The sequence below is a fragment of the Streptomyces sp. NPDC058284 genome (assembly GCF_042881135.1).
In the GTDB taxonomy this organism is placed as follows: domain Bacteria; phylum Actinomycetota; class Actinomycetes; order Streptomycetales; family Streptomycetaceae; genus Streptomyces.
Window position 1 is genome coordinate 57,123 of record NZ_JBHVYE010000015.1, and the last position, 55,322, is coordinate 112,444.

53 protein-coding genes and 3 tRNA genes (1 of these 56 only partly in view) are annotated in these 55,322 nt (G+C 71.3%); 37 read left to right on the forward strand and 19 right to left on the reverse strand.

All coding sequences use genetic code 11. The features are described from left to right. Nucleotides 1–70: 70 nt before the first annotated feature. Together ACFVYR_RS21365 and ACFVYR_RS21370 are read right to left on the reverse strand one after the other, a co-directional pair. On the reverse strand, nucleotides 71–253 hold the full coding sequence (locus tag ACFVYR_RS21365) for a hypothetical protein (RefSeq protein WP_384253965.1): 183 nt from the start codon (nucleotides 251–253) through the stop codon (nucleotides 71–73). 156 nt (nucleotides 254–409) lie between these two features. Beyond that, complete coding sequence (locus tag ACFVYR_RS21370; protein ID WP_384253963.1) at nucleotides 410–1,483, reverse strand: LacI family DNA-binding transcriptional regulator; 1,074 nt, start codon at nucleotides 1,481–1,483, stop codon at nucleotides 410–412. Between the two features lie 297 nt (nucleotides 1,484–1,780). Here ACFVYR_RS21370 and ACFVYR_RS21375 point away from each other — a divergent pair, with 297 nt between their 5' ends. The 4 genes from ACFVYR_RS21375 to ACFVYR_RS21390 all read left to right on the forward strand — a co-directional run bounded on the left by ACFVYR_RS21375 (nucleotide 1,781) and on the right by ACFVYR_RS21390 (nucleotide 6,656). Further along, on the forward strand, nucleotides 1,781–3,115 hold the full coding sequence (locus ACFVYR_RS21375) for an extracellular solute-binding protein (RefSeq protein ID WP_384253961.1): 1,335 nt from the start codon (nucleotides 1,781–1,783) through the stop codon (nucleotides 3,113–3,115). A gap of 5 nt (nucleotides 3,116–3,120) precedes the next feature. Next, nucleotides 3,121–4,149, forward strand: coding sequence for a carbohydrate ABC transporter permease (locus tag ACFVYR_RS21380; RefSeq protein WP_384253959.1), 1,029 nt, complete (start codon nucleotides 3,121–3,123; stop codon nucleotides 4,147–4,149). A 48-nt stretch (nucleotides 4,150–4,197) separates the two neighbouring features. Next, the gene (locus tag ACFVYR_RS21385; protein ID WP_384254098.1) at nucleotides 4,198–5,058 is read left to right on the forward strand and encodes a carbohydrate ABC transporter permease; all 861 of its coding nucleotides are present in this window, start codon (nucleotides 4,198–4,200) and stop codon (nucleotides 5,056–5,058) included. 122 nt (nucleotides 5,059–5,180) lie between these two features. After that, nucleotides 5,181–6,656, forward strand: coding sequence for a GH1 family beta-glucosidase (locus ACFVYR_RS21390; RefSeq protein ID WP_384253957.1), 1,476 nt, complete (start codon nucleotides 5,181–5,183; stop codon nucleotides 6,654–6,656). A gap of 102 nt (nucleotides 6,657–6,758) precedes the next feature. Here ACFVYR_RS21390 and ACFVYR_RS21395 read toward each other — a convergent pair whose 3' ends face one another. The 3 genes from ACFVYR_RS21395 to ACFVYR_RS21405 form a co-directional block, all read right to left on the reverse strand. Continuing rightward, nucleotides 6,759–7,823: a chitinase gene (locus ACFVYR_RS21395; RefSeq protein WP_384253954.1), complete on the reverse strand. Its 1,065-nt coding sequence runs from the start codon at nucleotides 7,821–7,823 to the stop codon at nucleotides 6,759–6,761. Nucleotides 7,824–8,090: 267 nt separating this feature from the next. Beyond that, entirely contained in the window at nucleotides 8,091–9,479 is a 1,389-nt protein-coding gene (locus ACFVYR_RS21400) for a sensor histidine kinase (protein ID WP_384253952.1), read from the reverse strand. Beyond that, a complete protein-coding gene (locus ACFVYR_RS21405) occupies nucleotides 9,476–10,180 on the reverse strand; it encodes a response regulator transcription factor (RefSeq protein WP_384253950.1) in 705 nt (234 codons plus the stop codon). Before ACFVYR_RS21405 ends, ACFVYR_RS21400 begins: the two co-directional genes overlap by 4 nt. 122 nt (nucleotides 10,181–10,302) lie before the next feature. Here ACFVYR_RS21405 and ACFVYR_RS21410 point away from each other — a divergent pair, with 122 nt between their 5' ends. Continuing rightward, a complete protein-coding gene (locus ACFVYR_RS21410; RefSeq protein WP_384253948.1) occupies nucleotides 10,303–10,845 on the forward strand; it encodes a hypothetical protein in 543 nt (180 codons plus the stop codon). Between the two features lie 51 nt (nucleotides 10,846–10,896). Here ACFVYR_RS21410 and ACFVYR_RS21415 read toward each other — a convergent pair whose 3' ends face one another. Together ACFVYR_RS21415 and ACFVYR_RS21420 are read right to left on the reverse strand one after the other, a co-directional pair. Further along, the gene (locus ACFVYR_RS21415; RefSeq protein WP_384253946.1) at nucleotides 10,897–11,757 is read right to left on the reverse strand and encodes a spermidine synthase; all 861 of its coding nucleotides are present in this window, start codon (nucleotides 11,755–11,757) and stop codon (nucleotides 10,897–10,899) included. Nucleotides 11,758–11,833: 76 nt separating this feature from the next. Continuing rightward, on the reverse strand, nucleotides 11,834–12,334 hold the full coding sequence (locus ACFVYR_RS21420) for a hypothetical protein (protein ID WP_384254096.1): 501 nt from the start codon (nucleotides 12,332–12,334) through the stop codon (nucleotides 11,834–11,836). A 305-nt stretch (nucleotides 12,335–12,639) separates the two neighbouring features. On the opposite strand from ACFVYR_RS21420, the gene ACFVYR_RS21425 reads away from it, so the two are divergent. Further along, complete coding sequence (locus tag ACFVYR_RS21425; RefSeq protein WP_384253943.1) at nucleotides 12,640–14,118, forward strand: tetratricopeptide repeat protein; 1,479 nt, start codon at nucleotides 12,640–12,642, stop codon at nucleotides 14,116–14,118. A gap of 76 nt (nucleotides 14,119–14,194) precedes the next feature. Here ACFVYR_RS21425 and ACFVYR_RS21430 read toward each other — a convergent pair whose 3' ends face one another. Next, nucleotides 14,195–14,788, reverse strand: a complete 594-nt coding sequence (locus ACFVYR_RS21430; protein ID WP_384253941.1) for a histidine phosphatase family protein — start codon at nucleotides 14,786–14,788, stop codon at nucleotides 14,195–14,197. A gap of 265 nt (nucleotides 14,789–15,053) precedes the next feature. Here ACFVYR_RS21430 and ACFVYR_RS21435 point away from each other — a divergent pair, with 265 nt between their 5' ends. The 13 genes from ACFVYR_RS21435 (at nucleotide 15,054) to ACFVYR_RS21495 (ending at nucleotide 24,576) form a co-directional block, all read left to right on the forward strand. Further along, nucleotides 15,054–16,025 (forward strand): phosphatase PAP2 family protein, encoded by a 972-nt coding sequence (locus tag ACFVYR_RS21435; protein WP_384253939.1) that lies wholly within the window; start codon nucleotides 15,054–15,056, stop codon nucleotides 16,023–16,025. Further along, nucleotides 15,958–17,115, forward strand: coding sequence for a hypothetical protein (locus tag ACFVYR_RS21440; protein ID WP_384254093.1), 1,158 nt, complete (start codon nucleotides 15,958–15,960; stop codon nucleotides 17,113–17,115). The genes ACFVYR_RS21435 and ACFVYR_RS21440 overlap by 68 nt, the downstream gene beginning before the upstream one ends. Before the next feature lie 115 nt (nucleotides 17,116–17,230). Beyond that, a complete protein-coding gene (locus ACFVYR_RS21445) occupies nucleotides 17,231–18,832 on the forward strand; it encodes a hypothetical protein (protein WP_384253937.1) in 1,602 nt (533 codons plus the stop codon). Beyond that, nucleotides 18,832–20,193: an AAA domain-containing protein gene (locus tag ACFVYR_RS21450; protein ID WP_384253934.1), complete on the forward strand. Its 1,362-nt coding sequence runs from the start codon at nucleotides 18,832–18,834 to the stop codon at nucleotides 20,191–20,193. Before ACFVYR_RS21445 ends, ACFVYR_RS21450 begins: the two co-directional genes overlap by 1 nt. Nucleotides 20,194–20,420: 227 nt before the next feature. Then, on the forward strand, nucleotides 20,421–20,627 hold the full coding sequence (locus ACFVYR_RS21455) for a hypothetical protein (RefSeq protein WP_384253932.1): 207 nt from the start codon (nucleotides 20,421–20,423) through the stop codon (nucleotides 20,625–20,627). Further along, the gene (locus ACFVYR_RS21460; RefSeq protein WP_384253930.1) at nucleotides 20,611–21,141 is read left to right on the forward strand and encodes a DUF6879 family protein; all 531 of its coding nucleotides are present in this window, start codon (nucleotides 20,611–20,613) and stop codon (nucleotides 21,139–21,141) included. Before ACFVYR_RS21455 ends, ACFVYR_RS21460 begins: the two co-directional genes overlap by 17 nt. Continuing rightward, a complete protein-coding gene (locus ACFVYR_RS21465; RefSeq protein WP_384253928.1) occupies nucleotides 21,138–21,968 on the forward strand; it encodes a helix-turn-helix domain-containing protein in 831 nt (276 codons plus the stop codon). Before ACFVYR_RS21460 ends, ACFVYR_RS21465 begins: the two co-directional genes overlap by 4 nt. A gap of 83 nt (nucleotides 21,969–22,051) precedes the next feature. Next, a complete protein-coding gene (locus ACFVYR_RS21470; protein ID WP_384253926.1) occupies nucleotides 22,052–22,315 on the forward strand; it encodes a hypothetical protein in 264 nt (87 codons plus the stop codon). A 37-nt stretch (nucleotides 22,316–22,352) separates the two neighbouring features. After that, the gene (locus tag ACFVYR_RS21475; protein ID WP_384253924.1) at nucleotides 22,353–22,583 is read left to right on the forward strand and encodes a DUF397 domain-containing protein; all 231 of its coding nucleotides are present in this window, start codon (nucleotides 22,353–22,355) and stop codon (nucleotides 22,581–22,583) included. 93 nt (nucleotides 22,584–22,676) lie between these two features. Next, entirely contained in the window at nucleotides 22,677–23,141 is a 465-nt protein-coding gene (locus ACFVYR_RS21480) for a L,D-transpeptidase (protein ID WP_384253921.1), read from the forward strand. A gap of 210 nt (nucleotides 23,142–23,351) precedes the next feature. Beyond that, nucleotides 23,352–23,702: a hypothetical protein gene (locus ACFVYR_RS21485; protein ID WP_384253918.1), complete on the forward strand. Its 351-nt coding sequence runs from the start codon at nucleotides 23,352–23,354 to the stop codon at nucleotides 23,700–23,702. Between the two features lie 192 nt (nucleotides 23,703–23,894). After that, nucleotides 23,895–24,512 carry a bifunctional DNA primase/polymerase gene (locus ACFVYR_RS21490; RefSeq protein ID WP_384253915.1) on the forward strand — a complete coding sequence of 206 codons (618 nt, stop codon included), beginning with the start codon at nucleotides 23,895–23,897 and terminating at the stop codon, nucleotides 24,510–24,512. Further along, a tRNA-Lys gene (locus ACFVYR_RS21495) sits at nucleotides 24,503–24,576 on the forward strand. The genes ACFVYR_RS21490 and ACFVYR_RS21495 overlap by 10 nt, the downstream gene beginning before the upstream one ends. A gap of 122 nt (nucleotides 24,577–24,698) precedes the next feature. Here the strand turns inward: ACFVYR_RS21495 and ACFVYR_RS21500 are convergent. Continuing rightward, complete coding sequence (locus ACFVYR_RS21500) at nucleotides 24,699–25,979, reverse strand: M6 family metalloprotease domain-containing protein (RefSeq protein WP_384253912.1); 1,281 nt, start codon at nucleotides 25,977–25,979, stop codon at nucleotides 24,699–24,701. A gap of 473 nt (nucleotides 25,980–26,452) precedes the next feature. On the opposite strand from ACFVYR_RS21500, the gene ACFVYR_RS21505 reads away from it, so the two are divergent. Continuing rightward, on the forward strand, nucleotides 26,453–28,369 hold the full coding sequence (locus ACFVYR_RS21505) for an EAL domain-containing protein (RefSeq protein ID WP_384254091.1): 1,917 nt from the start codon (nucleotides 26,453–26,455) through the stop codon (nucleotides 28,367–28,369). A gap of 454 nt (nucleotides 28,370–28,823) precedes the next feature. Here the strand turns inward: ACFVYR_RS21505 and ACFVYR_RS21510 are convergent, their stop codons facing one another. Next, nucleotides 28,824–29,924: an LLM class flavin-dependent oxidoreductase gene (locus tag ACFVYR_RS21510; RefSeq protein WP_384253910.1), complete on the reverse strand. Its 1,101-nt coding sequence runs from the start codon at nucleotides 29,922–29,924 to the stop codon at nucleotides 28,824–28,826. A 171-nt stretch (nucleotides 29,925–30,095) separates the two neighbouring features. Here ACFVYR_RS21510 and ACFVYR_RS21515 point away from each other — a divergent pair, with 171 nt between their 5' ends. Together ACFVYR_RS21515 and ACFVYR_RS21520 are read left to right on the forward strand one after the other, a co-directional pair. Then, nucleotides 30,096–30,344, forward strand: a complete 249-nt coding sequence (locus ACFVYR_RS21515; protein WP_384253907.1) for a hypothetical protein — start codon at nucleotides 30,096–30,098, stop codon at nucleotides 30,342–30,344. A 65-nt stretch (nucleotides 30,345–30,409) separates the two neighbouring features. Continuing rightward, nucleotides 30,410–30,601 (forward strand): hypothetical protein, encoded by a 192-nt coding sequence (locus ACFVYR_RS21520; protein ID WP_384254088.1) that lies wholly within the window; start codon nucleotides 30,410–30,412, stop codon nucleotides 30,599–30,601. A gap of 9 nt (nucleotides 30,602–30,610) precedes the next feature. On the opposite strand, the gene ACFVYR_RS21525 is transcribed toward ACFVYR_RS21520, so the two are convergent. Continuing rightward, nucleotides 30,611–31,348, reverse strand: coding sequence for a decarboxylase (locus ACFVYR_RS21525; RefSeq protein ID WP_384253904.1), 738 nt, complete (start codon nucleotides 31,346–31,348; stop codon nucleotides 30,611–30,613). Then, nucleotides 31,345–32,175, reverse strand: coding sequence for a decarboxylase (locus tag ACFVYR_RS21530; RefSeq protein ID WP_384253902.1), 831 nt, complete (start codon nucleotides 32,173–32,175; stop codon nucleotides 31,345–31,347). The genes ACFVYR_RS21525 and ACFVYR_RS21530 overlap by 4 nt, the downstream gene beginning before the upstream one ends. 333 nt (nucleotides 32,176–32,508) lie before the next feature. On the opposite strand from ACFVYR_RS21530, the gene ACFVYR_RS21535 reads away from it, so the two are divergent. Both ACFVYR_RS21535 and ACFVYR_RS21540 read left to right on the forward strand, forming a co-directional pair. Beyond that, entirely contained in the window at nucleotides 32,509–33,465 is a 957-nt protein-coding gene (locus tag ACFVYR_RS21535; protein WP_384253899.1) for a D-2-hydroxyacid dehydrogenase, read from the forward strand. Between the two features lie 40 nt (nucleotides 33,466–33,505). Next, the gene (locus ACFVYR_RS21540) at nucleotides 33,506–34,909 is read left to right on the forward strand and encodes an amidase (RefSeq protein WP_384253896.1); all 1,404 of its coding nucleotides are present in this window, start codon (nucleotides 33,506–33,508) and stop codon (nucleotides 34,907–34,909) included. A gap of 51 nt (nucleotides 34,910–34,960) precedes the next feature. On the opposite strand, the gene ACFVYR_RS21545 is transcribed toward ACFVYR_RS21540, so the two are convergent. Next, nucleotides 34,961–35,461: a DUF3830 family protein gene (locus ACFVYR_RS21545; protein WP_384253893.1), complete on the reverse strand. Its 501-nt coding sequence runs from the start codon at nucleotides 35,459–35,461 to the stop codon at nucleotides 34,961–34,963. Between the two features lie 97 nt (nucleotides 35,462–35,558). On the opposite strand from ACFVYR_RS21545, the gene ehuB reads away from it, so the two are divergent. From ehuB to ACFVYR_RS21590, 9 genes are all read left to right on the forward strand, one after another. Further along, nucleotides 35,559–36,491 (forward strand): ectoine/hydroxyectoine ABC transporter substrate-binding protein EhuB, encoded by a 933-nt coding sequence (gene ehuB / locus ACFVYR_RS21550; protein ID WP_384253891.1) that lies wholly within the window; start codon nucleotides 35,559–35,561, stop codon nucleotides 36,489–36,491. After that, complete coding sequence (gene ehuC, locus ACFVYR_RS21555) at nucleotides 36,491–37,222, forward strand: ectoine/hydroxyectoine ABC transporter permease subunit EhuC (RefSeq protein ID WP_384254086.1); 732 nt, start codon at nucleotides 36,491–36,493, stop codon at nucleotides 37,220–37,222. Before ehuB ends, ehuC begins: the two co-directional genes overlap by 1 nt. After that, nucleotides 37,219–37,866 carry an ectoine/hydroxyectoine ABC transporter permease subunit EhuD gene (gene ehuD, locus ACFVYR_RS21560; protein ID WP_384253889.1) on the forward strand — a complete coding sequence of 216 codons (648 nt, stop codon included), beginning with the start codon at nucleotides 37,219–37,221 and terminating at the stop codon, nucleotides 37,864–37,866. The genes ehuC and ehuD overlap by 4 nt, the downstream gene beginning before the upstream one ends. Next, nucleotides 37,856–38,671: an ectoine/hydroxyectoine ABC transporter ATP-binding protein EhuA gene (ehuA, locus tag ACFVYR_RS21565; RefSeq protein WP_384253886.1), complete on the forward strand. Its 816-nt coding sequence runs from the start codon at nucleotides 37,856–37,858 to the stop codon at nucleotides 38,669–38,671. The genes ehuD and ehuA overlap by 11 nt, the downstream gene beginning before the upstream one ends. A 268-nt stretch (nucleotides 38,672–38,939) precedes the next feature. After that, nucleotides 38,940–39,707, forward strand: coding sequence for an IclR family transcriptional regulator (locus tag ACFVYR_RS21570; protein WP_384253884.1), 768 nt, complete (start codon nucleotides 38,940–38,942; stop codon nucleotides 39,705–39,707). A gap of 58 nt (nucleotides 39,708–39,765) precedes the next feature. Next, nucleotides 39,766–39,839 (forward strand) — tRNA-Lys (locus tag ACFVYR_RS21575). A gap of 152 nt (nucleotides 39,840–39,991) precedes the next feature. Further along, on the forward strand, nucleotides 39,992–40,684 hold the full coding sequence (locus tag ACFVYR_RS21580) for a DedA family protein (RefSeq protein ID WP_384253882.1): 693 nt from the start codon (nucleotides 39,992–39,994) through the stop codon (nucleotides 40,682–40,684). 10 nt (nucleotides 40,685–40,694) lie between these two features. Continuing rightward, nucleotides 40,695–41,849 carry a sensor histidine kinase gene (locus ACFVYR_RS21585; protein ID WP_384253880.1) on the forward strand — a complete coding sequence of 385 codons (1,155 nt, stop codon included), beginning with the start codon at nucleotides 40,695–40,697 and terminating at the stop codon, nucleotides 41,847–41,849. Further along, complete coding sequence (locus ACFVYR_RS21590; RefSeq protein ID WP_384253877.1) at nucleotides 41,840–42,484, forward strand: response regulator; 645 nt, start codon at nucleotides 41,840–41,842, stop codon at nucleotides 42,482–42,484. The genes ACFVYR_RS21585 and ACFVYR_RS21590 overlap by 10 nt, the downstream gene beginning before the upstream one ends. 90 nt (nucleotides 42,485–42,574) lie before the next feature. Here ACFVYR_RS21590 and ACFVYR_RS21595 read toward each other — a convergent pair whose 3' ends face one another. The 5 genes from ACFVYR_RS21595 to ACFVYR_RS21615 all read right to left on the reverse strand — a co-directional run bounded on the left by ACFVYR_RS21595 (nucleotide 42,575) and on the right by ACFVYR_RS21615 (nucleotide 48,781). Continuing rightward, nucleotides 42,575–42,934 (reverse strand): hypothetical protein, encoded by a 360-nt coding sequence (locus ACFVYR_RS21595; RefSeq protein WP_384253875.1) that lies wholly within the window; start codon nucleotides 42,932–42,934, stop codon nucleotides 42,575–42,577. A gap of 510 nt (nucleotides 42,935–43,444) precedes the next feature. Next, the gene (locus ACFVYR_RS21600) at nucleotides 43,445–45,106 is read right to left on the reverse strand and encodes an AMP-binding protein (protein ID WP_384253872.1); all 1,662 of its coding nucleotides are present in this window, start codon (nucleotides 45,104–45,106) and stop codon (nucleotides 43,445–43,447) included. A 146-nt stretch (nucleotides 45,107–45,252) separates the two neighbouring features. Further along, entirely contained in the window at nucleotides 45,253–45,855 is a 603-nt protein-coding gene (locus ACFVYR_RS21605; RefSeq protein ID WP_384253870.1) for a lytic polysaccharide monooxygenase, read from the reverse strand. A gap of 148 nt (nucleotides 45,856–46,003) precedes the next feature. Next, a complete protein-coding gene (locus ACFVYR_RS21610; protein WP_384253868.1) occupies nucleotides 46,004–47,176 on the reverse strand; it encodes an SPFH domain-containing protein in 1,173 nt (390 codons plus the stop codon). A 276-nt stretch (nucleotides 47,177–47,452) separates the two neighbouring features. Further along, the gene (locus tag ACFVYR_RS21615) at nucleotides 47,453–48,781 is read right to left on the reverse strand and encodes a peptidoglycan-binding protein (protein ID WP_384253866.1); all 1,329 of its coding nucleotides are present in this window, start codon (nucleotides 48,779–48,781) and stop codon (nucleotides 47,453–47,455) included. A gap of 207 nt (nucleotides 48,782–48,988) precedes the next feature. Here ACFVYR_RS21615 and ACFVYR_RS21620 point away from each other — a divergent pair. From ACFVYR_RS21620 to ACFVYR_RS21635, 4 genes are all read left to right on the forward strand, one after another. Then, a tRNA-Lys gene (locus tag ACFVYR_RS21620) sits at nucleotides 48,989–49,062 on the forward strand. 113 nt (nucleotides 49,063–49,175) lie between these two features. Then, entirely contained in the window at nucleotides 49,176–49,889 is a 714-nt protein-coding gene (locus tag ACFVYR_RS21625; RefSeq protein WP_384253864.1) for a FadR/GntR family transcriptional regulator, read from the forward strand. Between the two features lie 297 nt (nucleotides 49,890–50,186). After that, a complete protein-coding gene (locus tag ACFVYR_RS21630) occupies nucleotides 50,187–52,217 on the forward strand; it encodes a glycosyltransferase family 2 protein (RefSeq protein ID WP_384253862.1) in 2,031 nt (676 codons plus the stop codon). After that, complete coding sequence (locus tag ACFVYR_RS21635) at nucleotides 52,214–54,151, forward strand: galactose oxidase-like domain-containing protein (RefSeq protein ID WP_384253859.1); 1,938 nt, start codon at nucleotides 52,214–52,216, stop codon at nucleotides 54,149–54,151. The genes ACFVYR_RS21630 and ACFVYR_RS21635 overlap by 4 nt, the downstream gene beginning before the upstream one ends. A gap of 157 nt (nucleotides 54,152–54,308) precedes the next feature. Here ACFVYR_RS21635 and ACFVYR_RS21640 read toward each other — a convergent pair whose 3' ends face one another. After that, nucleotides 54,309–55,322, reverse strand: partial view of a glycoside hydrolase family 6 protein gene (locus tag ACFVYR_RS21640; RefSeq protein WP_384254083.1) — the 3' portion only. 18 nt of this gene lie beyond the right edge of the window; 1,014 of the gene's 1,032 nt are visible here — the last part of the coding sequence; the start codon falls outside the window, past its right edge; the stop codon is at nucleotides 54,309–54,311.

Below are 55,322 nucleotides of genomic sequence, written 5' to 3' on the forward strand. Positions count from 1 at the left end.
GGGCGCTGCAGCCGCCACCGTGTTTCACGCCGGGGCCCTGGGCATCAGCACATCGGCCAGGGCCGGACAGTCAGGACTGGAAGCGGTCCCGCGCGTCGTCGGCGACGTCCCGGGCCTGCTCCTGGCCCTTGCGGGCGCGGTCCTTCGCCTGGCTGCCGCGCTCCGACGCCTCGTCCTGAGCGCCGGACCGACCCTTCTTCGCCTGCTCCTTGAGCTGCTCGGCCTTGTCCTGGAACTGGTCCTTCATACCCATGATGGGTTCCCTTCGTGCTTTCACAGTGGGACTCGTTCCCCCCGTCACAGCTTCGGGCGTGGCGACTACAGGCGCATGTCGAAGGGTTACGCAGCGTGGCGAGGGCCTCCTCGGCCCGGTCACCGCACGGCCGGGGCCGGGACATGACACAGGCCCTCAGGACGAGGCCCGCTCCACCAGCTCCGTGGGCAGCACGATCTGCGGGCGGCGCCCGCGGCCCGCTCCCCCGGGCCGTCCGCTTCCGGCCTGTCCGGCGGCGGCGATCTCCCCGAGCAGGACGTCCGTCATCGTGCGGCCCATCTCCGTGATCGGCTGACGCACGCTCGTCAGGGGCGGGTCCATGTGGCGGGCGATCGCCGAGTCGTCGAAGCCGACCAGGGCCACGTCCTCCGGTATCCGGCGGCCCGCCGTGCGCAGTACCTGCCGGGCGCCCGCCGCCATCACGTCCGAGCCCGCGAAGACCGCGTCCAAGTGCGGTGCGCGTTCCAGGAGTTCGGCCATCGCGCGGCGGCCACCCTCCTCGGTGAAGTCGCCCTGCACGATCAGCGTCTCGTCGACCGGGCGGCCCGCGCGCTCCAGGGCGTCGCGGTATCCGTCCAGGCGGCGCTCGGCGCCGTACACGTCGAGGCGGCCGGTGATCGTCGCTATCGTGCGGCGGCCCCGGTCCATCAGATGGCCGACGGCGGCCCGTGCTCCCGCGAAGTTGTCCGAGTCGACCGAGGCCAGCGTCTCGTCCGCCGATCTGCGGCCGCTGATGACCGCGGGGATCTCCAACTGCTCCAGGAGGTCGGGCAGCGGGTCGTCGGCGTGCACCGAGACGAGCAGCACACCGTCCACGCGGTGCGCGGCCAGGTACTGGGCCAGCCTGCGGCGTTCCCGGTCGTCGCCCGCGAAGGTCAGCAGGAGCTGCATGTCCGAGTCGGCGAGGGCCTGGCCCACGCCGTGGATGATGTCCGAGAAGTACGGCTCGGCGAAGAAGCGCGACTCCGGCTCGGGGACGACGACCGCGATCGAGTCCGTACGATTCGCGGCGAGCGCCCGCGCCGCCGTGTTCGGAACATAACCGAGCTCGGCCACCGCCTCCTCGACCGCCGCACGGGTGCGCTCGCTCACCCGGGGCGAGCCGTTGATCACCCGGGACACGGTGCCGCGCCCGACCCCGGCGCGGGCCGCCACCTCTTCGAGCGTGGGCCGTCTCCCGCCGCGCCCCCTGGGCTGACCAGTCCCCATCTGTGCCTCCCAACGCCGCGAATCTAACAGCCGGGCCACCGCCGGCCACCCGGCCGGCCCCGTCCCGGGCGCGGCTCGGCCGCCGCCCGCCGGATGCCTTCAACTCTTGGCGTCCGCCGCCTTGACACCCCCGCGGAGAGCCGCGACTCTTCAAGACATCACACATGGGAGCGCTCCCACCGTACCTGGCTCTTACACGACCCGCACGCCCCCGCCCACGTCCGGCAGCCCAACTCGCGGCCTGTCACCTCTGGTTGACCGAGGGCGGTCGGCACGTCCGGGCATGAGGAGGACGTAATGCGCCACAGGACTTCTACGTATCGCAAGGTGACCGTCCTCGCGGCCGTCACCGCTCTCGCCGCCGGCCTGCTGGCCGGCTGTGCCGACGACGGCGACGAGCCGGGAGGCTCCTCGGGCGGCGGTGGAGGAGGCGGCAAGGGCAAGACGACGCTCACGATCGGCGTCTTCGGAGCCTTCGGCTTGCAGGAGGCCGGTCTTTACAAGGAGTACGAGAAGCTCCACCCGGACATCGCCATCAAGCAGAACTCCGTGCAGCGCAACGAGAACTACTGGCCCGCCCTGCTCACCCACCTCAGCAGCGGCAGCGGCCTCTCCGACATCCAGGCCGTCGAGGTCGGCAACATCGCCGAGCTGACCACCACCCACTCCGGCAAGCTGATGGACCTCGGCAAGACCGGCGGCGTCGACAGAGACGATTTCCTCGACTGGAAGTGGCAGCAGGGCACCACCGAGGACGGCAAGACGATCGCACTCGGTACCGACATCGGTCCGACCGGCATCTGCTACCGCAAGGACCTCTTCGAGAAGGCCGGCCTGCCCACCGACCGCGAGGAGGTCGGCAAGCTCTGGGCCGGTGACTGGGACAAGTACCTCGCGGCGGGCAAGCGCTACCAGGCCAAGGCCCCCAAGGGCACCTCCTTCGTGGACGGCGCGACCGGCGTGATGGCCGCCGTGCACGCTTCGGGCAAGGAGAAGTTCTACGACAAGAGCGGCGAGCTGGTCTACAAGGACAGCGCCGAGGTCAAGCGCGGCTGGGACCTCGCGGCCCAGTTCGCCGAGGCGGGCCTGACCGCCAAGCTCCAGCAGTTCCAGCCCAGTTGGGACCAGGCCATCTCCAACGGCTCCTTCGCCACCCTCACCTGCCCGCCCTGGATGCTCGGCTACATCAAGGACAAGGCGGGCGACAAGGGCGAGGACAAGTGGGACGTCGCCCCCTCGCCCAGGCCCGGCAACTGGGGCGGCTCCTTCCTGACCGTGCCCGAGGCGGGCAAGAACAAGGAGGAGGCCGCCAAGCTCGCCGCCTGGCTGACCGAGCCCAAGCAGCTCGCCACCCTCTTCGACGAGCGGGCCAGCTTCCCGAGCGCCGACGCCGCGTACGCCCTGCCCGAGGTCAAGGACGCCAAGAACCCCTACTTCGGCAACGCCCCCGTGGGCCGGATCTTCTCCCGCGCCGCCAAGGGCGTGCCGGTCCAGCCCATCGGCCCCAAGGACGGGATCATCTCCCAGTACCTGGCCGACACGGGGATGCTCGGCGTCGACCAGAAGGGAACCTCTCCCGACGAGGCCTGGAACAAGGCCGTGAAGACGATCGACAACGCTTTGGACCAGTGACCGGGATGACGAGTGACGCCGGCACCGCCGCGCCCTCCCACGGGGAGGAGGGCGCGGCCCCCCGCACCGAAACCACGGTCGAGCGCACCCGGTCCGCGGACCCCGCCGACGAGCGCCGCCGGGCACGGCGCAGCCGCCGCTACCGCTGGGACGTCAAGTGGAGTCCCTATGCGTACATCGCCCCCTTCTTCCTCTTCTTCATCGCCTTCGGCCTCTTCCCGCTCCTCTACACGGGGTGGGCCTCGCTGCACCGCGTGGAGCTCGGCACGCCCACCGACATGGAGTGGGTGGGGCTGCGCAACTTCACCCGGCTCTGGGACGACGAGTTCTTCTGGAACGCGCTGGGCAACACCTTCACCATCGGGCTCCTCTCGACCGTGCCGCAGCTGATGATGGCGCTGGGCCTGGCCCACCTCCTCAACTACCGGCTGCGCGGCTCGATGTTCTTCCGGGTCGCGATCCTCACCCCGTACGCCACGTCGGTGGCCGCGGCGACGCTGGTCTTCGTGCTGATGTTCAGCAGGACGGATCACGGGCTCATCAACTGGGGGCTCGGCCTGATCGGCGTCGACGCCGTCGACTGGCAGAACGGCGACTGGTCCGCGCAGTTCGCCGTCTCCTCCATCGTGATCTGGCGGTGGACGGGCTACAACGCGCTCATCTACCTGGCGGCGATGCAGGCCATCCCGCACGACCTGTACGAGTCGGCGGCGCTCGACGGCGCGAGCCGCTGGCAGCAGTTCCGGCACGTCACGATCCCTTCGTTGCGGCCGACGATCCTGTTCACCTGTGTCGTCTCGACGATCGGGGCGACCCAGCTCTTCGGTGAGCCGCTGCTGTTCAGCCAGGGCGCGAGCCCCACCGGCGGCTCCGACCACCAGTTCCAGACCCTTGGCCTCTACCTCTACGAGCAGGGCTGGTTCAACCAGCACCTGGGCCGGTCCTCGGCGATCGCCTGGACGATGTTCCTGATTCTCGTGCTGATCGGTCTCCTCAACTGGGCCATCAGCCGCCGGATCCGCAAGAGCGCGTGAGGGGATGACGTGACCACCACTTCGCCCACGAGGCCCGGCACCCGGGCCGTGAAGGACACGAAACGCACCGGCAGGCGGGGCGCCGGACGCCAGCTGCACGGCGGCCGGGTGACCTACGCCGTACTGATCCTCTTCACCATCGGCTCGCTCTTCCCGCTGGTGTGGACCGCGATCGCGGCCTCGCGCAACAACACCCGGCTCGCCGAGACCCCTCCTCCCTTCTGGTTCGGCGGCAATCTGTTCAAGAACCTGGAGATCGCCTGGACCGACGCCAACATGGGCACGGCCCTCCTCAACACCCTGGTCGTGGCCGGCTCCATCACCGTCGGCACCGTGCTCTTCTCGACCCTGGCGGGCTTCGCCTTCGCCAAACTCCGCTTCCGCTTCCGTGGCCTCCTGATGCTGCTCGTGATCGGCACGATGATGGTGCCGCCCCAGCTCAGCGTCGTCCCGCTCTTCATGGTGGTGGCGGACCTCGGCTGGACCGACCAGCTGCAGTCCGTCATCCTGCCGACCCTGGTCAGCGCCTTCGGGGTGTTCTTCATGCGGCAGTACCTCTCGGAGGCGCTGCCCACCGAGGTGATCGAGGCGGCCAGGGTGGACGGGGCGAGCAGCTGGCGCGTGATCTGGCACGTGGTCTTCCCTGCCGCGCGCCCCGCGATGGCGGTCCTCGCCATGCTCACCTTCGTCATGGCGTGGAACGACTTCTTCTGGCCGATCATCGCCCTGACCCAGGAGGGCGAGCCGACCGTCCAGGTGGCGCTCGCCGGGCTCGGCCGCGGGGCCATCCCCGACCAGTCCGTGATCATGGCGGGCGCGCTGCTCGGCACGCTGCCGCTGCTGCTCGCGTTCGTGCTGTTCGGCAAGCAGATCGTGGGCGGGATCATGCAGGGCGCGGTCAAGGGCTGAGCCCCCGCCCGTACGACTGATTCGTCAACTCCCCCTCTCCGTACGACAACTCCCCCTTCCCGTACGACAACTCCCCCTTCCGTGCGTCACCCCCTTTCCGTAACACCCATGGGAGCGCTCCTATGTCTCTGACCTCCGTCAATCCGGCCTCCGCCAACCCGACCTTTCCGCCCGGCTTCCTGTGGGGCGCCGCGACCGCCGCGTACCAGATCGAGGGGGCGGTGCGGGAGGATGGGCGCACGCCCTCCATCTGGGACACGTTCAGCCATACGCCGGGCAAAGTACTCGGCGGTGACACGGGTGACGTCGCCGTCGACCACTACCACCGGTGGCGCGACGACGTGCGTCTCATGGCGGACCTGGGGCTGTCCGCGTACCGCTTCTCGGTCTCCTGGTCGCGGGTGCAGCCCACCGGGCGCGGGCCCGCCGTGCAGCGCGGCCTCGACTTCTACCGCGCGCTCGTCGACGAGCTGCTCGCGCACGGCATCCAGCCGATGGTGACCCTCTACCACTGGGACCTCCCGCAGGAGTTGGAGGACGCCTTCCCCAGCGGTTCGACGGCGGGAGGCGGCTGGCCCGAGCGGGACACCGCCTACCGCTTCGCGGAGTACGCCGGGATCGTCGCCGGTGCGCTCGGGGACCGCGTGGAGATGTGGTCGACGCTCAACGAGCCGTGGTGCAGCGCCTTCCTCGGCTACGGCTCGGGGGTGCACGCCCCGGGCCGCACCGACCCCGCCGCCGCCCTGCGCGCGGCTCACCACCTCAACCTCGCGCACGGCCTGGGCGCCCAGGCGCTGCGCGACGGGCTGCCGGGCCGCGCCCGGATCGGCGTCAGCCTCAACCCGAGCGCGGTGCGCCCGCTCACCGGGTCGGCCGCCGACGAGGATGCCCGGCGCCGGATCGACGCGCTGGCCAACCGCGTCTTCACCGGGCCCATGCTGCGCGGTACGTACGACGACGATCTGCTGGCGGACACCTCGAGCGTCACGGACTGGTCCTTCGTCGGGGACGACGACCTGCGCACCGCCCACCACCCGCTCGATTTCCTCGGCATCAACTACTACACCCCCGCTGTCGTGTCGGCAGCCCCCGCCGACGGCACCGCCGGGCCGCGCCCCGACGGGCACGGCGCCAGCAACCACTCCCCCTGGCCGGGCGCCGACGAGCACGTCTCCTTCCACCGGGCGCCCGGTGACCTCACCGCCATGGACTGGCCGGTGGATCCGACCGGTCTGAAGGACCTTCTCCTTGAGTACACCGCTCAGGCCCCCGGGGTTCCGCTCTACGTGACGGAGAACGGCGCGGCCTACGACGACGAGCCTGGCGCGGGCGGCCAGGTCCACGATCCCGACCGCATCCGCTACCTGCACGGCCACCTCGCCGCGGTGCACGACGCCATCGCGGAGGGCGCGGACGTGCGCGGCTACTACCTCTGGTCGCTGCTCGACAACTTCGAGTGGGCGTACGGCTACAGCAAGCGGTTCGGCGCGGTCTACGTCGACTACGGGACGCAGGCCCGCACCCCGAAGTCCAGTGCCCACTGGTACGCGAAGGTGGTCGCGGCCGGGGAACTGCCGCAGGGCCCCGACCTGGACTGACATGGATTGATCTGGACTGACATGGACTGGCATGGACTGGCATGGCGGTGCCCCGGCCGGGTGGGGGGAGTCCGGCCGGGGCGCCTCGGGGTGGTGGCTTCCCTACTTGTACGCCGCGAACGCCTTCGTGTAGGCCAGCGGCGACTGCTGGACCGACGAGCACGTCGGCTGCGCGGATCCGGACGCGCCGCCCGCGCAGGCCTTGTCGCGGGTCGAGGACCACATCGACAGCCACCCGAGCCCCTTGGCCTTGGCGAACTTCACCAGCTGGGCGGCGTCGTCGACCTTGAACACCTCGGTCGCGACGTCGTTGACGCCGATCATCGGGGTGACGGCGACGGTCTTCCAGGCGGCCGCGTCGGAGAGCCCGAGCGCGGTCTTGACCTGCTTCTGCGTGGCGGTGGCGGCCCGCACGGCGTACGTGCCCATGTCGCCGCTGTAGGAGGCGCCGTAATCCATGGCCATGACGTTCACCGCGCCGATCCGTACGCCGTTCTTCCTGGCGTCGGCCAGCAGGTCGACGCCGGGCCCGGTCAGGCCCTCGGGCATCACCGGCAGCGTGAAGGAGACGTTCAGGCCGGGGTGCCGCTTCTGCAGCTTGGCGATCGCCTTGGCCCTCCGGGTGTTCGCGGCGGTGTCCGGCAGGGCGGCGCCCTCGATGTCGAAGTCGACCTTGGTCAGCTTGTAGGCGTCGATGACCTTGCCGTACGCCGTGGCCAGCGCGTCCGCGCCGTCGCACTTCAGACCCAGCTCGGAGCCGGCCTGGCCGCCGAAGGAGACGCGGACGTCGCCGCCCTTGGCACGCAGGGCGCCGATCTGCGCGGCCACCTTGTCGTCACCGAGAGCGGTGGTGCCGCCCCACAGCGGCGCGCAGCCGCCGCCGGAGGTGATGAACGCCAGGTTGAACTCCTTGACGCCGGTCTTCGCCGCCGTGCCGAGCAGGTCGTAGGCCGGGGTGAGGGAGGTGTCGACGAAGGGCGCGAACCGGGCGGCGGCCTTCGGGGCCCGCGCGGCCCCGGCCGCGGCGTGGGCCTTCTCGGCCGGGGCCTTGGTCGCGAGGGCCGTCCCGGAGAAGAGGAAGGCGCCGCCGCCGACGAGTGCCGCGGCGACAAGCCCTCCCACGACCTTGGAACGGGTGCTGACCGTGCGCCGGTGCGTGCTGCTCATCGCGTGCCTGCCTTAGCTGTACGGGGGTGGGGGTGCGGCAGCACGCTAGCCCGGCGCGGAGCGACAAAACGGCCATGCGGGGCGGGCGTTGGGGATCTTAGGGTGCGCTTAAGGGAGGGATGGGGGTCGATTAAAGATCGGGGCCGCCAGCGCCTGCCTCACGTGCGGTCCGCGTGCCCGTCTCCGTGCCCGTCTCCGTACCTGTCTCCGTCCCTGTCTCCGCCCCCCTGCCGGCCCGGCGCCGGCGCGGCGGACCGTGAAGGGCCTTCAGCCCGTACTGGGCGCGCGCCTGCGGCGGCGTACCGCGGCGCCCCGGTGGCCCCGGCGGGCCTCCCCCGGACGGCGCGCGTCCAGCTGGATCCAGATGCGGACCTCCGTGCCGCCCAGTACCGAGCTGCCGATCCGCACGTCGCCGCCCGTCGACTCGGCGAGGCGGCGCACGATGTCGAGGCCGAGGCCGGTGGACCCGGCCTCACCGGATCCCGCGCCCCGGGCCAGCGCGGCCTCGGGGTCGGCGATGCCGCCGCCCGCGTCGGAGACGAGGACGATCACCGCGTCCTCGCCGCTGTGGAGGTCCACCGAGAAGGCGGTGCCTTCGCCCGTGTGCCGGAAGACGTTGCCGAGCAACGCGTCGAGCGCGGCCACCAGTTCGGGGCGGGCCACCGGTATCCGGACCGGCCGGTCGACGCCCGCGACCCGGACCTCGCGCCCCTCGTCCTCGGCGAGCGCCGACCAGAAGGCCATCCGCTCCCGGATCACCTCGGCCGCGTCGCAGCCCGTTCCGGCTCCCGCCATGGCCGTCTGCGGCTTGGCGTCCCGCGCGGTGCGGATGATCGTGTCGACCTCGCGCTCCAGCGTCTCGACCGCCGTGCGGGTCTGTTCGGCCGCGGGCCCGTCGCCGAGCGAAGCCGTGTTGAGGCGCAGCACGGTCAGCGGCGTACGCAGCCGGTGGGAGAGGTCGGCCGCCAGTTCCCGCTCGTTGGCGAGGAGCTGGACGACCTGGTCGGCCATCGAGTTGAACGCGACGGCGGCGAGGCGCAGTTCGGTCGGCCCCTCCTCCGGCACCCGCGCCCCCAGCTTGCCCTCGCCGAGGTCGTGCGCGGCGCCCACCAGACGCCTGGCGGGCTGGACCATGCGTACGCCGAGCCGGTCCGCGACCGCCACGGAGCCGATGACGAGTGCGATGCCCACCCCCGCGAGCACCAGCCACGCCGTGGCCACGCCGTTGCTGACCTCGGCCTCGGGCACGTAGATCTCCACGACGGCCGTGCCCGAACTGAGCGCGGTCGGCTGGAGGACCACGAACCCGCCGGGCACCCCGGTGGTCCTCGCCCTGCCCTCCTTGCGGGTGGCCTCCACGGCGCGCGCCTCGGCCCGCGGGTCGCCGACCTCGAAGGCGGGGGCGCCGCCGATGGCCGGTACGTACACGGCCATCCGCCCTTCGCCGCCCGCCTCGGAGGAGGCGACGGCCCGGTTGAGCTCGCCGCGGTCGGTGGTGATGGAGAGCGTGGGGCCCATTCCCGCGGCGTGCCGCTCCGCGTTCGAGATGGCCCGGTCCCTGGCCATCTCCTTGACGACGAGGCCGAGCGGCACCGCGAAGGCCACCACGACCATCGTCGTGACGGCCAGGCAGACCTTGACGAGGGCCCATCTCACAGTGGTGGCTCCGGCAGCGGCGGCTCCAGCTTCACGCCGACGCCGCGCAGGGTGTGGAGGTAGCGCGGGCGGGCGGCCGTCTCGCCCAGCTTCCGCCGCAGCCACGACAGGTGTACGTCGATGGTCTGGTCGTCGCCGTAGCTCTGCTGCCAGACCTCGGCGAGCAGTTCCTTGCGCGGCACGACGACGCCGGGCCGCCCGGCGAGGAAGGCGAGCAGGTCGAACTCGCGCCGGGTCAGGTCGAGCCGGGCCCCGTCAAGATCGGCCTGGCGCCGCAGCGGGTCGATGGTGAGGCCGCCGACCTGGAGGACGTCGTTCGGCGGCCCCTCGCCGGCCGGGACGCGCACGCGGCGCAGCACGGCCGCCATCCGCGCGGAGAGGTGCTCCACGGAGAACGGCTTGGTGAGGTAGTCGTCGGCGCCGTCGTTCAGGAGCCGGACGATCTCCGTCTCGTCGTCCCGCGCGGTCGCGATGATCACGGGGACGTCCGTGATGCCGCGCAGCATCTTCAGCGCCTCCGACCCGTCGAGGTCGGGCAGTCCGAGGTCCAGGATCACCACGTCGAAGCGGTAATGCGCGACCTCCCGCAGCGCCTCCAGGGCGGTGCCGACGCTGCGCACGGTGTGCGACGCCTCGGTCAGATGCCGGATGAGGGCGGAGCGTACGAACTGGTCATCCTCGACGACGAGCACACTTGCCATGGGCGGCACCGTACGCCATACGGAGGAACGCGGTCCTCTCCGGGACGCTCCCCCACCGGGAAGCGCGGGGCCCGGCCGTCCCGCGGGACAGCTGCGCGAGGCGTGGTGCAGTATGGCCCGCGATGCGCAGAGGACTCGTACACACAATCGCCTGGTCGCTCGCCACGGGCGCGGCGGTCACGCTGTCCTGGTGGGGCGTCCACACGGTGATGGCGGGCACCGCGTACGACCCGCCGCGCGCCCTGCCGCTGGCGGGCGACGACGGCGGTCGCGCGGATCCGCTGGCCTCCTCGACGCACCGCCCCGTGTCCACGCCGACCGAGAAGCCCTCGAAGCCCCCAAAGTCCCCGAAGCCCCACAAGGCGTCGAAGGCGCCGCTTTCGCCCGACCCGTCCGGAACGCACGCCGACAAGCCGTCGCCGCCGCCCACGACCTCCAGTACGGGCACGGTGAAGAGCTACAACACCGACGGCGGCCGGGTCGTCCTCGACCTCGGCAGGGACTCCGCGACGCTGGTCTCGGCGACCCCGGCGACGGGCTGGTCGGTGCAGACGTGGAAGCAGGACAAGTGGGTCCGGGTGGAGTTCACCGGGGGCGCGGCCCGGGTCTCGGTCTTCTGCACCTGGCACGACACGGCGCCGCGTGTGGAGATCAACAAGTACTGAGCGGGCGGGAGTCGGGCAGTGCGGTCCCCAAGGGACCGGACCGCGCCGCCGTCAGCGGAAGACCGAGGGGGGCGGCGCCGGTGAGGCGACCGCGCCGGCGTCCGAGACGGCCGTCGCTCCGCCGCTGAAGTCCTTGAGCCCGCGGCCGTGTTCGACCCTGCCGGGGTGCGGGTCGCCCGCGCAGCGCCGGGTCAGCTCGGCGACGGGCAGCGGGCGGTCGGAGCAGAGCAGTACGGCGTTGCCGAAGCGCTTGCCGCGCAGCACGGCCGGGTCGGCGGCGAGCGCGAGTTCGGGGAAGAGCGCGGCCGCGGTGGCTATCTGGCCGCGCAGGTGGGCCAGGGGCGGGCCGTCGGCGAGGTTGGCGGCGTAGTACCCGCCGGGCTTGAGGACCCTGCGTACGTCGGTGAGGAATTCGGTGCTCGTGAGGTGCGCGGGGGTGCGTGCCCCGCTGAAGACGTCGGCTATGACGAGGTCGGCCCAGCCGTCGGCGATCTTGGCGAGGCCATCGCGGGCGTCGGTGCCGCGCACGCGTATGCGGCTCTGGGGGTCCAGGGGCAGTTCGCGGCGGACGAGCTGGATGAGGGCGGTGTCGCGCTCGACGATCTGCTGGGTGGAGCGGGGGCGGGTCGCGGCTATGTAGCGGGCGAGGGTGAAGGCGCCGCCGCCGAGGTGCAGGGCGTGGACCGGTTTGCCGGGCGGGGCGGCGAGGTCGGCGATGTGGCCGATCCTGCGCTGGTACTCGAAGTCGAGGTACGCGGGGTCGTCGAGGTCGACGTGGGACTGCGGGGCGCCGTCCACGAGCAGCGTCCAGGCGCGGGGCCTGTCCCGGTCCGGCATGAGTTCGGCGAGCCCGCCGTCCACATCCTCGACGACGGCCTCCCGTGCTTCCCGGGACCGCTTGTTCCTTGCCATCCGGCCATTATCGGCGTACGGGGGCGGGGCGGCCCGCGGGGTGGTGCGGGGGCGCAGGTCGGCGGCGGTTTCCCGGTCAGCGGCAGTTGTCGGCGGCCTCGATGGTGCGGGCGGCCTGGCCGAGCGCGGCCCGCAGGACGGCCGGGTCGGTCACGGGGTCGCTCTCACCGTCCGGGGGCAGCAGCCAGCCGGTGCCCGCGACCGGCGGCTCGGGGACGACGGGGCCGTCGGGGCCCGGCTCCGGCTCGGCATGGACACTCAGGCCGCGCCCGAAGGTCTGGGTGCAGGCGCTGCCCGGCAGGTCCCAGCCGTCGGCGGTGCCGGGCGGCACCAGGAAGCCGAGGGTGTCGCAGCCCCCGTCGTGCAGCACGGGGCCGACGGTGTCGCCCGCGCCGCGGCGCAGGATGTCGACCGCTTCGAGCCCCTGCCTGGCCGGGACCGTGACGAGGTCGCAGCCCTCCTCTTCGCGGGGCACCGGGCCCGGCGGGGCGCTGCGGTCCTGGGATGGCCGGTGCCGGGCTGTCGTCAGGGAGGCCGGTGGCACGCCGTTCTTCGTACGGGAGTCGCTGTTCTCCATGCCGATCTCCAACAAGGGGATCCTCCTCGCGAGTGCGGGACCGCCTGACTCCCGCTCTTCGTGGTTCAACGCGATTCGGCGTCAACAGGCACTGCGGCGCGCCGCCGCAAAGGATGGCAGTTCATGGCGGATGAGGTGTGAGATATCCGGTTTGTAGCCAAACACTGTGTGTCGGGCCCGTCACAGCCGGTACCTTCGTGCTCTGCCGGAACAGGGGCAGCGCCGCGAGGTCCAGTGCGCGGGCGCGGAACCCGGTGCGCGAGCGTGGGCACACTCCGGCACGGTCCGCACGAGAGGGTCCGGCCATGGCGTCCTCACCGATGGCATCGTCAACTCAGTCCCCACGACCGAACCTCGTCTTCCGCCAGCTCCGCGGCCGGCGCTCGCCGGGCGAGTTCGCCGCGGCGGTGCGGCGCTCCGCCCGCGAGATCGGCGAGCGGGTCAGCTGCGACGCGCGTTACGTCGGACGCGTGGAGGCGGGCGAGATCCGTTGCCCCAACTACGCCTACGAACGCGTGTTCCTGCACATGTTCCCGGGCAGGACGCTGACGGACCTCGGATTCGCCCCTCGCGCCCTGGTGCGCGGAAGGCACGTGCACGCCGAACCCGACGCGCCCGCGCTCAACGGCACCATCGGGACCGGCACAACGAACCGACCACCGACCACGATTCATCCGTACGAGTCCCATCCGTCCGGGTCCGACCCTCACGCCTGTGATCCGTACGCGGTCCAGACCCACGAGGAGAGCGACGTGCAGCGTCGCGCATTCATGACCGGCTCGACGGCCACCGTGGTCGCGGCCCTCGGGCCCATCGGGCTCACGCTGGGCGGCCCGGCGGAGGCGGCCGCGCTGCGCGGGCGCAAGGTCGGCGACGCCGAGGCCGGCGCGGTCGAGGCGGCCGTCCGCAAGATCAGGCTGCTCGACGACCGGCACGGCGCCGACGGCCTCTACCGGCGCGCGGCGGCGCCCCTGCGCACCGCCTACACCCTGCTCGACGCCGGGACCACCACCCGCCAGTCCACCTCGGACCGGCTGCACGCGGGCGCCGGTGAACTGGCCATCTCCGTCGGCTGGCTGGCGCACGACTCGGGCCGCTTCGACGACGCCCGCTCGCACTACGCCGAGGCCCTCGCTACGGCCCGGGTCTGCGGGGACGACGCCCTGGAGGCGCACGCCTTCTGCAACACGGCCTTCCTCGCGCGGGACGCGGGCCGCCCCCGGGAGGCGGTGCGGGCCGCGCAGGCGGCGACCCGCGCCGCCCGCCGGCTCGGCTCGCACCGGCTGCTCTCGCTCCTCGCGCTGCGGGAGGCCGGGGGGTGGGCCGGGCTCGGCGACCGCTCGGGCTGCGAGCAGGCACTCATCCGCGCCCACGGCCTCTTCGACCGGGGGGCCTGCGACGACGACCCGGAGTGGATGACCTTCTACGGCCCGGCCGAGCTCGCGGGCCTCGAGGCGCAGTGCTGGTCGGCGCTCGGCGAGTGGGCGCGGGCCGCGGGGCACGCCCGGCTCGCGGCGGCCACCGCCTCCTCGCAGACCCCTCAGTTCACCCGGAACATCGCCCTCTACACCGCCGAGCTCGCCGACGACCTGGCCCGCGCGGGCCGTCCCGACGAGGCCGCGACGGCGGGGCTCGAGGTCCTCGCGCTCCTCGGCGAGGTGCAGTCCTCGCGCATCCAGTCGATGCTGGCCACGACGGCGCGGGTGCTCCTGCCGCACCGCGACAACGCCGAGGTGAGCGACTTCCTGGAGAAGCACGCGCGCCTGCGCACCGCGCGGACGTAGCGGTATCAGCGGTATCAGCGGTATCAGCGGTATCAGCGGTATCAGCGGTATCAGCGGTGCGTGCAGGGGGGTCGGGTCAAGCCAGGTGGCCCGTCTCGTTCCACGACTCGATGGCGGGCTCTCCGTAGGCCCAGCCGAGAGTCGAGAGGGATGTCGGGTTGAGGCGGACGCGGGCCGCGAACTCGATGCCGAGGCCCAGCCAGCGGGCGCCGATGACCCGCAGGATGTGGCCGTGCGCGAAGACCAGCACATCGCGGTCGGCGCTCCTGGCCCAGTCGACGACCTCATCCGCGCGCGCGGCGACCTGCTCCAGCGTCTCGCCGTCGGGAACGCCGTCGCGCCAGATGAACCAGCCGGGGCGGACCGCCTGGATGTCCGCGGGGGTCATGCCGTCGTACGCGCCGTAGTCGAACTCCATGAGCGCGTCCCAGGCGGTGGCGCGGTCACCGAAGCCGGCGATCTCGCACGTCTCCCGCGCGCGGGAGAGCGGGCTCGTGCGCACCTCGACGTCCGGGAGGCCGTCGTAGGGCGCGCGGTGCAGCCGCTCGCCCAGGAGTTCGGCACCGCGGCGCCCCTCCTTCAGGAGGGGGATGTCGGTCCTGCCGGTGTGCTTCCCGGACAGTGACCATTCCGTCTGTCCGTGCCGGGCCAGCAGGATGCGGGGTGCCATGGGGATCTCTCCAAGTCGTACGCGCGCCCGTCCGCCGCACAGGCCGACGGGACTTTTGATGCTTTTTACAGACAGTCGGCGCCTGTTCCCTCCATCATCACCCACCCGGAACGCGGCAGGATTCGACCGACCGCCCTCCTTGGCAACCCCTGTGCCGATCTCTGCGTCTTAGTCGGCCGGGGGACGCCTCGACGGCCTGTGCGTACGCCGTAAAGTGAGGCCGCGGCATACGCCGCATGAACAGAGATGATGGGGGACCGACCGGATGCCGAAGACCGACGTGCCGGCCACGACGGGCACAACCGGGCACCGGCTTCGCTGGTGGACCGAGCTGCCACTGCTCGTGCTGGTGTACGCCGCGTACTCGGCCGGACGGCTGGTCGTCCGTGGCGACGTCGCCAGCGCGGTCGACCACGGGGTGGGAATCCTCCGGGTCGAGCAGTTCCTGCGGCTCAACGCGGAGAGCCCGCTGAACCGTCTCTTCACGGCCAACGCCTGGATCGGCGTCCCCGCGGACTTCTGGTACGCGTCGCTGCACTACCTGGTCACGCCGGCCGTCCTGATCTGGCTGTTCCGCAGCCACGCGGTCCGCTACCGCGCGGCACGCGCGTGGCTGATGATCTCCACCATGATCGGCCTGATCGGCTTCACGCTCCTGCCGACCTGCCCGCCCCGGCTGCTGAGCGGGGGCCACGGATTCGTCGACACCATGGCGCAGTACAGCGACTTCGGCTGGTGGGGCGGCGAGGCGAGCGCGCCCCGCGGCCTCGGCGGGATGACGAACCAGTACGCGGCCATGCCGAGCCTGCACGTCGGGTGGGCGCTGTGGTGCGGTGTGATGCTGTGGCGCTGCGGGCGCTCGCCGCTGACCAAGGTGGCCGCGGTCGCCTACCCGCTCATCACGACGATCGTGGTGATGGGCACCGCCAACCACTACTTCTTCGACGCGCTCGCGGGCGTCGCCGTGATGGGTGTCGGACTCCTGCTCGTACGCCCCGTGCGGCAGCTCACGGACCCGGTGACGAACCGGCTCAGGGCGCGTTTCCTGTCCTCCTCCGCGACCTCGTCCACCACAGAGCCCTCAATTGTCAGTGCCGGGTGCCAGACTTCGGCAGGTGAGCGAATTCCCCGACAGCGCAAGCAGAGTGCCGCCGCCGGCGCCGAGCCGAGTGCCCGCCCGGCCGAGGCAGGCCGACCGGCCGAAGCGGCGGACGGCGCTCCGGCACCGGCTCACTGAGCTGCGCGGCGCGGATCTCCCCGCGCGACCGCTGGACGCCCGGGCCCTGGCCGCGCTCGCGGCCAACCCGGGGTGCAGACGGCGCGCGCTGCTCGACGGCGCGGGCGTGGACAAGACGGCGCTCGCGCAGTCGCTCGGCTCGCCCTCCGGCTTCGGCCAGTCGCAGTTCGCGTTCATCCGGGGCAATGCCTTCGAGGCGCGGGTCAAGGCCGACGGCGGCGCGGAGCTGCTGCGGCTGACCCACGGCCGGCTGGGCGGCGGACCCGAGCCCGTGCCCGGCGAATCCTCCGTGCCCGATCTGTCCGCCGCGGGCCCCGAGGGCCGCGCCGCGCGCACCGCGCTCGCGCTGCGGGAGGCCACCGGGTCCGGCGGCTGGACGCTTCTCGACCACCCCATGCTGGCCCTGGACGTCGCCGGGACGCCCGCCTTCCTCGAACCGGACGCGGTGGTCGTCCACCCGGACGGCACCTGGACGGTCGTCGAGATCAAGTCCTTCCCGATGATCGACGGCTCGGCGGACGCCGCGAAGGTCGGCGCGGCCGCGCGCCAGGCCGCGGTGTACGCACTGGCGCTGGAGCGGGTGGCCGGGCGCATGGACCCGGCGCCCCACGTCCGGCACCACGTCCTCCTCGTCTGCCCCAAGGACTTCTCCAACCTGCCGGCCGCGTCCGCGATCGACGTACGCAAGCAGCTGTCGGTCACCCGTCGCCAGCTGGAGCGGCTGACCCGGGTCGAGGACATCGCGGCGGAGCTCCCCGAAGGCACCACGTTCGACGTGCGGCGCCCGGCCGACGAGCTGGCCGCGGCGGTCGAGTCGGTCCCCGCGACGTACGCGCCCGAGTGCCTGGCCGCCTGCGAGCTGGCCTTCCACTGCCGGGACCGGGCCCGCGCGCGGGGCGACGTGACAGCCCTGGGGCGCTCGATCCGCGGTGAGCTCGGCGGCCTGAGCACCATCGGCGAGGTTCTCGCGGCGGCCGCGGGGACGGCGGGGGATCCGGCGGACCCGGCGGTCGCGGCGTTGCGCCGGGCGGCGGGGCTGCGCCGTGCCGCGGTGTCCGGCGGGGGCGCCTTGGGGGGTGGCTCTTGCTGAGGCCGGCTCTTGTGGGCGTCTTTCCGGGTGGGGCTTCCGTTGTGGGGCGGCTGCCTGCCCCGCTCTGCGGCGGGTTCTCCCCACCCATCCACCCGTTCTCCGCAAGGGGCTGCCCATGTCGCTGATCGACACTCTCGCCCGCCTTGAGGCGGTCAGTACCGGGCGGGCCCAGCCGCGGGCCACTGTCCGGCACCGGCACATCTCGCAGCGGCCCCTCGTCCTCGTGCCGCTCACCACCGCGGGCGAGACGGGTGCGCCGCTCGGCGCGCTCGTCGGGACCGAGCGGACCTCGCCCCGTCTCCTGACCGTCCCGCAGCCCCGCGACCGCGACCTGCGCTTCGCGTTCCTCGCGCAGCTCGCCGAGGTCGTCCTGCCGTACGTCGACAGTTTCGCGCAGGACGTCGAGGCCGCCGAGCGGAACGAGACCGACCCGGAGACCGGCAAACGCGTCAAGGTCGAGGTCGAGCTCTGCGCGGACGCCCCGCAGCTGATCGTCCCGAGCCGGGCCGGCATCGAGTTCGTACGGCTCCTCGGCCGCTCCATGCGCTTTCGCCGCACCGCCGAGCAGGACCCCGAGGCGCCCTACCCTGCGCCGCCCCGCGTCCCCCTCCTCGGCCGCTGGCTGACGCATTTCGGGGAGCGCGCCCGCGTCCCCGGTTCGTCGCTGCTCGTCGCCATGACCGAGCTGCTCTCCCGGCACTGGGCGACCGGCCAGTCCAGCCTGGAGGACCAGCATCTGGGCGCCCTGCTCGCCTGGATCGAGGCCCCGGAGGGCACCTCGGGCGCCGAGGCCGCGCTCCGTGCCGAACTGGCCCGCGACCGGAACGGCCAGCTGCTGTGCCCACCCGCGGGACCGGCCACCGACCCGGCGTTCGACAACGACCTGCTCGCCCCGGCCATGGAGCGCTACGACCGCGCGCGCACCGCCCTGGCCGCCGCGGAGGACGGCGTCGAGGCCGACCGGCGGCTGGCCGCGCTGACCGCCGCCGAGCGGGAGATCCACGCCCTCATCGAGAGCAGGACGCGTCCCACCTGGGACGCGGTATGGCGCGGTCTCGACGCCCTGTGCACGCTCCCCGAGGCCCCGCGCGCCGCCGAGCGGTGGACCCGCGACCGCTGGTCGTTCACCGGGCACCGCGACCGCGTGACGGCGGGCGAGCCGCCGCAGCCGCGCGTCGACGACGCGGTCACCGCGGCCAACAAGCTGGCGACCCGCGAGCGCGAACAGGCGCGCCTGGACGCCCAGGAAGCCCTCGACGATCCCCTGGTGATGGCGGGCCGCCGCCTCGCGGGCGAGGCCTTCGCCGGTGAGGTGACGGAGGTCGTCATGGCGTACAGCGAGGCCAAGAGCCCGCGCCCGCGTCCCCTCGTCACCGTCCGCACGGACGACCGGCCGCACCTCGGCGAGCGCACGAAGGTGTACCGCTCGCTCCAGGGCAAGCCGCAGACCGCGGAGTTCGTGGCGTACGAAGGGGAGGGTGCCGTCGTGCTGCGCCTCACCGACAAGATGGGTCGCGGCAAGGAGCCCGATCAGGGGTCCGTGCCCGAGAAGGGCGACCGGATCTGCTGGACCCTCTTCGAGCACGAGCAGCGCGGCGGCCCCAAACTGCCTGATCCGGAGGCCACCCCCTGGACGCACGGCGGACCGCCCGCCGACACCACGGACCCGGCCCGCGCGCAGAGCCCCGACCCCGTCACCGCGGAGGACATCCTGTGATGCAGCTCGCCCCGCCCGCGGGCGGCGCCTGTGACCCCGGCGCCGACGCCGCGCGCGCCACGGAGGCGATCCTCCACGACACGCTGCACGGCACGCACCGCGGCGTCGTGGTGGACTCCCCGCCCGGCGCGGGAAAGTCGACACTCGTGGTCCGCGCGGCCCGTGAACTGGCTGCGGCCGGGCGCCCATTGATGATCATCGCGCAGACGAACGCGCAGGTCGACGACCTGGTCCTGCGCCTCGCCGAGAAGGACCCCGAGCTTCCGGTCGGCCGTCTGCACAGCAGCGACCCCGACCCGTACGACAAGGCGCTCGACGACCTGGCGAACGTACGCAAGTCGACGAAGGCGGGGGATCTCACGGGTCTGGACGTCGTCATCTCGACGGCCGCGAAGTGGGCGCACGTCAAGGCCGACCAGCTGGACGCGCCGTGGGGCCACGCCATCGTCGACGAGGCGTACCAGATGCGTTCGGACGCGCTGCTCGCCGTGGCGGGCCTCTTCGAGCGGGCGCTGTTCGTGGGCGATCCGGGGCAGCTGGATCCGTTCTCGATCGTCGGCGCGGAGCAGTGGGCGGGTCTGTCGTACGACCCCTCGGCCTCGGCCGTGACCACACTCCTCGCCCACAATCCCGAACTGCCGCAGCACCGCCTCCCGGTCTCCTGGCGGCTGCCCGCCTCGGCCGCGCCCCTCGTCTCCGACGCGTTCTACCCGTACACGCCCTTCCGCAGCGGCACGGGCCACGGGGACCGTTCGCTGGTCTTCGCGGTGCCGTCGGACGGTTCGGGTCCGGACCGGGTGATCGACGAGGCGGCGGAGTCGGGCTGGGGGCTCCTCGAACTGCCCGCGCGTAACACGCCGCGCACGGATCCCGAGGCGGTCCACGCGCTGGCCCAGGTCGTCCGCCGCCTCCTCGACCGCGGGGGCGCCGCCACGTCGGAGCGCGGCCCCGACCCCGCGCCTCTCACCGCCGACCGCATCGCGGTCGGCACCGCCCACCGCGACCAGGCGGCGGCGGTCCGCGCGGCCCTCGCCGATCTTGGCGTCCTGGACGTCACGGTGGACACGGCCAACCGCCTCCAGGGCCGCGAGTACGACGTGACGGTCGTCCTGCACCCGCTCTCGGGCCGCCCCGACGCGACCGCCTTCCACCTGGAGACGGGCCGCCTCTGCGTACTGGCGTCGCGCCACCGGCACGCCTGCATCGTGGTCTGCCGCGCGGGCGTCAGCGCCCTGCTTGACGACCACCCGTCGACGGAACCGGTCCAGCTGGGCGTCACGGTGAAGTTCCCGGACGGCTGGGAAGCGAACCATGCGGTGCTGGCACGGTTGTCGGAGCATCGGGTGGGCTGGCGTTCCTGAGACACGGTGCGGCCTGCGCCGTACACGGTCCGGCGTTCGGACCGCTGTTGGTCATGCGTTGGTCATGAGACCGCCCACGGACGAGGCAGCTTCCTTCCCTTCCTCGTGACGACCGTATGTGGGCTACCGTCCCGAGTTTCCTGTTCTCTCAACTGGGCCACCTTGACCCGGCTGTCACAGCGTCGCGAGGATCGAACAGGACACTGACCTACGCAGGGGGTTAGCCAGTGAAGCTCAACCAGCTTGCAAGCGAATGTGACGAGGGGCCGTGCCCGACCGTGTGGGCGGTAGAGGGCACCGAGAACGTCTTAGTGCAGGGCTTCAAGGTGGACGACGAGGAAGCGCTCACCACCATGCAGCTACCGAACAACGAAACCGCCGTGCGTATCCCCATGTCTCTGCTTTTGAGGGTGGCCCGTGAACATCTCGCCTGAAGACTTCGGGAACCTCTTCAAGGAATTTCAGCGGGAAGCGTTCCGGCTTGAGACCCTGGACGACTACAGCAAGTCGGGCGGGGTCAACGCTTACCACGCATTCTTGGCCGGTAAGCCGCAGCCGGAAGAGTACAAGTCAGCCGGTTGGGTCACGACCGTACGGGACGCCACACAAGCCGGTAAGCGCATGTACCGCGTGCACATCCTGGCTCGCCCCTTGAGCGATTACCTGCGGTTCGAACTCGGATGGGGTTACGTCCGAAACCAGGAAGCCGGGGAAGAGTTCTTCATCCTCGACACCACCGAACAGCCGAACCCTCTAGAAGGTGTGCCGGACTTCTGGGCCTTCGATGAACGCTCGGTCGTGACTATGCAGTACGGCGACGGCGGAGAATTTCTAAGCGCAGAACTGGCCCCCGAGGAGCAGGCGCAGGAATGGATAGAGTACCGAGACGCAGCCCTGAGTAACGCTATCCCGTTCCGCGACTGGTGGGAGCAGCACAAGCCAGCGTGAACAACATCAATATCGGTCGGGCGCTACGGGAACTGCGAGAAGCCAGCGGAAAGCAGGCTAAGGCGGTCGCCCGTAGCGCTGTCATGTCTCCAAGCAAGCTCAGCAAGATTGAGAACGAAGCGCTTGCGCCGAGTCTGATAGACGTGGAGCGCATCCTCACGGCCTTGGAGGTCTCGGAGGAGGTCAAGGCCCGACTTACCGAAGCTGCCCGTAAGGCGGCGACGGAGGCGACGGCGTGGCGCATCCTGCGGCGTACCGGGCTCCACAAGCACCAGGACGAGATCCGGGCGATAGAGGCTCAGACGACCCTCATGCGGCTCTTTCAGCCGTCATGCATTCCTGGCCTACTCCAGACCCCCGAATACGCCCGCGCCATCCTTAGCAGGCACGGCTACACGCAAGGCGCCCTAGAGAAGATGATGGGTGCACGTCTGCTCCGGCAAGAGGTCCTGCACGACACCGGCCGAACCTTTCGGTTCGTGATCACTGAGTCCGTACTCAGGTGGAGAATCGTTCGCCCCTCGATGCTGGCAGCGCAGCTAGACAAGCTCATCACTATGTCGAGAATACCGAATGTGGGTATCGGGGTACTTCCCCTGTCGGCACCTATGACTGACTTACCTGGCTCCTCGTTCGTTCTTTTCGATACAAACCTAGCCATTGTCGAAATCCCTCACGCCGAGATCACCACTACCGAAGCCAGAGACGTCGAGCTGTACGTGAGTAAGTTCGTTGGTTTCGAGAGCACGGCTCTCGTGGGTGAGGAAATGCGGGCCTTCGTTGCAGGGCTCCGAGATGACTTCTTGAGACAACGGGAAAGAGGCTAGAGGTCCCTCGCTGGCAGTCCGAGGATGTACTCATGCCGTCCGAACCGAAGCACCAGAGACAGAGGGCCCCGCAGGGTTGGCGGATGGACCCGATCCCGAGCCGTCCGGCATACCGGGATGCTGATGGGAAAATTCGCGTTCCTGTGTGGCTGACGAAGAACGGTCGGCATATGGCAGACACGGAAATGATTCTGCTCCCGTCCGAGGCGTCCTTACTGGCCGACAACCTGACCAATGCGATGCGCGACAACTCCAGGTCGATGCTGCACGAGCTCTTTCGGGAGTCGGCGACGGCCCTTGCCCCTGGCGTTGTGTACGTGTCGAAGTCGGATCAGTACCAGCTCTGAGTCTGTCTCGTCTTTGACCTCATAGGAAGGCATACCCATGCCCGGAACCGACCTGTACAGCCTGCCTATCGAAGGCGCCACTTTCCACAAGGCGTGCGGGGGCAACACACACCCCGACGGCGAGGCCTGCGCCACGCTGGCGAAGATCGGCCCCCACGCGTGGGCGTTGGGCGACAGCAAACGGCCCGGTGCGGAGCCGTTGCGCTTCACCACCGAGGAACTGCACGCGGCCGGTATCGACCCGGCCCGCTTCGGCCTGTCCGCCTGACGGCCATCCCTGGCGCCCCCTGGCCCTGACTCACCCCCGAGAGACAGGGCCGGTCGGGCGCCCCTCTTCTTCCTGCACTGAACGGGACGACAGTTGCACCACCACGGCTACCTGTGGACCGGCTCCAAGCAACGGTTCGATGACGAGGCACTGCGACGGCCTCCGCACCCTGACCCACCACCGGCCGACAAGCCGGAGCTGATCCAGCGGTACAAGGAAGTGAAGGCGGAGTTCCCCATCGTGGGCCTTCCGCCGCTCGAAACGGCGTACTGGCTCATCAAGCCCAGGAAGCGGGTACGCGGCACGTGGGAGGAACCGAAGGAAGCCGCGCAATGGCTCGGGGAACAGCTCACCGAGTACGCGCCCCGGTTCGATTCTGAAGCCGACCGCGACAGTACGCGGCTGGCGATACTGGTCCACTCCGCCGCTGAACGGCTCGGTTGGGGTGGTGACGTGTCGCACGGCTGCTACCTCGAACGACCCTCGTTCCTGTCCCTGGCCCTGGTGTGCTGCTCGCCGAATCGGGCCGTGCCGGAACTTCCCTGCCCGACGCGATAGCCCCGCCCCGGACGGAGTCCGGCACGCCACCGGTGGCGGCCATGGAGTCGGGCTGCGGGCTGTTCGTGGTTGCTCGCGGAGTTCCCCGCGCCCCTGGAACGCCCTCCGGGGCGCCCCTGAGAGCGCGACCGCGTACTTGCGCGGCAGGGGACAATGGGAGACGGCCGGACGCCGCAGGAACGGCGCGCCCCCGTACGAGGAGGATCAACCATGGCGGAGCCCGAGCGGCCCCGGACCGAACAGCGCATGCGACCCGCGCCCCTGCTCTTCGAACCGGCGGAAGCCACCGGTGATCCCGAGCACTTCTTCGACCTGGAGTCGATGGACGACCCGCGCGAACTCCTCGATCGTGCGACCGAGCTGGCCCACGCGTTCCGCGCCGCGGCGGACCGGTCCGTCGAGTTCCAGGCGATCGCGGCCGCGCAGCTCGCCGACCCCCGCCGTTTCGACCGGCTGACGCTCGCGCTGATCGCGGAGCGCGCCGAGTGGACCGAGGACTACGCGAAGAAGATGGTCGAGTTCGGGCGGGACCTGCTGCGGGGCGGCGCCGAGAAGCGGTAGCCGAGGGGGCGCGGGCGGGGCGCCGGTGGCCCGGAGGGCCGAGGCGGCCGGGGGCCGAGGGCCGGGCGGCCGGATCGTGAGGGAACTGCTGGCATATGCCAGAGGGGCAAGGTACTCCTCTCCGCACCCCGCTGTCCCGATTTCCCGCAACTCTCGGAGATGAACCCCTCACTACCGGTACATGTACCTGGCATGAGCAGTACTCCCCTCCACACCCATGACGCCTGTGACGTCACCGCCCAAGGGGCCGCCTGGCTCGCGTCCGCGGAGACGTACCCGCGCAGCGCCCTCGCCCTCTGGCGGAGCGAGCCCACCGCCCCCGCCGTACTCCCCTGCGGCTCGGCCTTCGACGTGGTGAGCGTCCCCGCGGTCTTCGGGCGGCGGATGCTCGACCGGTTATGGGGCGAGGGGCCGGGTTCGGGGCCGGTCGCCGCCCATCGCGGGCGCGTCCTGCTCTTCACCGCCCCCGGCACCGCCCAGCGCCTGCCCGCCCTCCTGGAGTGGGAGGAGTGGGGCGCCGCCGTCCCGTCCGTGCTCTGTCACGGCACCGGGGACGCGGTCACCGTGCCGCCCCTCACGGCCGTCACCGGCGCCCCGGGCGCCACACCCGGCGGCCGGCTCGGTTCGCGGTGGCTTGTGGCCCCCGACACCCGCCACCCGTGGCTCCCGGGGCCCGAGGTGATCCTCTGGGCCTGTGTACGGGCGGCCAGGTCGGCGGCCGGGTCGGCGGCCTCCTCCGCGGTCCGCATATCGATTTTTCCTCGCGGCGATCAGAGTGCTAAGGTCTACGACGTCAGCAGGCGCCGCTAGCTCAGTTGGTTAGAGCAGCTGACTCTTAATCAGCGGGTCCGGGGTTCGAGTCCCTGGCGGCGCACAGATGGTGAGAAGCCCCTCGCGGAAGCGGGGGGCTTCTCGCGTATGCCCGGCCGATGCCGACGGGGCCGGCTCATAGCCCGACGCTCGGACCGGCTATCAGCCCGACACCTGGACCGGCTATCAGCCCGTCGTCACCTTCACCGTCCAGGCCCCGGAAGCCGTCCGCCCCGCCACCTCGACGCGTACGTCGTCGCCGGGCACCGTGAAGCTCTCCCCCGCCCGCACCGGGGCGTCCGCCAGCTGCGGATAGACCGAGTCGCCCCAGCAGGACTCCGAGTCCGGGTGGGCGTCGACCACCTCGACGGGGCCGCCGCCCGACGCCGCCCCGCTCCGCACCCGGTAGAGGAGGATCCCCTCCGTGCACGTCGCCCGGTCGTTGGCCACGGCGCCGCGCGCCTCCAGGGCGAGTGCTGTGCCCCGGCCCGTACGGACGACGGCGAGCCGGGTGCCGCCGAGGGCGCCGGGCACCGGCGGCGCCGCCAGCGGGTCCAGGGTCAGCCGCCGGGTCCCCGCGCCCAGGCACCGCACCTGCCGCCGCTCCAGCCAGCCGAGCTTCCACTTGTGCCAGCCGAAGAGGTCGGGGGCGAGGCCGAACTGGCTGCCCATGACGTCCCAGTCGCCGACGTAGGTGTCCCAGTCACCCTTGCCGTCGGTCGGCCGGTGGTACAGGTCGGGCAGGTCGAAGACGTGGCCCGTCTCGTGGGCCAGGACGTTGCGGTCCGGCGGGTGGCGCTCGAAGACGGTCACGATGCGCCGGATGTCCGTGCCGTCGGCCCGCATCGGCCGATCGAGGTTCACCACCTTCGTGGCGTCCGAGTCGACGCCGGGCGCGTCCGGGTCGGCCACGAAGTAGATGACGTCGTACCGGGAGAAATCGACCTGCGGGTCGGCGGCCGTCACCGCGTCGCGCAGATAGGCGGCGCGGCGCTTGGCGTTCCAGTCGCGCTGTATGGCGTACGACAGGGAGCCCTGCGGCATCTCGACCCACTCGCGCTGCGGATGCGGGGCCAGTCTGAACTTGCCGTACGAGGCGCGTTCGAAGAACTGGCCGGTGGCCGGGAAGTAGTCGGCGGCGAGCTCCCCGGGGGTGGTCAGCGGCGGGGAGTCCGGGAAGGAGAGGAACACCATGACGGCGTTCAGGGTCCTGACCGGGCGCGGGTAGGCGGTGTTCCAGGTGTCGAGGCCCTCCGAGTGGTGCGCGGAGGTGCGGCTCAGGGCGCACGGTCCCGCGGTGGCGTCGGCGTTCGCGGGACCGGCGACCAGGGAGGTGGCGGCCAGCGCGGTCAGGGAGGTGAGCAGGGCGGCGGCGCTGCGAAGACGGGAATTCTCCCCTCCACGGGTGAGTCCCCTAGGGGGGAGCTGACGCGGCACGTCGACCTCCGGGTGCGGAATGCGGGACACCCCACCCACCTTGTGATGATTTATTACTGTTTGCCCTGTTGGTCTGGCCCTTCCGAGTGAGGGAGAGGCAGGATGGCGACACCCCGAGCGCTCACGGAACGTCACAAGCGATCGGGTCGCAACGGAACCAGTTCAGGGCTGAGCAGAAACGATCTGCCGAGGGTGCCGGGCGCCGTCCGCCCCGGCGGTACGGCTGGAACGGGCCTCCGGCCAGCCTCTATGATCGGCACACTTTCCTGCGCGGGCCCGGCCTCCCCCCACCGCCCGCCTCAGCCGGCCGCCCGACGAGACCTGTTCGAGAACCAACTGCACTGCGGGAGCGAGCGGTGAACGGAACGTCCGAAGGGCCCACCCCCACCACGGTCACAGCACCCGGCCGGAGCTCCACCGACGTCACGGAGCGTCGCCGCGCGGAGCGCCGGCGCACGGAGCGGTCCGACTACCGCGCCGCGTTCGCGGCCGCGCCACTGCCCCTGGCCGTCGTCGACCACGAGGGTCTGGTCCTCAGCGCCAACGACGCCCTGGCCGACCTCTTCGGCACGGCCCCCGAGGCGCTCACCGGAAGCGTCGCCGCCGACCTGATCGACCTCACCTCCGACGCCCGCACGTGGCACGCGTACCGCGAGGTGCTCCACGGGCGGCAGGCAAGGCTGCGCTGCACCCGGCGCCTGAAGCACCCCGACGGGCACTCGCTGTGGGTGCAGATCACGGTCTCGCCGATGCCCGAGCGGATGCCGGAGCGGACGCCGGAGCGGATGCCGGAGCATGTGCCTGTGTCTGTCTCGGCGCCTGTGCCTGTCTCGGCATCGGCATCGGCATGGATGTCGGATCCGGAGCTGGAGCTGGACCCCGTGCCGGGGCTTGGCTCGGAGTCCATGCCGGACTCGGGGTCGATGCCGGACTCGGGGTCGATGCCGGACTCAGGGTCGATGCCGGACTCAGGGCCCGTCGGCCGGGGCGGGGCCGGGAGCGGGAAGGGCGGGGCCGTGCTCCTCGCCGCCGCCGACATCAGCGCGCGCCGCGAGTTGCAGGCCCGGCTGCGCCATGTGCAGATGCACGACCCGGTGACCCGGCTGCCCAACCGCAACCTGTTCTTCGAACGGCTCGCCGCCGCGCTCGAAGCGGGCATGTACGACGACACGAGCACCGGCCGGGTCGGGCTCTGCTACCTCGACCTCGACGGGTTCAAGGCGGTCAACGACACCCTCGGCCACCGGGTCGGCGACCGGCTGCTCGCCGCCGTCGCCGAGCGGCTCACGCGCTGCGCCGACCGGGCCGGGTACGGCAGGGCGGCGGCGCCGCTGGTCGCGCGTCTGGGCGGTGACGAGTTCGCGCTGCTCGTCGAGGACTCGACCGGCACGGACCAGCTGGTGGACCTCGCCGAGACGACGCTGGCGGCCCTGCAGGAGCCGTTCGACCTCTGCGGGCAGCGGCTCTCCGTCTCCGCGTCCATCGGCGTCGTCGAACGGCGCGCCGCGGGCACCACCACGACGGGGCTCATGCAGGCCGCCGACACCACGCTGTACTGGGCGAAGACGGACGGCAAGGCCCGCTGGACGCTCTTCGACCCCGAGCGCAACGCCCACCGCATGACGCGCCAGGCGCTCGCCAGCTCGTTGCGGCCCGGCGTCGAGCGGGACGAATTCGTCCTGGAGTACCAGCCGTTGGTGGGGCTCGACGACGAGGGTGTGCGCGGGGTGGAGGCGCTCGTACGGTGGCGGCATCCGCAGTTCGGCCTGCTGACGCCGAATCGGTTCATCGGACTCGCCGAGGAGGACGGGTCGATCGTGCAGCTCGGCCGCTGGGTGCTGCGGAGTGCCTGCCGGCAGGCCCGGCGCTGGCAGCTGGCGCATCCCGAGCGCGACCCGGTCTTCGTCAGCGTCAATGTGGCGGTACGGCAGGTGTGGGACTCGGACCTGGTCGCGGACGTCGCGGAGATCCTGGCGGAGACCGGGCTTCCGGCGCACCTGCTGCAGTTGGAGCTCACCGAGTCGGCCGTCATGGGCTCGGCGGGGCGCCCGCTGCAAGCCCTTCAGGCGCTCAGCGACATGGGCGTGCGGATCGCCATCGACGACTTCGGGACGGGGTACTCGAACCTGGCGTACCTGAGCCGGCTGCCGGTGTCCGTGCTGAAGCTGGACGGGTCCTTCGTACGGGGCTTCCAGTACGAGGAGGGCGAGGAGCGCACCAACCCCGCCGACGAGGTCATCGTCGAGGCGATGGTCCAGCTCGCGCACCGGCTCGGGCTTACGGTGACGGCGGAGTGCGTGGAGACTGCGGCTCAGGCTGCGCGGCTTCGGAAGATCGGTTGCGATACGGGGCAGGGGTGGCTGTACTCCCGCCCCGTGCCGGCGGACCGCATCTCTACGTTGTTGCGGGGCGCCCCGTAAGGGGCGCGAGGAACGGCGCGCCCAGCCCGCATATCGGCCGCACCGGCCGATCCCAACCGGACCCACGCGGACGCGTCTGCCTGCGGCGGCCTGCCCGCGGGTGCGAGTCGTCGGTGGTCGCTCGCGCAGTTCCCCGCGCCCCCAAAACACCCCCCGCTTCCCCCCACGGCAACGGCGGCGGCACACCGACTCCCCCAAGGGGCGCGAGGAACGGCGCGCCCAGCCCCCTGCGGGCCGCGCCGGCTGCTGCACCGCACCACGCAGACGCGTCTGCCTGCGGCGGCCTGCCTGCGGGTGCGGGTCGTCGGTGGTTGCTCGCGCAGTTCCCCGCGCCCCTAAAACACCCCCGCTTCCCCTCGCGGCAACGGCGGCGGCACACCGGCTCCCCCAAGGGGCGCGGGGAACGGCGCGCCCAGCCCCCACCCACCCGCGCCCGTCAAACCACCCCTCCCCGCTACGCCAACGGCAACCCGTACTCATCGGCGATGAGTTCGTACGAGCGCAGGCGGATCTCGCCGCTGTGTGCGTTGCCTGTGATCATCAGCTCGTCCGCGCCCGTGCGCTTCGCCAGGTCGTCCAGGCCCGTGCGCACCTGGTCGGGGGTGCCGTGGATGACGTTGGCGTTCCAGGAGTTGACGAACTCACGCTCCATCTCGGTGAACTCGTGCGCCGCCGCCTCCTCGGGGGTGGGGACGAGGCCGGGGCGGCCGGTGCGCAGGCGGACCATGTTGAGGGCGGCGGCCAGGACCTGGCGGCGGGCCTCGCTCTCGTCGTCGGTCGCGAGCGCCGAGACGCCGATGAGGGCGTAGGGGGCATCCAGGACCGCGGAGGGCCGGAACGACTCGCGGTACAGGTCGAGCGCCGGGATCGTGTTCTGCGCGGAGAAGTGGTGCGCGAAGGCGAACGGCAGTCCGAGGGCACCGGCGAGGCGCGCGCTGAAGCCGGAGGAGCCGAGCAGCCACAGCGGCGGGCGGTGCGTGGACTGGACACCGCCGGGCGAGGTCGCCTGGATGGGCCCGGGGACGGCGTGGATGCGCCGGTAGGGGTGACCGTCCGGGAAGTCGTCGTCCAGGAAGCGGGTGAGTTCGGCGAGCTGCTGGGGGAACTCGTCGGCGCCTTCGCCCAGCCGGTCCGTGCGGCGCAGGGCCGCCGCGGTCGCGCCGTCCGTGCCGGGCGCGCGGCCGAGACCCAGGTCGACGCGGCCCGGCGCCATCGCCTCCAGCGTGCCGAACTGTTCGGCGATGACGAGCGGCGCGTGGTTGGGCAGCATGACGCCGCCGGAGCCGAGCCGGATGCGGTCGGTGTGGGCGGCCAGGTGGGCGAGGATCACGGCCGGGGAGGACGAGGCGACGCCCGGCATGGAGTGGTGCTCGGCCACCCAGTAGCGGTGGTAGCCCCGCGCCTCCGCCTGCTTCGCGATCCGCACGCTGGTGCGCAGCGCGTCCGTGGCGGTGCGCCCCGCGCCGACGGTCACCAGGTCGAGTACGGACAGCGGTACGGGCGCGCTCCCGTGCCGTTCGCCGCGGATGCCGTCGCCGGTCGGGTCCACTGTCACTGGGGTGCCTCCTGCACTGCATGCGTATGTACGTACGCGTACACGTACGTACGTCGCGTCGGTCCTGACGGAAGATCGGGTACGGCCGGAACAACAGGAGGGTCACTCCGTTTATTCCCGGTCCACCCGATTTCCCGCACCCCGTCGCCCCGCACGACTACCGTGCCGACCATGGCCGATCCCCTGAAGACCCTCGTCGACGGAGTCGAGGTCGAGGTGCCCAACACCATCCCGGACATCCGCGCCGCCCTGCCCGAGCGGCGGCGCGCCGAGTTCGACCGGGCCATCAACGCGGCGGGGATCGACGAGATCCACGCCGTGATGCGCCACTGGATGCTGGAGGCCGTGCCCGATCCGGAAGCCGAGGCCCGGCTCGCCCGGCTCGCCTCCGACGAGGCCGAGAGGCGGGGCACGTCGTGAGCCCTCGCCACCGCCGGAGCCACCGCGTCACCTACGCGCCGCCCGCCGACGACACCCTCGCCAAGATGGGCGACCCCGACGCCTTCCGCGCCGCGCTCGTGCGGACCATCGGCCGGGACCCGTACGGGCACGGCTCCACGCCCGTACGGGACGACCCCGACCGCCGGGAGGCGACGATCGACGGCGCCATCGTCCTGTACTACGTCTCCGGGTCGGTCCAGACGTTAACGGTGGTCAGACTGATCCTCAGCCCCTGAGCCCCGTCCTCACCCCTCCGCCTGCACCACCGGCTCCCTTGTGAACAGGTGGCCGAGCCCCGGCGCGTTGACCCGGCGCTGGGCCAGCCGCAGCGCCTCCCAGACCGTGACCTGGTTCGCCGTCAGGACCGGCTTGCCGAGCTCGGCCTCCAGATCGGTGACGTACGCGGCCGTGTGCAGCGCCGTGTCCGGCAGGAGCACCGCCTGCGCGTCCGGGTGGTCGCCGTCCCTGGCGAGGGCGAACACCTCGTCGCGGCCCCACGTGCCGACCTCGGCCGCCGTGACGATGCCGCTGCCGCGCGCCGAGACGACCTCCGCCCCGGCAGCCTTCAGGAAGGCGGAGAAGTGGGCCGCCACATCCTCCGGATACGTCGCCGCGACCGCGACGCGGACCGCGCCGACCTCCCGTACGGCATGGGCGAAGGCGAACGACGTCGACGAGGCGGGCAGGCCCGCCGCCATCGCCAGCTTGCGCACCTGGTCGTGGGCGCCCTCCCAGCCGTACACGAAGCTGCCGCTGGTGCACGCCCACACCACCGCCTCGGCGCCGGAGAGCCGCAACTCCTCGACGCCCGCGGCGAGCCGTGCGTCCGAGCCCATTTCGAGCAGCGCGTCGACCCGGTGCGCGTCCTCACCGATGTCAGTGTGGACGACCTGCAGCCGGACATCGCTGCCGAGCATCTGCTCCATGCGGGGGTATTCGTCCTCGGCCGAGTTCCCCGGGTAGAGAAATCCGAGTGCCGTCACGTCCAGCCTCCTCCTTCTGCGGGTGGTACTTCGGGCAGGCCCTGCGGCGGTGCCGGCGGGGCGAGCGGAATCGCGCCCGGCCGCGCCGACGGATCGATCAGTGCCTGGTAGGGCCCTACCGCACGCGTACCCAGCCGACGCAGGGCGGACCACATCGTCACCTGGTTCGCGGAGATCACCGGCATCCGTAGTTCCGCTTCCAGTTGTGGGATGACGTCGTACGTCGGGAGGTTCGTGCAGCTGATGAAGAGGGCGTCGGCCCCTCCGTCGCTGCCCTGGATCGCGCGGCGCGCCATGTCCGCCACATCGCGGTAGGGGACCTTCCAGATGTGCCGGGTGAGGCCGAGGTAGGCGCGGGCCGTCACGGAGACGCGGGCCTCGCCCAAGTACTCCTCCAGAGACTGGGTCACCGACCAGGTGTAGGGCGTGACGAGCGCGATGCGCCGCGCGCCCAGTTCGTCGAGGGCCTCCAGGAGCGCCCCCGACGTGGTCACCGAGGCGACCGCGCCCTCCCGCGTCATGGCCTCGCACATCGCGCGCTCACCGGCGGTGCCGCCGACGAAACTGCCCGACGTGCAGGCGTACGCGAGGACTTCGGGCTCGGCGGCGGTCAGCGCGCGGACCGCCTCGCCGAGTGTCTCGTGCTCACTGACCAGGCGAGCGAGGTCGAGGCTGACCTCGACGGGCACGTACGGCGTACGGGTCAGATGGAGGGAGATCTCGTCCGGGATCCACCGCCACAGTTCGCGGTCGAGGACGAAATCGAAAGGGGCAACGACACCTACACCTCGCTGTGGGTGCGGTCCGCCGAGGAAAGAGACGTCCATGAACAGTCCCCAAGTTCGTGCGTGTGTTCAGGGACCGGCCGGAGGCCGGGGACGAGCGATGCCGGCGACGCGCCGGGACGGCGGGACGGGGATGCTGCGCGGACGTACCGCACAGAGTGTGCTAGCGGCTGCACGGAGAGTACTGGCTACAGGGTCCGCCGGTACAGCAGTGCCTCTGTTGACGAAGGTAGGTTCGGGTGCGAGCGTGGTCAATCCGCACATCTCAGACGGCCGAACCGGGTTTCCGGCACGTGTTTCCGACGCGTTTGCGACCCGGCGCGGCCGTACCTCTGACAGGGAAGCGGAACCTCATTGCGAAACGGTTTCCCCTCGATGTCCGAAACGACCGTCCTCGTCCTTGACGCGGGCCCCCCGACACCACCACCGCGCCTCGGCAGCCTGACCGGCCGGGCCCGGATCCTGCACGCCGACGAGACCGCCCTCGCCGAGCGGCTGCCGCTCGCCGACGTGCTCCTCGTGTGGGACTTCACCTCCGACGCGGTGCGCCGCGCCTGGCCCGGCGAGGGGCGAAGGCCCCGCTGGGTGCATACCGCGAGCGCGGGCGTGGACCATCTGATGTGCCCCGAACTCGCCGCCTGCGACACGCTGGTGACCAACGCGCGCGGCGTCTTCGACCAGCCCATCGCGGAGTACGTCGCCGCGCTCGTGCTTGCCATGGGCAAGGACCTGCCGCGCACCCTGGAGCTGCAGCGCGAGCGGAGCTGGCGGCATCGCGAGTCCCGGCGGATCGCGGGCACGCGCGCGTGCGTCGTGGGCTCGGGGCCCATCGGGCGGGCGATCGCGCGCACGCTGGAGGCGCTCGGCATCACCACCGCGCTGGTGGGCCGCACCGCGCGCCCCGGCGTGCACGGGCCCGGGGAGCTCGACCGGCTGCTCGCGCGCGCGGACTGGGTGGTGTGCGCGGCGCCGCTCACGGACGACACGCGCGGCATGTTCGACGCGCGACGCTTCGGCGTCATGCAGCCGTCGGCGCGGTTCATCAACATCGGCCGCGGCCCCCTCGTCGTCGAGGGCGACCTGGTGGCGGCGCTGACCGACCGGTGGATCGCGGGCGCGGCGCTCGACGTCTTCGACCGGGAGCCGCTGCCCGCGGACAGCCCGCTGTGGACGGTTCCCGGCCTCCTCGTCTCACCGCACATGAGCGGCGACACGATCGGCTGGCGCGACGAACTGGGCGCCCAGTTCGTCGAGTTGTACGAGGCGTGGGAGGCCGGACGGCCGCTGGCGAACGTGGTCGACAAAGAACGTGGGTATGTCCCAGGGCATTGATGGCACGGCACCCCACCCGTCTGGCTTCTGAGGAGCGTGCATGACCGAGCTCACGGATCTCACCGCCGTACAACTCGTCGACGGCTACCGCAAGGGCGAATTCAGCCCGGTCGACGCCACCCGTGCCGTGCTGCGCCGGGCCGAGGAGACCCAGTCGGCGGTGAACGCGTTCGTCCGGATCGAGCCGGAGACGGCTCTGGCGCAGGCCGGGGCCAGTGCGGAGCGATGGCGGCGGGGCGAGCCGCAGGGCCTGGTCGACGGCGTTCCCGTGTCGGTGAAGGACCTGCTCCTGATGCGCGACGGGCCGACCCTGCGCGGCTCGCTGACCGTGCGCCCGGAGGGGAAGTGGAACGAGGACGCGCCGTCGGTGGCCCGCCTGCGCGAGCACGGCGCGGTGTTCATCGGACGCACCACGACCCCGGAGTTCGGCTGGAAGGGCGTCACGGACGGCCCGCAGAGCGGCGTCACCCGCAATCCGTACGACACGTCGCGCACCTCGGGCGGTTCGAGCGGGGGCAGCGCGGTCGCCGTCTCGGTCGGCGCGGGCCCGCTCTCGCTCGGCACGGACGGCGGCGGCTCGGTGCGCATCCCCGCGGCGTTCTGCGGGATCTTCGCGCTGAAGCCGACGTACGGGCGCGTGCCGCTGTACCCCGCGAGCCCCTTCGGCACGCTCGCCCATGTGGGTCCGATGACGCGGGACGCGGCGGACGCGGCGCTGATGATGGAGGTCATCACCGGCCCCGACGCGCGCGACTGGTCCCAACTCGGCGCGGTGGCGGGGAGTTTCCGTGCGGGCCTCGGCGGCGGCGTACGGGGTCTGCGGGTCGCCTACTCGCCCTCGCTGGGCGGCCAGGTCGCGGTGCGGCCCGCCGTCGCGGCGGCGGTGCGGCGGGCGGTGGAGTCCCTCGCGGCGCAGGGCGCGTACGTCGAGGAGGCCGACCCCGACTTCTCCGAGCCGGTGGAGGCCTTCCACACCCTGTGGTTCAGCGGGGCGGCGCGCGTAGTGCAGCATCTGGCGCCCGACCGGCGGGAGTTGCTCGACCCGGGCCTGCGGGAGATCTGCGGGCAGGGCGCGCGGTACAGCGCGCTGGACTACCTCGCGGCCGTCGACGTCCGCATGGACCTGGGACGGCGCATGGGCCGCTTCCACTCGACGTACGACCTGCTGCTCACGCCGACGCTGCCGATCACCGCGTTCGAGGCGGGGACCGAGGTGCCGAAGGGGTCGGGGCACCGGCGCTGGACGGGCTGGACCCCGTTCACGTACCCCTTCAACCTCACCCAGCAGCCCGCCGCGACGGTGCCCTGCGGCGTCGATGACGACGGGTTGCCCATCGGGGTGCAGATCGTCGGGGCGCGGCACGCCGACACGGTGGTGCTTCGGGCGGCGCACGCGTTGTACGAGGCCGGAGCGGGAGGCATCGCACCGCCAGCCGTGGCTTGAGGACCCGGGGGCCCTGCCCCCGGACCCCCGGTCCTCGATCGCCGGACGGCGCTACTGCCTGCGGAAGTTGAGCGTCTCGTCCTGGGCGCCCGCTCGCCACAGGTCGTTGCAGGCCTCGGCCATCCGGTCGAGGCCTTCGACGATCTGGCCCCAGACGATGCCGGGGACCCAGCCGACGTCACCGTTCAGGAGCAGGTTGTTGCGCTCGTAGAACAGGGCGAGGTCGACGACGGTGGTGCCCGCCCGCACGTCGGCCTCCGCCTCGTAGCCGTAGGCCTGCGTGCCCAGTTCCGTGCCGGAGAAGGAGAAGTAGCAGAGGTCTCCCGGGATGGGGGTGACGGTCGGGTTCTCCAGGGGCGGCTCCCGGTCCGCGAACGCCGGGAAGAGGGCGTAGATCTCGTTGCGCGCGTACTTCGCGTGATAGACGTCCGAGCCGAGTGGCAGCGCCTCCCACACCGCCGCACACGTCAACGGGGCCCGGTCGTCGAGCAGTTTCGCCGTGCACTGGACTCCCCGCTTGGCGAGGGAGACTTCGATGAATCGCTCTGGCATGTGTCCCATGCTCCTCACTGGGTCAAGAGGACAACGATCGCATCAGGGGCCGGAATTCGTCGGCATAACTCGCTTCGAGTCGGGTAGCCGCGCGCCCATGGCTCCACCACTTGGGAACAACGAGGGATTCATCGGCAGAGCGGTCCGCCGCCGCGCCCTGCTCACCGGAGCGGGCGGGGCGGCACTGGGCGCTCTCGGGGTCTCGGCATGCAGCCGGGTTCCCGACGAGGGGAAGGTTGAGGGGGGCGATCTGCTGGACCGCCTGCGCGACAGCGGCACGGTCAGGATCGGTGTCGCGGGCGAGGTCCCGTTCGGATACATCGACGAGAACGGCGAGGTCACGGGCGAGGCGCCGGCGATCGCCAAGGTCATCTTCCCTCGCCTCGGCATCCCCAAGGTCAAGGCGGTGCCCACCAAGTTCGGCGCCCTGATCCCCGGCCTCACGCAGGCCCGGCAGTTCGACGTGGTGTCGGCGGGCATGTACATCAACCCGGTCCGCTGCGAGCAGGTGCTCTTCTCCGACCCCGACTACCTCATGCTCGACTCCTTCATCGTGAAGAAGGGCAACCCGCACGGCATCAAGGGGTACGAGGACATCGCCAAGAAGGGGCTGAAGCTGGCGAGCGGCACCGCCTACGCGGAGATCGACTACGCCAAGGCGGCGGGCGTGAAGTCCGTACTCGTCCTGCCCGACCAGGTGGCGGGGATGGACGCCGTGTCCCAGGGCCGGGTGGACGCCTTCGCCGGCACCAACGTCACCGTCCGCACGGTGATCAAGAAGAACTCGCGGGTCGAGGCGACGAAACCCTTCCAGCCCGTCGTCGACGGCAAGCCCGCCTACGGTGCCGGTGGTTTCGCCTTCAGGCTCTCCGAGAAGAACCTGCGGGACGCCTTCAACAAGGAGCTGCACAAACTCAAGGAGAGCGGCGAGCTGCTGCGGATCGTCAAGCCGTTCGGCTTCACCGAGGCCGAGATGACGGACCTGACCGTGGCCAGGCTCTGCCCTCCGGCGAAGGGCGGCTTGTCATGATGTCGTCGGAGTTCTTCGGGAACTGGTTCCTGCCGGGCATCTGGATCACCGTCCAGGTCACGCTCCTCAGCGCGGCCCTCGCCTTCGTGATCGCCTTCCCGATCGGGGTGCTGCGCACGTCCCGGTTCTGGATCGTGCGGTTCCTGGCCGGGGCCTACTTCGAGATCTTCCGCAGCACGTCGTCGCTGGTCTTCATGTTCTGGATCGCGTTCACGGTGCCGCCGGTGTTCAACATCAGCTTCCAGCCGATGTTCGCGGGCATCCTCGCGCTGGGCATCACGTACGGCGCGTACGGCTCGGAGATCGTGCGCGGCGCGCTCGCCGCGGTGCCGCCCGCACAGCGCGAGGCCGGCATCGCCCTGAACTTCACCCCGCTGCAGCGGCTGCGCCGCATCGAACTGCCGCAGGCCTGGCCGGAGATGATCCCGCCGTTCAACAACCTGCTCATCGAGCTGCTCAAGGGCACGTCGCTGGTGTCCCTGATCGCGGTGGCCGACATGACCTTCGCCGGTGACCTGGTGCGGCTCGTGAAGAACGAGAGCGCGCCGATCTACACGCTGCTGCTCGCCCTGTACTTCGTCTTCGCCTTCGTCCTCACGCGCGGCATGCGGCTCCTGGAGCGGCACGCCAAGAAACGGGTGGGCCAGACGCCGGAGAAGACCAGCCTGTTCGGCGGACTGCGCTCGAAGTCGTCGATCGACGTCGTCGCCGGCACGGGGGGTGCCAAGTGAACTGGAACTGGTCGCATGTGGACGACTTCATGCCGGTCTTCTGGGACGGTGTGGGGCTCACCCTCAAGGCGCTGCTGTTCGGCTCCCTGATCGCCTTCTCCCTCGGCCTGGTCTGGGCGATCGCCCAGCGCTCGCCGAAGAAGTGGATCCGCTGGCCGGTCACGGTGGTCACCGAGTTCATCAGGAACACCCCGCTCCTGGTGCAGCTGTTCTTCCTGTTCTACGTGGTGCCGGAGTGGGGCCCCTCGATGTCGCCCCTCACCACGGGCATCGTCGGCCTCGGGCTGCACTACTCGACGTACACCTCGGAGGTCTACCGCGCCGGCATCGACGGCGTCCCCGAGGGCCAGTGGGAGGCGGCGACCGCGCTCAGCCTCTCCAAGCGCCGCACCTGGACGTCCGTCGTCCTGCCGCAGGCGGTGCGCAGGGTGATCCCGGCGCTCGGCAACTACGTGATCGTCATGCTGAAGGAGTCGCCGCAGATGGCCGCCATCGGCGCGCTCGACATGCTGGGCCAGGCCCAGAACTACAGCCAGACGACCTTCACCTACGAGGCGATCAGCGTGGTCGGTGTCGCCTTCATCGTCATCGCCTACCCGGCCTCTGTTCTTCTGCGAGTTTTGGAGCGTCGCCTTGTCCGCTGACAGCAGCACTTCCCAGGAAATCGCCAACCCGGCCGTCGACGGCAGCGAGCTGATCCGCTTCGACAAGGTCGTCAAGCGCTACGGCTCGAACGTCGTCCTCGACGAGCTGGACTTCTCCGTCGCCTCCGGCAAGCACGTGACGCTGATCGGACCTTCCGGTTCCGGCAAGACCACGATCCTGCGGCTGCTCATGACGCTGGTGAGGCCGGAGCAGGGCACGATCAAGGTGGGCGGCAACTACCTCACCCACGAGGAGAGGAACGGCAAGCTCGTCCCGGCCGGCGAGAAGCACGTCCGGGAGGTCCGCAAGAACATCGGGATGGTGTTCCAGCAGTTCAACCTCTTCCCGAACATGAAGGTGCTCAGAAACATCACCGAGGCCCCGGTCACCGTCCTCGGCCTGTCCAAGGACGAGGCCGAGGAGCGGGCCCGCGAGCTGCTCGACCTGGTCGGGCTCGGCGACCGCATCGACGCGTACCCGACCCAGCTCTCGGGCGGCCAGCAGCAGCGCGTCGCCATCGCGCGCGCCCTGGCGATGCGCCCGCAGGTGCTGCTGCTCGACGAGGTGACGTCCGCGCTCGACCCCGAGCTGGTGGCGGGCGTCCTCGACGTGCTGCGCGACATCGCGCACACCACGGACATCACCATGCTGTGCGTGACCCACGAGATGAACTTCGCCAGGGACATCTCGGACCAGGTGCTCATGTTCGACTCGGGCCGGGTCATCGAGTCCGGTACGCCGGAGAAGATCTTCACCGAGCCGGAGCACGAGCGGACCCGGGAGTTCCTGAGCGCGGTGCTGTGAGCGGGTGCCGGGGCGCGGTGACGTGATCGGGGGCCGGTGTGCCGGGGCGCGGTGACGTGATCGGGGGCCGGTGTGCCGGGCCGGTCGGGTGCCCGGGAGGTGTCCGCGTACCGGATCTTGACACTGACATATGCCAGAGTGGCGCGTTCCTGCTGACACGGCCGGAGCGCGCCACCATTCTCCGCAACAGACGCTCCGAATGGGCCAGTTGACGGCTATCCTGGGACGGAGCCCGACTGTCCGGAACCGTTCCACGCAGGGGGATGCCGTGGCGTTGCAGCACGAGGCGACCACGCCGCACCGCTCCGTCCAGAGCGCCCTGCGAGTCCTTGAGACCGTCTCCCGGCACGACACCGGCGTGACCGCGGCCCGGATCGCCCGCGACACCGGCCTCCCCCTCGCCCAGCTCACCCCCTTGCTCCGCATGCTGCGCAGCGAGGGGTACGTCGAGCAGCTCACCGACGAGGCCTCCGGCGCGTACGTCACCGGTGAGACCCTCAGCCGCCTCGGCTCGGCCCGCGACCACGCCGACGCGCTGCGCGAGAAGCTCCAGCGCACCCTGGACGGCCTGCGCGACTCCATCGGCGCCGCGGTCTACATCAGCCGCTACGTGGACGGCGAGGTCCGCGTCACCGACTTCGCGGCAGGACCCCGCACCCCCGCGGTCAACGAATGGGTGGACTTCCGCTCCTCCGCGCACGCCAGCGCGGTCGGCAAGAGCCTGCTCACCCAGCTCGACGTGAACGGCCGCAGGGACCACCTCTCACGCCACAAGATGGCCCGCCTCACCTCCCGGACGATCACGAACGAGCGGGTCCTGCTCAACCGCCTCGCCTCCCAGCCCGCCACGGTCCCGGTCCTCGACCTCCAGGAGTACGCGGTCGGCACGGTGTGCGCGGCCGTACCCATCACCGCGGGGTCCGCGGTGGGGTGCCTCGCGCTCTCCCTGCCGGTCGAGCACGCGCACCGCCTGCGCGAGGCGGCGGACACGCTGAACCGCGGGGCGGCGCCGGTGCTGCTGTCCCTGGCCATCTAGGTTCCCCGCCGTGGTCGGAGGCACCCTCTCGGACCAGGTACTATTTACATGTCAGCAGGCGCCGCTAGCTCAGTTGGTTAGAGCAGCTGACTCTTAATCAGCGGGTCCGGGGTTCGAGTCCCTGGCGGCGCACTTGCGAATGCCGAAAGGGCGTTCCCGGTCTTCCGGGGACGCCCTTTCGCGTTGGTCCCCTCGGGGGTGGGCCAAGGGTGCGGTTTTCCGCACCCCCACTCGACGGCAACCCTCATACCGCCACTGACCTGCACTTTCTAGCGTTGCCCCCTATGGACCTCACGACTCTCGCTCTCCCCCAGGAACCCGCGGGCGGCATCGCAGGATGGGCTGCCGACCTCGTCGATGTGCTGGGCGGTCCTGGCGCCGGGCTCGCCATCGCGCTGGAGAACCTCTTCCCGCCGCTGCCCAGCGAGGTGATCCTGCCGCTCACCGGTTTCGCCGCGGGCCAGGGCGTGATCAGCCTGTTCTCCGCGCTGTTCTGGACCACGCTCGGCTCGGTCGTCGGCGCGGCCGCCCTCTACTGGATCGGCGTCCTGTTCGGGCGCGAGCGCATGCACGCCCTGTGGGCGAAGCTGCCGCTGGTCAAGCCCGCCGATCTGGAACGCACCGAGGCGTGGTTCGACCGGCACGGCACCAAGGCCGTCCTCCTCGGCCGGATGGTGCCGATCTTCCGCAGCCTGATCTCCGTACCGGCCGGCGTGGAACGCATGCGGCTGCCCCTCTTCCTCGCCCTCACCACCGTGGGCAGCCTCGTCTGGAACACCGTCCTCGTCATGGCGGGCTACTGGCTTGGCGACCAGTGGGACGCGGTCGAGACGTACGTGGGCCTGCTCTCCAAGGCCGTCCTTGTCCTCGTCCTCCTGGCGGTCGCGGTGTACGTGGTGGTGCGCGTGCGGTCCCGGAACCGGCCCGGTGACCCGGCCCGGGACGCCGCCGGGGCCCGGCACCGCCGCTCCCGATAGGGCTCGGCTAATGTCGGACGGCGTGAAGGAGCCCGTGGCCGCCCCGTTCGTCCTCAGGGTCCTCGGCGTGCTCGTCGGCTGCTTCACCGCCCTGCTCGGACTGCTGTACTTCGTCGTCGCGGGCACGGCCCTCGGCGCCTTCCTGCTCTGGCCCCGCACCCGCCGCCGCGCCCACGCCCTGCTCGCCGCGGGCGCCCGCAGGCTCACCGCCCTGGAGCGCCGGCGCCGCTCCCTCTTCTTCCACGACGTCTTCCCCGAGCACCGCGCCTGCGACCAGCAGATCCTGCGCTACCTCGCGGCCCGTACGTACTCCGGGCTGCTGTGCGCGGTGGTGGTCGGCCTCGTCGACTTCGGCGCCGTCCTCGCCGGGATCTTCGCCGTGTCGCTCACCCACTCCTCGATGACCTGGATCGACCTGCTCAGCCAGGTCGTGCTCGGCGGCACCCTGCTCTTCCTCGCCGTGCAGGGCCTGCGCGCCCTGACCGACCAGGACGCCCGTCTCGCCCGCGAGTGCTTCGGCCCCTGCGAGCGGGAACTCATGCAGCGCCGCATCGACGAACTGGCCACCAGCCGCGCCGCGGTCGTCCGCGCGGTCGACGTCGAGCGGCGCCGCGTCGAACGTGATCTGCACGACGGCGTCCAGCAGCGGCTCGTCGCCCTCGCCATGCTGCTCGGCCGGGCCCGGCGCGGCCGCACCCCCGAACGGGCCGACGCCCTGCTCGAACAGGCCCACAAGGAAGCGCGGGAAGTCCTCACCGAACTGCGCGAGGTGGCCTGGCGGGTCTACCCCACCGCCCTCGACAGTCTGGGCCTGCACGAGGCGCTCGGCGGGGTGTCGGAGCGGTGCGCGCTGCCCGTCCGCATGGAGTACGACGTACCGGACCCGCTGCCCTCCTCCGTCGAGACGGCCGCCTACTTCGTCGTGTCGGAGGCCGTGAACAACGCCGCCAAGCACGCGGCGGCCGACGAGGTCTTCGTACGGGTGCGGAAGACCGGATCCACGCTCGCCGTCCTCGTCCGCGACAGCGGCGTCGGCGGCGCGGACCCGGCGGGCAGCGGGCTCACCGGGCTGCGCAGCCGTGTCGCCGCGCTCGACGGCACGCTGCGGGTCGACAGCCCCCTCGGGGGACCCACCACGATCACCGCGGAGCTGCCGTGCGCGTAATCCTCGCCGAGGACTCGACCCTGCTGCGGGAGGGCCTGGTCCGGCTGCTCGCCGAGGAGGGCCACGAGGTCCTCGCCGCCGTGGGCGACGCCGACGCGCTGCTGCGCGAGGTCGAGGCGCGCGCCCCCGACGTCGTCGTCACCGACATCCGGATGCCGCCGGACCACACCGACGAAGGCCTGCGCGCCGCGGTGCGGATCCGCGAGCTGCACCCCGAGATCGGCGTGGTCGTGCTCTCCCAGTACGTGGAGCGCAACTACGCGGCGCAGCTGCTCACTTCGAGCGCCGAACGGGTCGGCTACCTCCTCAAGGACCGGGTCGCCCAGGTCGAGGAGTTCCTTGACGCACTGGAACGGGTGCACGCAGGTGGCGCCGCCATCGACCCCGAAGTCGTACGGCAGTTGCTCATCCGCACCACGCACGCCGACCCGCTGACCCGGCTCACGCCGCGGGAACGCACCGTCCTCGAGGCGCTGGCGGAGGGGCACACCAACGCGGCCATCGGGCAGAAGCTGTTCATCTCGCTGAGCGCGGTCGAGAAGAACCTGAACGCGATCTTCGACAAGCTGGGCCTGTCCCGTGCCGACGGGTACAGCCGGCGGGTGCTCGCGGTGCTGCGGTATCTGGAGTCGTGAGGGCGGCGGTATCCGGAGTCGTGAGAGCGGCGGTATCTGGAGTCGTGAGAGCGGGGGTATCTGGAGTCGTCAGGGCGGCGGTCGTGGTGGTTACGACAGTACGAAGCCGTCCATGAACAGCGCCGCGGCCAGCCCTGCCGCCAGGAGGTACGTGCCTAGCCTGGTCCGGCCCCGGCGGCTCAGTTCGATCACTCCGCCGCAGAGGATGAGCAGCAGGCCGTAGACGCCGACGACGAGCACGGAGGACCTGCTCGCCAGGCGCAGCGCGAGCACCACCGCCGCGGCGGCCATCAGGACCGAGGCCGCGGCGATGCGGGCGCGGCGGGCGCGGGCGGCGGGGGTGGGGGTGGGGGCGGGGCTCTGCTGGTTCTGGGCGGCCTCGTCCGGTGTGTCGCCCTGTGCCGTGGTCTTGGGCTGTGCCGTTGCCCCGGGCTGTTCTGACGCGCTCATGGACGTGGATCGTAATCGGTCAAGCGAGCGGTTTTACCGACTTGTGTTCCTTCCCTACTGATCCCTCACGCCCGCAGGTAGGCCGCCGCCTCGGAGACGCCCAGTTCACCGGCGACCGCCGCGTTCGACCTGCCCTCGGCGACGCCCCCGGGCCATGGGGGCACGGTAGCGGGGGTGTGTGCGGGTCCGTTTGGGCTGGGGCGCCTGTTGTTCGGTTGTGGGGCGGGGCCGCGGGGGTATGTGCGTACTCGCTATCCCTGCGTCACGCTGCACGAACAATGGCGCTACAGGATGCTCGGTGCTCCGTTCGCACATACCCCCACGTCCCCTCCGGCCGGTTTGGCGGCTGCGCCCCGGTGGGGGCGTGTCCCTACTCCGGCTGTGCGTCGCGGGGCAAACGGGTGGGTGGGTGGGATGCATCCGCCGCGGAGCGGCGGGACTGTCCGCGCCCGCAGGCGGAAAGCGGGGGAGAAACCCCCACCCGCCCGCCCATCCCCGCGAAGCGGCAGGCTAGTGGTCCAGCAAGTCCTCCCGGCCCCGCGCCCTGAACTGCCGCAGCAGTTCCTGGACGGCGGGCGGGGTCAGCCGGTGGTAGGCCGACGTGCCCGGGGGGCGCCACCACACCGGGTCCCCGCACCGGAATCCCTCCCGGCGCAACACGCTCCGCGCGACCTTGTTCGTCGCCGTCACCGGCATGCTCGGGACCACCCGTACGAAGCGGGGCGCCATCTTCGTCCCCAGGTCCGGCTGCGCGGACAGGAAGGCGGCGAAGGCGGTCGGAGAGAAGGAGGTGGCGGGCGGCGGCGCGAGTGCCGCCATGACCTGGTCGCCCGCCACCGGATCCGGCACCGCGTACACCGCCACCGCCGCCGCCCCGGCGAACCTCGCGAGGATGTTCTCGATCACCGCCGCCGCCAGGTTCTCGCTGTCCACGCGCAGCCGGTCGTCCGTGCGGCCCGCGAAGTAGAGGTAGTCGTCCGCGTCGCGGTAGAAGAGGTCGCCCGTCCAGTACCAGCCGTCCCGCTGCCGCTCCGCCTGGGCCTCCTCGTTGCGCCAGTAGCCCTCGAAGGGGTTCGGGCCGCGGTTGACCAACTCCCCTATCGCCGTATCCCCGTTCAGCAGGCGGCCGTCCGGGGAGAACCGTGCCGCCTCGCACTCCCGCAGCGTCCCGGGGTCGACCACCGCGAGGTCGTCCCCGGGCGCGGCGCGGCCGATCGCCCCGGCCGGTGTGCCCGGGGTGCGCTGGATCGCCGCCCCGCCCTCGGAGGACCCGTACCCCTCGACGAGCCGTACCCCGAACCGTTCCTCGAAGCGCGCCGCGTCCACCGCCCCCGCCTCGGTGCCGAAGCCGACCCGCAGCGGGTTCTCCCGGTCGTCGGGGCGTTCGGGCGTGGCCAGGATGTACTGCACCGCCCTGCCCACGTACGTGAAGTACGTCGCCCCGAAGTCACGTACGTCGTCAAGGAAGCGGGACGCGGAGAAGCGGGCGCGCAGCGCGACGCACGCGCCCGCGGCCAGCGCCGGCGCCCAGTCGGCGATCACCGCGTTGCCGTGGAACATGGGCATGCAAATGTAGTGGGTGTCCGAGGGCCGGACGCCGAAGTGCGCGACCAGCGAGCCGCCAGCCGCCGCCAGCCGTCCCTGGCTGCAGATCGCCGCCTTGGGTGCGCCCGTCGAACCGGAGGTGAAGTAGAGCAGGAGAGGTGAGTCCGGGCGTACCGTGCGCGCGGGTTCCGGCTTCGCGTCCGCGTAGGGCGCCAGCAGTGCCTCGTACTCATCGGTGCCGACCACCAGGGTGCGTACGCCCGGGAGTTCGAGGCCGTCGAGCAGCGGCAGGTGCGCTTGTTCCGTCACCAGGATCTGGCAGTCGGTGTGCAGGATGTCGCGGGCCAGCTCCGGGCCGCGGCGGGTGGGATTGATGCCCGCCACGGCCGCGCCCGCGAGCGCCGCCGCGCTCAACCACTGCGGGAATTCGGGGGTGTTGTCGAGCAGTACGCCGATGTGCGGTGCGCCGCGCCGTCGCAGGAGGTCGGCGAGGAGTGCGGCCCTGGCCGCCGCCCCCGCCGTCACCTGGTGGTGGCTCAGCTCACCGCCGGTGTGGCGCAGTCCTGCGCGGTGATCGCCCCACCGCGCCTTTACGAGTTCCGCGACCGTGGCTCCGGTGCTCTCCATGACCGCGCACCATAATTGACGGAGCGTCAGGTGTGGAGCCCGTCGGCCCAGCCATCGCGTTGATGAGTGCTTCCGCGCACGCCGTGTGGTCGGCACGGCGTGCGCGGAACCTGCCCGAGGAGTGCGGGGAAGTCCTCGGGCAGGGCTCAGAAGGCGACGTCCGAGCAGGCGTAGAACGCGTTGGACGTGTCCGCGACCGTCCAGACCGCGACGATCACATGGTGCCCGCTGCGACCGCCGGGGATGGTGCCGCTGTGCGACAGGGTGGCGGGCGGCTGCTGGCTGTTGTACGGAACGCTGAGGAACGGCGTGGTGTCCAGGGCGGACCTGGTCACCGCCTTGCTGTCGTCCCAGCCCTGCTTGGTGATGTAGTACTTGAAATCGGTGGTGCGGTGACGCGCGGTGAACTGCCAGCGGAAGGTGTAGTTCTGACCGCCACTCACCTTCGTCGTCGGCCAGGCCCCGCCCCCGGGCGTCTTGGGCGAGTTGAGCTGGTCGAATCCGGCTACGCCCGCCGAGCAGATCTTGCCGTCGGCCGGGCCGCCGGCGGGAAAGCCCTTGGGGCCCTCGGCGCTCTGCGGTTCGTACTGGATGGAACCGCAGTTGGACACCACGCCCTTGGCGCAGTTGATCTGCCGGCTGGCCGGCAGGTCCGTGTAGCCATGACTGCTGGCGCCACCGGCGGAGAGCGCGAACGCGCCGACCGTACCGAGGCCGACCAGGGCCGCGTAAACCTTCTTGTTTCGCATGTGCCGCTCCTGCCGAACGTGGGGAGTTCCGTGGGACGTGCGCGCACTGCGGTCTAGACCAAGCTCAGATTATTGCCGTTAGTTGAACATGTCCATACCAATAGCGGCGAGGATCCGTCCGCATCGTTCACCGGCCGGGGGCCCGCGGTCAGTGACGGTCTCCGTGGCCCGTGCAGAACGCCACCGTCAGATCCTTCACCAGGGCCTTGCGCTCGTAGTCGTCGAGTTCCACGAGGCCCCGGGTGGTCAGCCGCGTCACCGTGTCCTCGACCGAGTCGACCACCGAGGTCAGCACGGTGTCGCGGTGGCGCGCCTCCAGCGCGGCGACCCGGCGGCGCTGCATCGCGGCGGCGACCTCGGGGGCGTACTCGATACGGGTGGGCCGGGCCGAGAAGATCTCGACGCCGACCGCCTCCGTGTCCGCCGCGAGCGCCCGGGTCAGCGCGGCGCCGACGGCCTCGGCGTCGCGCAGGGTGGGCGCCTCGTCGTGGAAGGCGTCGGCGGGCAGCCGCGAGACGACCCTGGCCGTGGCCGCCTCCACGCACTCCCGCAGATACTCCTGGTGGTCCTCGATCGCCAGCGTCGCCCGCGCGGGGTCCTTCACCCGCCACACGAGGAGCACCACCACGCGCAGGGCCACGCCGCTGCGGTCCACGGCCGGCATCGGCTCGCTCCGCCAGTGCCGCAGCCGTACGTCGACCCGGCGGCGGAGCAGCAGCGGGTTCACCCACATCAGGCCGGTGCGCCGGACCGTGCCCCGGTAGCGGCCGAAGAGGCTGAGCACCCAGGCCCTGCCCACCCGGCCGCGCGCGAGACCGCCGAACCCGAAGAGGCCGAGCGTCCCGGAACCGGCGAGCGACGCCCACTGCGCGGGTCCGAGCCCCGCGCCCTCGTAACCCGGCAGCCCGGTCAGCCGCAGCGCCGGCTCCGGCAGCACCCCCGCCCACCACAGCGAGAGCGCGCCGCCGGCGACGCCCGCGCAGCCGCCGAGCACTCCGGCGAGTCCGGGCAGCACCCAGGCCCGCCGCTCCAGCGTCGCGGGGTCGATGTCGGTGACGGGCCGTGCCTGCGGTTCGGCGACGGCGGGCGGTGCGGGCCGCCGTGCCGTGCGGGGCTGCTCCCCGGTCCCTTGCCTGCGCCGCACCACGGCGGGCGGGAGCGGTACGCCCGTCGCGTCGTCCGGATCGTCGCGGAAGAGGAGGTGCACGGGGATCTCGGTGGTGGCCTCGCTCTGGATCACCCGGGGCGGTCGCGCGCCGGCCGGCTCGGGCGCCCCGTCGGGCTGCGGGGTCTGTGGCTGGGAAGCCGCCGTCGCACTCATCCGTCTCTCCGGCTCATCCGTGCCTCCGCCTCATCCGTCTCTCCGGCTCATCCGTGTCTGCGGCACATCCGTGCCTCCGCCTCATCCGTCTCTCCGGCTCATCTGCGCCTCGGTTCATCTGTGCCTCGGCTCATCGGTGTCTCGTCCTGCTCCACGCCCTGACGCGAATCGTGTCCGTCCGGTCCCGTCCGGTCCGGCGCGGGGCACGTTCTTCGGGCGTACGCACGACAGTGCGGGCCCGCCCCCCGTCTCCCCGTTCCGCCCACCGCGCCGCCCTCACCGGAACAGCCGCCGCCACGTCTCTGGCCCCGGGTAACCGTCGGCCGCCGCGCCCCGCCAGCCCTGGGCCCGCTGGAACGCCTCCACATTGCGCCGGTCGCTCTCGCTCCAGCGCGGCCCGGGGCCCCGCGCGTAGTGCTTACCGAAGCCCTTCTTCACCAGTTGCCTGCCGAGCCGCTCGATCGCCGCGTGCGTGCTGCCCGGGCGGAAGACGCCGCGGCCGGGGTAGGCGGGCGCCTGCGCGCCGCCCGCGCCGGTCACGGGGCCGTCCGCGCCTGCGCCCGGTGCGGGGATGTTCCGGCCCTTTCCCTTCATCAGGTACGACCACGTCATCGGCCCCGGCAGCCCGTCCGCGTTCCCGCCCCGCCACCCCTGCGCCAGCTGGAACGCCTGGGTCGCCCTGCGGTCCGCGTCGCTCCAGCGCGGCCCGGGACCCGACCGGTAGAAGCGCTTGCCGCCGCGGGCGACCAGCGCCTTGCCGAGCCGCGTCACGTACTTGTTGTCCGCCCCGGGCCCGAAGGAGCGCGCGCCCGGGTACGGCGCGGCGGCGGAGTCCGCGCCGCCCGGGGTGCCGTCGCTCACACCCTTGTAGCGATAGGCCAGATAGCGGTCCCCGTCGGTCCAGTAGGGGTAGGGGGTGACCTGTTTCCTGGCGTGCGGGCGGGTCTGTTCGTAGGCGACGTAATGCGTGCGCTCCGCGTCGGTCCACCCCGCGAAAAGCGTGACGTGCGATCCCTTGTTGGGGTCCGCCGGATTGTGGAAGAGGAGAATGTCGCCGGGCTGCAGTTCATCCTTGGCGATGCGCACCGCGTACTTTCCGAGGCTGCCCGTCCATTCGTTTCCCGGGAGGTTCCAGGCCATCGAGACGAAGCCCGAGCAGTCCTGCCGATAGCCGTCGCTCCAGAACTTGTCCATGGTGTACGGCACCTTCGCCGCGATCCACTTCTCGGCCCTGGCGATGATCTCCGCCCGGGTGATGGGCTGCGCCGCCGACGCGGCGGGCGCCCCCGGCGTCGGGGTGCCCGAGCCGCCGTGCAGCGGGGCCACCGCGCCCTGCGGGGTGTCGGGGGCGTCGTCGGCCGGGGCCGCGTCCGGCGCCGCCGCATGGCCTCCCACCTCGACCGATGCCACGGCGGGCAGCGACTGACCGCCGAGCGCCGCGCCCGCCGCCGCGGCGAGGACGAGGGCGCGGCGCGCGCCGTGCGCCGCCGGGTGGCCGCCGAGCCGCGGCGGCAGAGTGTGCTCCGTCCGGCGCCAGTGAATACAGCCCGGACAGCCGCAGTCGCTCTCGGGAACGAATTCCTCGAACTGCGGAGCGGCCTCCATGCGATTCCCCTCACACCCCGAATAAGAATCTCCGCGCATCTGCACGTCCGTCAGTTTTGCAACTGTCCCGGGATATCGCATGTTGACGGTCCGAATGATGGAGCGGCCGCCGTTCGGCACTCCCCCGGGCGCCCCGGGCCCCGGCGGACCGGTGCCGGGTGGTCCGGAGCACCGCCCGACATCCGGTAGAGTTCTCCGGGTCAGCAGGCGCCGCTAGCTCAGTTGGTTAGAGCAGCTGACTCTTAATCAGCGGGTCCGGGGTTCGAGTCCCTGGCGGCGCACAGACAGCGAAGGCCCTCCGTTCACGCGGGGGGCCTTCGTCGCGCCCCGGGGGCGCCTTCCGGTCATGCCCGTCCGGGGCCTGCCCCCGCATGCGTACCGCTACCGTTGCGCCATGGCGCGCGACATCCAGGAGCGGATCAAGAAGCTCATCATCGACTCCAGGCTGCCCTCGGGGGCCTCACTGCCGACCGAGCCCGAGCTGATGGAGCGCCTGGGTGTCAGCAGGAACTCCGTCAGGGAAGCCCTCAAGGCGCTCCAGGCGATGGGAATCGTGGAGATCCGGCACGGTTTCGGCACCTATGTCGGCCCGATGTCCGTCGCGCCGATGATCGAGGGCCTCGCCTTCCGCACGGTCGCGGGCCACTACCGCGGCGAGGACAGCCTGCTCCAGCTCCTCGAGCTGCGCGAGGCCGTGGAGACCGGCCTGATCACCCGCCTCGCGGGCCGGGTCCCCGACGCCGACCTGGCCGAACTCGACGCCCTGGTCGAACGGATGGAGGCCGAGGCGGCGTCCCCGGAGGCAGCCGTGCGCGCCGAGACCGACCGGGCCTTCCACGCCACCCTCTACCGCGGCCTCGGCAACCTCCTCCTCGGCGAGGTCCTCGAGGCGTTCTGGGACGCCTTCCACCGGGTCCGCACCGATCTGGTGGACGTGCCGCAGGACCCCAGGGTCACCTGCCGCCAGCACCGCGAGATCCTGGCGGCCGTGCGCTCGGGCGACACCCTCAGGGCCGAGCAGGCGGTGCGTGAGCACTTCGGCAACATCCGCACGCGCCTGAGCTCACCCGTCTCACCGGATGCCCCAAATCGCACATATGACCGGTAAAGAGGTCTTCGCCCTTGCGATCATGCCGTAGGGCGTAGAACCCTGTTCTGGAGCCATCGGCTCTCATGAGGCCGACGACGCGGGGCAGTTGGGGACCCGGTTCGGCCGTGGCGGGACAAGGGGCGGGGTCCCGTTCATGAAGCGATGCCGAGGGGGGCATCATGCAACCGGAAGGTCGCCTTTCGCTGTCTAAGCCGACGGTGGCCTGCCTCTGATGCGTTCGCGAAGGTCGAGGGGGACCGAGCGGACCGGAACGACCAACGAACACGCGGGTGATCGCGTGCGGGGGGATGACTCATGACGTCGACGCCGACGGGCGCGGGCGCACAGCAGAACGACCCGTCAGAGACGACCCAGCTCAGGGCGGTTTCGCACCGGACGGGCGGTTTCCGCAAAATCAAGAACTCCCTGCCGCGGTACGACTACGAGCACTACAGCCGGCTCGCCGGGCCGCTGACCCAGCCCGACCCGGGCAAGCCGTACACGGTGCGGTACCGCTCGCTGCTCTCCCAGGAGCCGCACAAGGTACGGGCCGCGCTGATGCTCGGCGCGGCGCCGCTGCTCTCGCTCGTGCTGCTCGGCTGGCTGCTGCAGCCCGAGCACTGGACGGAGCGCGACTACGTCGCCAACGACTGGCTGCCCGCGCTCGACATCGTCATGCTCATATCGATCGGTCTGATCGAGTTCTTCCGCTGCATGAACGTGCTCTCCAACGCGCACGCGACGCTCGTCGCCCGCGACCCGGTCCCCGTGGTCCCCGAGACCGGCACCCGCGTCGCCTTCCTCACCTCGTTCGTGCCCGGCAAGGAGCCGATCGAGATGGTGACGAAGACGCTGGAGGCCGCGGTCAGGATCCGGCACCGCGGGCTCATGCACGTCTGGCTCCTCGACGAGGGTGACGACCCGGAGGTCAAGGAGGTCTGCCGGCGGCTCGGCGTCCACCACTTCTCCCGCAGGGGCGTGGCGAAGTGGAACACGGCCAAGGGCCCGCACCGCGCCAAGACCAAGCACGGCAACTACAACGCCTGGCTCGACGCGCACGGCGACGAGTACGACTACTTCGCCTCGGTCGACACCGACCACGTCCCGATGCCGAACTACCTGGAGCGGATGCTCGGCTTCTTCCGCGACGAGAACGTCGGCTTCGTCATCGGCCCGCAGGTCTACGGCAACTACGACAATTTCGTCACCAAGGCCGCCGAGTCCCAGCAGTTCCTCTTCCACGCGCTGATCCAGCGGGCGGGCAACGCCTACGGCGCCCCGATGTTCGTCGGCACCTCCAACGCCGTACGCATCAAGGCGCTGAAGCAGATCGGCGGCCTGTACGACTCGATCACCGAGGACATGGCGACCGGCTTCGAGATCCACCGCGCCACCAACCCGGCGACCGGAAAGAAGTGGAAGTCGGTCTACACCCCCGATGTGCTCGCGGTCGGCGAGGGCCCCAACGCCTGGACGGACTTCTTCACCCAGCAGCTGCGCTGGTCGCGCGGAACGTACGAGACGATCCTCAAGCAGTTCTGGAAGGCGCCGTTCTCACTGCCCCCGGGCCGCCTCTTCAACTACACGATGATGGTCATCTTCTACCCGATGTCCGCCATGAACTGGATCCTCGCGGCGCTGAGCTGCGCCCTGTTCCTGGGTCTCGGCGCGTCCGGCGTGAACATCGACCCGACCATCTGGCTGATGCTGTACGGCAACGCCTCGGCGCTCCAGATCGGCCTCTACATCTGGAACCGCAGGCACAACGTCTCCCCGCACGAGCCCGAGGGCTCCGGCGGTGTGGCGGGCATGGTGATGTCGGCCCTCTCCGCGCCGATCTACGCCCGCTCGCTCCTGGACGCCGCCCTGCGCCGCAAGAGCAAGTTCGTGGTGACCCCCAAGGGCGACTCGGCGAGCCCCGACACCCTCTTCGGGACCTTCCGCATCCACCTGTTCTTCATCCTGGTCTTCGCGGGCTCGATGGCAGCGTCCTTCGTGTACGGGCACTCCCACCCGGCGATGATCACCTGGGCCTCGTTCGCCCTCCTTGTCACGGCGGCGCCGATCTTCGCGTGGCGCTGGGGCATGCGGCAGGAGAGGAAGAAGGCCGGGCACTCCGGTGGAGCCGGGCCCTCCGGGCCGCCGCAGCGACCCGGGACGACGGTCCCGCAGCAGCGCGACGCCACGGCTCCCCTGCCGCAGGCCCACCCCGCTCCGTCCGGCCAGTTCGGGCCGCCCGGCCAGTTCGGTCCGCCCCCCGGGCCCCACGCCCCGCGGCAGAAGCCCAGCTGGGCCTCCGCACCCGATCAGACCATGCAGATTTCCCTTGGGGGACGTAAGAAATGAAAGACCGTTCCAGCCGCCGTCGCGCCCGCCGCATCGCGATAGGCGCGGCGGTCGTCCTCGCGCTGGCGGGGATGAACGGACCGTGGCTGTGGCGCGTGGGCTCGGAGAAGTACCACGACTACAAGATCAACAAGCCGGAGTACAAGGCCGAGAACGGCCACTGGCAGGTCATCGACTTCCCCGAGGAGTACCGCCAGAACACGATCCACGCGGCCCTGCTGCACACCGGCAAGGTGCTCCTTGTCGCCGGGTCGGGCAACAACCAGAAGAACTTCGACAAGAAGAAGTTCGACACCCGGCTGTGGGACCCGGTCAAGAACACCATCAAGAAGATCCCGACGCCGACCGACCTGTTCTGCACGGGCCACACCCAGCTGGGCAACGGCAATCTGCTGATCGCGGGCGGCACGCAGCGCTACGAGAAGCTGAAGGGCGACATCACCAAGGCCGGCGGCCTGATGATCGTCCACAACGAGGACCCCGACGAGCCGAAGACGATCCCGGCCGGGACCAAGTTCACCGGCAAGAAGAACGGCAAGACCTTCGTCTCCAAGGACAACATCCTCGTCGAGAAGGCGAAGAAGGTCTTCGACAAGCAGACCGGCGCGTTCCTGCGCACCGAGCCGGGTCTGGGCCGGGTCTATGTGGAGGCGGCCCGCAGCGGCTCCAAGTACGAGACCGGCACCCAGGACAACTACCGCATCCAGGGCCTCAAGGGCGCCGACACCCGCAACGTCTACGGCATGGCGCAGAAGCTCGCCCTGGACAAGAAGGACTTCCAGGGGATCAGGGACTCCTTCGAGTTCGACCCGGTCGCCGAGCGGTACATCAAGGTCGACCCGATGAACGAGGCGCGCTGGTACCCCACGCTGACCACGCTCACCGACGGCAGGATCCTCTCCACCTCAGGACTCGACGAGATCGGCCAGCTGGTCCCGGGCAAGAACGAGGTGTACGACCCGAAGACGAAGAAGTGGACGTACACCAAGGGCATCCGGCAGTTCCCGACCTACCCGGCGATCTTCCAGCTGGCCGACGGCAAGCTCTTCTACTCCGGTTCCAACGCGGGTTACGGCCCGGACGACGTCGGCCGCAAGCCCGGCATCTGGGACCTGCGGACCAACAAGTGGCGGGGCATCCCCGGCCTGAGCGACGACAAGCTCCTGGAGACCTCCGGCACGGTCGAACTGCCGCCCGCCCAGGACCAGAAGTACATGGTGGTCGGCGGCGGCGGTGTCGGCGAGTCCGAGGAGTCGAGCAGGAAGACCCGCATCGTCGACCTGCTGGCCGAGAAGCCGAGGTTCGCCGACGGACCCGAGCTGGAGAAGGGCACGCGCTACCCGCAGATCTCCACGCTGCCCGACGACACCGTGCTGATCTCCGGCGGCTCCGAGGACTACCGCGGACGCGGCGACTCCAACATCCACCAGGCGCGGATCTACGACGCGAAGACGGGCGAGATGAAGCGGGTGGCCGACCCCGAGGTGGGCCGCAACTACCACTCCGGTTCGATCCTGCTGCCCGACGGCCGCGTGATGTTCTTCGGCTCCGACTCGCTCTACGCCGACAAGGCCAACACCAAGCCGGGCGTCTTCGAGCAGCGCATCGAGATCTACACGCCGCCGTACCTGTACCACGGCGCGCAGCCGGCGCTGGGCGCGGGCCCGAAGACGATCGGGCGGGGCGAGTCGGGCACGTTTCCGACCCGCCAGGCCGCGTCGGTCAAGACGGCCCGCCTCATCAAGCCGAGCGCGTCCACGCACGTGACGGACATCGACCAGACGTCGATCGCGCTCGACCTGAAGAAGTCGAAGGACTCGGTCACGGTGACGGTCCCGAAGAACCGGTCCCTGGTCGAGTCGGGCTGGTACATGCTGTTCGTGACGGACGGCAAGGGCACACCGAGCAAGGCGCGGTGGGTGCGGGTGCCTTAAGGGGCGCCCGGAGGGCGCTTCAGGGGCGCGGGGAACTGCGCGCTCAGCCCGCGAAAAGCCGCAGTCGCGTCTGCCGAGACACCGAGCAGACGCGGCTGCGGCTGTTTTCCGGCTCGCGCCCACGCGGCGGAGCCGCACATGTCACAGCCCCGCGCACCTAGGGGACGTTCCTCGCGAGGCCCAACGCGTAGTCGGGCCACCATTCGCCGGCCTTGGGGCCGCCCCGGCACGTCCCGTCGGACTCACCGGGACGCTTGACCCAGAGATACGCGTCGACCAGCGGGTCGGACGTCTTCGTCGTCGGGGTCTCGCCGAGCGCCCGGCCCGGCGGGTTGCACCAGGGGTCCTTGCCCTTGGTGTACGCCCCGTTGCCGTTGCGGCCCGTGTCGATGACGAACGGCTTTCCGCCGATCTTCGCCGACAGCTTCTTGCCGAACTCGGTGCTGGCCTCGGTGGTCTGGAAGTTGGAGACGTTCACCGAGAAGCCGTCGGCCTGCTCGACGCCGGACCGCTTCAGGGGCTCCCAGAGCGAGTCGGGGTTTCCCCAGCCCGCGTTGCCCGCGTCCAGGTACACCTTGGTGCCCTTCAGGGACTTGAGCTTTCCGATGGCGCCGTTCAGGAGGTCGTAGCGCTCCTCGTGGAACTGCTGCGGCGTGCACTTGTCGACCATGTGGAGGACCGCGTCGGGTTCCAGGATCACCGTGGCGTGGCGGTCGCCGATGCCCTTGGCGACCTGGTCGATGAAGGCGCGGTACGCGTTGCCGTCGGCCGCGCCGCCGCCCGAGTACTGGCCGCAGTCGCGGTGCGGGATGTTGTAGACGACGAGCAGGGCGTCCCTGCCGGCCTTCTCGGCGGCCTCGGTGAAGCCGCGCGCCTGGTCCTCCGCGTTCTCCGGGACGAGCCACTCGGCGACGGGCTGCTCGGCGATCTTCCGGATCAGCGCGGCGTCGTCCTTCTTGCTGTCCTTGGCGTACGAGGCGACCTGCTTGGCCGCGTTGCCGTCCGGGTTGACCCAGTACGGGTCCTTGGCCTTGGGCTGCTGCCCGACCGGTGGACTCGACGTTCCCCCGGAGTCACCGTCGGAGGAGGAGCAGCCGGCCAGGAGCATCGCCGCCCCCGCGAGCGCCACCCCTGCCCGCACTCCCCTGGCCGCGAAACCGTGCCCGCGACC

Excerpts from the sequence above, each read along its gene's own strand:
- ACFVYR_RS21545 (WP_384253893.1), bottom strand. The coding sequence starts at position 35,461 with ATGCCAGAGCGATTCATCGAAGTCTCCCTCGCCAAGCGGGGAGTCCAG.
- ACFVYR_RS21595 (WP_384253875.1), bottom strand. The coding sequence starts at position 42,934 with ATGAGCGCGTCAGAACAGCCCGGGGCAACGGCACAGCCCAAGACCACG.
- ACFVYR_RS21430 (WP_384253941.1), bottom strand. The coding sequence starts at position 14,788 with ATGGCACCCCGCATCCTGCTGGCCCGGCACGGACAGACGGAATGGTCA.
- ACFVYR_RS21585 (WP_384253880.1), top strand. The coding sequence starts at position 40,695 with ATGTCGGACGGCGTGAAGGAGCCCGTGGCCGCCCCGTTCGTCCTCAGG.
- ehuB (WP_384253891.1), top strand. The coding sequence starts at position 35,559 with ATGGCTCCACCACTTGGGAACAACGAGGGATTCATCGGCAGAGCGGTC.
- ACFVYR_RS21580 (WP_384253882.1), top strand. The coding sequence starts at position 39,992 with ATGGACCTCACGACTCTCGCTCTCCCCCAGGAACCCGCGGGCGGCATC.
- ACFVYR_RS21390 (WP_384253957.1), top strand. The coding sequence starts at position 5,181 with ATGTCTCTGACCTCCGTCAATCCGGCCTCCGCCAACCCGACCTTTCCG.
- ACFVYR_RS21615 (WP_384253866.1), bottom strand. The coding sequence starts at position 48,781 with ATGGAGGCCGCTCCGCAGTTCGAGGAATTCGTTCCCGAGAGCGACTGC.
- ACFVYR_RS21365 (WP_384253965.1), bottom strand. The coding sequence starts at position 253 with ATGGGTATGAAGGACCAGTTCCAGGACAAGGCCGAGCAGCTCAAGGAG.
- ACFVYR_RS21610 (WP_384253868.1), bottom strand. The coding sequence starts at position 47,176 with ATGAGTGCGACGGCGGCTTCCCAGCCACAGACCCCGCAGCCCGACGGG.
- ACFVYR_RS21380 (WP_384253959.1), top strand. The coding sequence starts at position 3,121 with ATGACGAGTGACGCCGGCACCGCCGCGCCCTCCCACGGGGAGGAGGGC.
- ACFVYR_RS21520 (WP_384254088.1), top strand. The coding sequence starts at position 30,410 with ATGGGCGACCCCGACGCCTTCCGCGCCGCGCTCGTGCGGACCATCGGC.
- ACFVYR_RS21395 (WP_384253954.1), bottom strand. The coding sequence starts at position 7,823 with ATGAGCAGCACGCACCGGCGCACGGTCAGCACCCGTTCCAAGGTCGTG.
- ACFVYR_RS21375 (WP_384253961.1), top strand. The coding sequence starts at position 1,781 with ATGCGCCACAGGACTTCTACGTATCGCAAGGTGACCGTCCTCGCGGCC.
- ACFVYR_RS21435 (WP_384253939.1), top strand. The coding sequence starts at position 15,054 with ATGCCGAAGACCGACGTGCCGGCCACGACGGGCACAACCGGGCACCGG.
- ACFVYR_RS21540 (WP_384253896.1), top strand. The coding sequence starts at position 33,506 with ATGACCGAGCTCACGGATCTCACCGCCGTACAACTCGTCGACGGCTAC.
- ACFVYR_RS21635 (WP_384253859.1), top strand. The coding sequence starts at position 52,214 with ATGAAAGACCGTTCCAGCCGCCGTCGCGCCCGCCGCATCGCGATAGGC.
- ACFVYR_RS21405 (WP_384253950.1), bottom strand. The coding sequence starts at position 10,180 with ATGGCAAGTGTGCTCGTCGTCGAGGATGACCAGTTCGTACGCTCCGCC.
- ACFVYR_RS21490 (WP_384253915.1), top strand. The coding sequence starts at position 23,895 with ATGAGCAGTACTCCCCTCCACACCCATGACGCCTGTGACGTCACCGCC.
- ACFVYR_RS21515 (WP_384253907.1), top strand. The coding sequence starts at position 30,096 with ATGGCCGATCCCCTGAAGACCCTCGTCGACGGAGTCGAGGTCGAGGTG.
- ACFVYR_RS21470 (WP_384253926.1), top strand. The coding sequence starts at position 22,052 with ATGGACCCGATCCCGAGCCGTCCGGCATACCGGGATGCTGATGGGAAA.
- ACFVYR_RS21420 (WP_384254096.1), bottom strand. The coding sequence starts at position 12,334 with ATGGAGAACAGCGACTCCCGTACGAAGAACGGCGTGCCACCGGCCTCC.
- ACFVYR_RS21530 (WP_384253902.1), bottom strand. The coding sequence starts at position 32,175 with ATGGACGTCTCTTTCCTCGGCGGACCGCACCCACAGCGAGGTGTAGGT.
- ACFVYR_RS21415 (WP_384253946.1), bottom strand. The coding sequence starts at position 11,757 with ATGGCAAGGAACAAGCGGTCCCGGGAAGCACGGGAGGCCGTCGTCGAG.
- ACFVYR_RS21450 (WP_384253934.1), top strand. The coding sequence starts at position 18,832 with ATGCAGCTCGCCCCGCCCGCGGGCGGCGCCTGTGACCCCGGCGCCGAC.
- ACFVYR_RS21535 (WP_384253899.1), top strand. The coding sequence starts at position 32,509 with ATGTCCGAAACGACCGTCCTCGTCCTTGACGCGGGCCCCCCGACACCA.
- ACFVYR_RS21630 (WP_384253862.1), top strand. The coding sequence starts at position 50,187 with ATGACGTCGACGCCGACGGGCGCGGGCGCACAGCAGAACGACCCGTCA.
- ACFVYR_RS21485 (WP_384253918.1), top strand. The coding sequence starts at position 23,352 with ATGGCGGAGCCCGAGCGGCCCCGGACCGAACAGCGCATGCGACCCGCG.
- ehuC (WP_384254086.1), top strand. The coding sequence starts at position 36,491 with ATGTCGTCGGAGTTCTTCGGGAACTGGTTCCTGCCGGGCATCTGGATC.
- ACFVYR_RS21625 (WP_384253864.1), top strand. The coding sequence starts at position 49,176 with ATGGCGCGCGACATCCAGGAGCGGATCAAGAAGCTCATCATCGACTCC.
- ACFVYR_RS21425 (WP_384253943.1), top strand. The coding sequence starts at position 12,640 with ATGGCGTCCTCACCGATGGCATCGTCAACTCAGTCCCCACGACCGAAC.
- ACFVYR_RS21410 (WP_384253948.1), top strand. The coding sequence starts at position 10,303 with ATGCGCAGAGGACTCGTACACACAATCGCCTGGTCGCTCGCCACGGGC.
- ACFVYR_RS21600 (WP_384253872.1), bottom strand. The coding sequence starts at position 45,106 with ATGGAGAGCACCGGAGCCACGGTCGCGGAACTCGTAAAGGCGCGGTGG.
- ACFVYR_RS21370 (WP_384253963.1), bottom strand. The coding sequence starts at position 1,483 with ATGGGGACTGGTCAGCCCAGGGGGCGCGGCGGGAGACGGCCCACGCTC.
- ACFVYR_RS21445 (WP_384253937.1), top strand. The coding sequence starts at position 17,231 with ATGTCGCTGATCGACACTCTCGCCCGCCTTGAGGCGGTCAGTACCGGG.
- ACFVYR_RS21475 (WP_384253924.1), top strand. The coding sequence starts at position 22,353 with ATGCCCGGAACCGACCTGTACAGCCTGCCTATCGAAGGCGCCACTTTC.
- ACFVYR_RS21605 (WP_384253870.1), bottom strand. The coding sequence starts at position 45,855 with ATGCGAAACAAGAAGGTTTACGCGGCCCTGGTCGGCCTCGGTACGGTC.